Here is a 57671-nt window from a genome sequence, read left to right on the forward strand (position 1 = left end):
CCCGCCAGCAGGTCTGTCGATGCAGTATTTGCCCCGGCGCTCGCCGCCTTCAGATCGGCCACGCGCCGGATAGTGGTCAGCCCTACGCCTCGCGCGATCTCTTCGGCAATGACGAGCGCATCGCCAGTCAGCATTTTCACGGAAACGCCGAGCTCGCGCAGCTTGGCAATGAGCTGCCTAGCATCCGGTCGTGGCGGATCGTATAGAGTCAGCAGGCCAATTAACTGCGGCGTTCCGGATTCGGTACCTTGCGCTACCGCCAGCATGCGATAGCCTTTCAGCGAAGCGGCATGCGCCTTCGCCTCGAGCGCTTCCAGCGCCGCCGGCTGCAACGCACACAACTCGGCAACGGTGCGCGCTGCGCCTTTTATCACCCTCAAGCGCCGCCCCTGCCATTCGACAACGGCTTCCGTACGCCGGGTTTGTGCATCGAACGGCACAAAGGCGACAGGCGCAGCTGCCGTCATGCCGTCGAATACTTTGCGCTCTGCTGCGGCAGCGAGTACGGCCAGATCGATCGGATCCTGATTGGCGGCCTGCGATGCGAGCGCCGCCGCAATCAGCACATCGGATTCAGTAGCCTGCTCCAGCGGGATCACGCCGGTAACCGCCAGCCGATTCAGCGTGATCGTCCCGGTCTTGTCGACACAGAGCACATCCATGATCGCGGCATCCTCTGCCGCGCTCAGCCGCGTCACCAATACTCCGCGTTTTGCCAGCTCGCGCGCGCCGACCGCCATGCTGACGGTAAACATCACCGGCAAGGCCACCGGCACCGCACTCATCAGCAAGACCAGCATGAGCGGCACCATCTCCAGCAGCGACACCCCGCGCAACAGCGACATGATGACAACGACGGCCAATAACGCGCTCACGATGACAAACAGCCAGCGCACTACCTTGGACACCACTTTTTCGATATGCAGCTGCGGACGCGCGGTCTGCACCAGCTCGGTAGTGCGCCCGAAATAGGTTTTGACACCGGTCAGAATGACAACCCCAGTACCTTCGCCGTGGCGCACCAGCGATCCGGACGAAAGCACCTCCGCCACCGACTTGCTCACATCGCCGGATTCGCCGGTAAGCACCGATTGATCGAGACTCAACACCCCGTCCAGCAATTTGACATCGGCCGGGATGATATCGCCAGGGCGCATGCGGATAATGTCACCGGGAACCAGCTCGCGCGCAGGCAAGGCCTGCCAGCTCGCATCGCGCAACACGCGCGCCTGGACCTGCAAACGCTGCCGCAGACTGGCGACCACCCCGGCTGCGCGACGCTCCTGCATGAAACTCAGCACGGCATTGATCACCAGCAACGCGCCCACCACGATCAGATCCTCGTATTTTCCGAGTATGGCCGACAGCAGCATGATCAGCTCCAGCATCCATGCCGACACGCCCCAGAATTTGCCGAGGAATTTGAGCACGGGATGCGGCTTGCGCTCGCTCACTTCGTTATAGCCGTGCGCCTTGCGCCGCGCATCCACATCGGCATGCGCAAGCCCGACTTCGGCATCGACAGCCAGCGCAGCGAGCGTATCCGGCACGGAAGCGGAAGCGATATCCTTCACGCTGGCGTCAGCCGTCGCCATCCTGGAATGGGTCTCTGCGGATTGTGCTGTATTCATGACCACCCTCTCCTGACTCGCAAGGAATCAAAGCGTAATCAATCAAAATGAATTACTGCGATGCGCCGCGGTTATCCTTGTTGCGGTTTTTGACGCGCATGATACGCACGACTTCGGGCAGTCGCCGCAAGGCGCGCATGATGCGGGCCAGATGCATGCGCTGCTCGACTTGCAGGGTGAAATAGATCGTGGTGTACTGGCTGCCGTCTTCCTCTTCCATCGCCACATTGTCGATATTGGAACCTTCATCGGCGATCGCCGCCGCCAGTTTGGCGAGCACACCGCGCTGATTGAGGACGATGAGCTTGATGTTGACGTCGAACATCTTGGTCAGGCCGGGTTCCCATTCCACATCCAGCCACTTGTCCGGATCATCGCGATAATGCTTGATCGCGCTGCAATCATGGGTATGAATTACCAGGCCCTGATCCGATTTGATGAATGCGATAATCGGGTCGCCGGGGATGGGACTGCAGCATTTCGCCAGCTGCACGGCCACGCCCTCGGAGCCGCGGATCGCGATCACGCCATGCTGGCGCGGTGCCGGCAGACCCTGTTCCTGCATCATGAGCTGGCGGGCGACGACGATATTGAGGCGCTTGCCCAGACCGATATCGGTCAACACTTCTTCGCGGGTTTTGCCGGTCTCTTTATGCACGCGATCCCAGCAGCTCGGCTTGATCAGGGCGGGATCGGCACCCAGCGCACGAAAGGCCTGATTCAGCAGGCGCTCTCCCAGCACCACCGATTCTTCGGCATGCATGGTACGCAAATAATGACGGATGTGCGCACGTGCCTTGCCGGACACGACAAAATTAACCCACGCCGGGTTAGGCCTGGCATTAGGCGAGGTCACCACCTCCACCTGGTCACCGTTGCGCAGCAAGGTGCGCATCGGCATCAGCTCGCCGTTTACCTTGACTGCAGTGCAATGGTTACCCACGTCAGTGTGCACCGCGTAGGCGAAATCGACTGCTGTCGCGCCGCGTGGCAAAGACAGTATCTTGCCCTTCGGGGTAAATACGTACACTTCGTCCGGAAACAAATCGACCTTGATGTGTTCGAGGAATTCGGCAGAATCGCCGCCGCCTTCCTGTATCTCCAGCAACGACTGCAGCCATTGATGGGTTTTTTGCTGCACTTCGTTGATATTGGCGTCGCTGGATTTATACAGCCAGTGCGAAGCTACGCCTGCCTCGGCGATCTTGTGCATTTCGTGCGTGCGAATCTGGATCTCTATCGGCGTACCGAACGGGCCGAACAGCGTGGTGTGCAGGGACTGATAACCGTTGGCCTTGGGGATGGCGATATAGTCCTTGAATTTGCCGGGAATCGGTTTATACAGGCTATGCAGGCAGCCTAACGCGAGATAGCAGGAAGAGATGTCGTTGACCAGAACACGGAAACCGTAGATATCGAACACTTCCGAGAAAGCCAGCGACTTTTCCTGCATCTTCTTGTAAATGCTGTACAAATGCTTTTCGCGCCCGGTCACCATAGCCGAGACGCCTGCATCCCCCAGCTTATTGCTGATGGCCTCGCGCACCTTCTCCACCACTTCCTTGCGGTTGCCGCGCGCGGCCTTGACGGCTTGCGCCAATACCCGATAACGATTGGGGTAGAGATGATGAAAACTGAGATCGTCCAGTTCCTGATACAGGCTGTTCAGCCCCAGCCGATTGGCAATGGGGGCATAGATGTCGGCTGTTTCCTGGGCAATGCGCCGGCGCTTCTCCGGCGTCATCGAATCCAGCGTGCGCATGTTGTGCAAGCGATCCGCCAGCTTGATCAGAATGACCCGCACATCGCGGGCCATGGCCAGCAGCATTTTGCGAAAATTCTCGGCTTGCGCGTGCACCTCGGTCTGGAACTCGATCTTGTCGAGCTTGGAGACGCCATCGACCAATTCGGCGACCGGCTTGCCAAAGCGCTCCGCGATTTCTTCCTTGGTAGTGGGTGTATCCTCGACGACATCATGCAATAGCGCCGCCATCAGCGCTTGCGCATCCAGATGCCACTGCGCGAGTATCCCGGCCACTGCGACCGGATGAGATATGTATGCCTCGCCGCTTTTGCGGAATTGTCCGCTATGTGCGATGCGGCTGAACTCGAATGCAGCCTGTACCTGTGCGGCGTCTTCCGCCTTCAGATATTCCAGCTGCGGGCTAATTTCCTCGAGTTCAGGCATAACGTGACATCACAGATCAGGTACGACCGCGATTCAGAATTTCTCGTCCGACTTCGCCTGCAGCGATTTCCTTTAATGCCACCACGGTAGGTTTGTCGCGCCCGGCTTCGACCTTGGGCGTATGACCGTTGGCAAGCTGACGCGCACGGTAGGTTGCTGCCAGTGTGAGTTCAAAGCGATTGGGAATCTTGCCAATACAATCATCAACAGTAATACGAGCCATTTTAATTCCTAACTATTCAATGAGGTAAACAAAGCAGCGTGTCGCGCTTGCTGGATCGCAATACGCAAACGGTATGCACGAAACACGGCCAGCATATCTGCCAGTGCGGTATCGAAATCATCGTTAATGATAACATAGTCGAACTCGCCTACATGGCTTATATCCTCGCGCGCCGCTGCCAGCCGACATGCGACGACTTCCGCGCTGTCCTGACCGCGGCCGATCAACCGTTGCTGCAACACTTCCAGCGAAGGCGGCAGGATAAACACGCCAACCGCATCGGGAAACAGGCGGCGTACCTGAGCGGCGCCTTGCCAGTCGATTTCCAACAGCACATCGTCGCCAGCGGCTAGGGCATTGCGTATCCATTGCTCGGAGGTGCCGTAACGATTCCCGTATACTTCGGCGCTTTCCAGAAACTCGCCTGCCGCCAGCATCTGCATGAATTTCGGCATATCGACAAAGTGGTAATCGCGTCCGTTTTCCTCCCCCGGCCGTGGCGCACGTGTCGTGTATGAGATAGACAAACGCACGAGCGTATCACGCGCCAGCAAGGCACGCACCAAACTGGTTTTGCCGGCGCCCGACGGTGCAGTTAAAATAAACAGATTCCCGGTCACATTATTTTCCTTTACTATGTCCAATTCGACCAGCACCCCTGATTCGCCATGCATAGGCTATTGCTCATGCAGCTTGGGAGATGCCGTCTGCAAAGGTTGCGGACGCACCCAGACCGAGGTAGATCAATGGCTGTTTTACACCAATGAACAAAAGCTGGCGGTATGGAATCGCATCAATGGCCTGAATACCATCAGAACCCGGGCAAAATCCGGCTAAAACGCACCTATCCCCGCGCGCCGAAACGAATACATGCCGTCCAATTTAGCGTGGGATGATACCGCAATTTCAACAGAATCATAAAATCCGATGGCTGCGCCGGTACAATCCCAAATACATATTGAAATAATGGAACCTAGCTGTATCTTCCCGAGTCAGTCATCCTGACTCTCCAACGAAAGGATGTATATGAAATTCGCAAAAACAATCTTGGCATTCTCATTGGCGGCAGCGATGGCCGCGGCTTTACCTGCGCGCGCCGGCGACGATGACGGGTTCGCACCGGGCGGCACGGCGATCGACCATCATACCCAGCAATTCTCCAATCTTAAAATCGTGATGGACCTGAAGGCGGAAAATCCAGCCAGCGTCGGCTTTGGCGCGACAGTCGCATCACGCATCCTCCAACACCCCGGCGCGAAGCTGGTAGTCATCATTGAAGGGCCCGGCATTGCCGTATTCGCGAAAAAGAACTATCTCGATCATCAAGGCATAGTCGATAACTGGGTAGATCTGGCGAAAAAAGGTGTGCGCATTGAATATTGCGGCAATTCGGTACGCGGTGCCGGTCTGAAACCGGCGGATATGGCAGGCCTCAGTACCAAGAACCCGGCTATCGTCAATGCAGGCGCATATCCTACCCTCGCTCATTACGAGTCACAAGGTTATAACCCGGTCGTTACCACGCTACTGGAAAAATAATCCTGCCCGATCCGGCCGCCATCATAGGCGACCGGATTACGATTGATTTGGCGCCAGCGCGCTATTCGATATTCTGCACCTGCTCGCGCATCTGCTCGATCAGCACTTTCAGCTCCATCGCCACTTGCGTGGTTTCCACGCTCACCGATTTCGAGCCCAGCGTATTGGCTTCGCGGTTCAGCTCTTGCATCATGAAATCCAGGCGCTTGCCGACGGCGCCGCCTTTTTTCAGAATCCCGCGCACAGCCTGGATATGCACTTGCAGCCGTAACAACTCCTCATCGACGTCTATCTTCTGTGCGAACAGGCCGACTTCTTGCGGAATGCGCTCATCCTCGGCGTTACCGATCAATTCCGCAAAACGCTGAGTGAGCTTTTGCTGATACGCCGCGATCAGGGTCGGCAGATGCGGCTTGAGCTGATCGATTTGCAGCTGCATCCGGTCCAGGCGTTCAATAATATGCTCGGTCAGTTTTTCACCTTCACGCTGGCGGCTTGCCTGAAATTCCAGCAACGCCTGCTCCAGCAATTCCAGACAAGGGCCTTGCCAGTCCTGCTGGCCATATTCGGACAGCAGCATCCCCGGCCAACGCAACACATCTGCCACATTTAATGGCGCCACATGCTCCAGCCGCTGACCGATTTGCTGTGCCAGCTGCGCCAGCTGATCCAGCAACGCCATATTTAATTGCGCGCCGGTTTCCAGCGCATTGGCGGCGCTCAACGCAATCCGGCATTCCACTTTGCCGCGCACCACTTGCTGGCTGATGCGCTCGCGCAATGCCGGCTCGACGCCGCGAAACTCATCGCCGGCACGAAAATGCTGTTCCAGATACCTGGAATTAACTGCGCGCAGATCAAGACTCAATACCTGCCCAAAATACTTGCCGGTCACGGCCGCATATCCTGTCATGCTAGAAATCACAAATCGTCCTTTACTTTATGTCGGTTTATCCCGAAAATTACAGCTTGGTTATTACACAAGCTTGGTTCATGTCCGTCCAATCCAATTATGCACTGCCAAACGGCTATCAGCTCATGGATTACCGCATTGTCCGAAAAATCGGCGGGGCGGCTTTAGCCTGGTTTATCTGGCCTACGATGCCAATGACCAGGCCGTTGCAATCAAGGAATACCTGCCCGGCAGCCTGGTCAAACGCGGTGACAACGATCTGGTTGTCCCCATTACCGAAAGCAATCTTAATTCTTTCCGCTACGGCATGCGCTTCTTTTTTGAAGAAGGCCGCTCGCTGGCGCGCATTTTGCACCCGAATGTTGTGCGCGTCGAAAACTTCTTTCGGGCCAACGATACCGTTTATATGGTGATGCGCTACGAACGCGGCAAAACCCTGCAGGAATTCATTCGTTCCCATCGCGGCGATATCCGCGAAAGTTTCCTGCGCCGTGTGTTTGCCGAGCTGCTCAATGGCTTGCGAGAAGTGCATACGCAGAAACTACTGCATCTGGATATCAAACCTTCCAATATCTACATCCGCATGGACGGCTCCCCGGTACTGATCGATTTCGGCGCAGCCCGGCAAACGCTCACTACCGAGCAGCCCAAGCTGATGACCATGTACACCCCCGGATTTGCTGCGCCGGAACAGTATACCGACCCCACCCTGCTCGGCCCCTGGACCGACATTTACAGCATCGGCGCCACCATGTATGCGTGCCTCGCGGGGGGCGCTCCGGTAGCTGCGGATGCGCGGCTGACCAATGACAAGCTGATACCCGCCTCCAAGGCATGGCAAGGCAAATATTCTGCCGAAATGCTAGCGATCATTGATGCCTGTCTGAAACTGGATCACCTGGAACGTCCGCAAAGCGTGTTCGCGTTGCAAAAGGCGATTATGGAAACCACCGATCTGGCCATCAAGCCGCCAAGCCTGCTCGAAAACATCCGTAACACGCTGTATAAAGATATTTTCTAAATCTTAACCACGAGCAAACCACATGCGCTTTTCTATCTATCAATCCAGCCGCCAGGGCGGGCGTCGCTACAATCAGGATCGTATCGCCTACTCGTATAGCCGGGATGCGTTATTGATGGTTATCGCAGATGGCATGGGCGGACACCTGCATGGAGAAATCGCTGCACAGATTACCGTGAAGACGCTGGCAGAAACATTCCAGCGTCATACCCGTCCCAAACTCCGTGATCCCGCAAGCTTCCTGCATGGTGCAATTCAGCGTGCGCACGATGCCATCAATGAATATACCCGCAAGGAAAAGCTGCCGGATGCCCCTCACACCACTTGCGTGGCCTGCGTGATACAGGATGATACGGTGTGGTGGGCGCATGCCGGCGATTCGCGTCTCTATCTGTTTAGCGATCATGGCCTGGTCACTCGCACTCACGACCACTCCACTGTGCAACAGCTATGCGATGACGGGCTGATTACCGAAGAAGACATGAAAACGCATCCCGACCGCAACAAAGTCTACAATTGTCTGGGCGGCTATCTGGTACCGGAGATCGAAATGTCACGGCCCATGCCTTTGTCGGAACAGGATACGATACTGATGTGTACCGACGGCCTGTGGGGCATGCTGACCACGGAACAGATGGCAACGACGCTGCGCACTTTTCCGCTGGCGCGCGCCATCGAGTTCCTCATGGATCATGCCGAATTGCGTGCGGGACGCCATGGCGACAACCTTTCCGTCATCGCGATGACCTGGGAATCGCACGATGCCAACGACAGTCAAACTGTATCCACTGTCGCCATGCCCCTCAATACCTTTACCACCAAGATGGATGAATTCACTCCCAGCCCGGCAGACCTGGCCGAAGACGAAGTAGAGCGCGCCATTGCCGAAATTCAAAACACCATCAAGAAATTCTCTGAAAACAATCGTTAAGGATCAACATGCGCCCCAGCCAACGCCCAGCCAGCCAATTACGTGATATCGAGATTATCCGGCATTACACCAAACACGCAGAAGGCTCGGTCTTGATCCGTTGCGGCGACACGCAAGTCATCTGCACCGCCAGCATAGAAGAAAAAGTACCCGGCTTTCTCAAGGGCAAGAATCAGGGCTGGCTGACCGCCGAATATGGCATGCTTCCCCGCTCCACCGGCACACGCATGGACAGGGAGGCGGCGCGCGGCAAACAATCCGGCCGCACCCAGGAGATTCAGCGTCTGATTGGACGTTCCCTGCGCGCAGCAGTCGACCTTGGCACACTGGGCGAACGCACGCTGCACATCGACTGCGACGTCATCCAGGCTGATGGCGGCACGCGTACCGCTTCCATCACAGGTGCCTTTGTAGCGACTCACGATGCAATCAATACGCTATTGCACAATGGTTTGCTCGCCGCTTCACCGATACGCGACTTTGTTGCGGCGATTTCGGTCGGCATCTATCAAGGCACGCCGGTACTGGATCTGGACTATGCCGAAGATTCGGCTTGCGATACCGACATGAACGTGGTCATGACCGGTAGCGGCGGCCTGATCGAAGTCCAGGGTACCGCGGAAGGCGCCACTTTTAGCCGCGAAGAATTCAACGCCATGCTTGACCTCGCCGATCAGGGCATCCGCCAGCTTATCGGCATTCAACATTCGGCACTGAACGCCTGATGCCGCATACCGTCGTCATTGCCAGCAATAATGCCGGAAAATTGCGCGAGATTAACCGGCTACTATCCCCGCTCGGATTTAATGTGACGCCACAGTCACAATACAACATTCCCGAAGCGGAGGAACCGCATCCGACTTTTATTGAAAACTGCATTGCCAAGGCGCGTCATGCGGCCAGACTTACCGGCCTGGCTGCGATTGCGGACGACTCCGGCATCTGCGTTACGGCACTGGGCGGTGCGCCAGGCGTACACTCGGCCCGTTATGCCGGCGATCCGAAATCAGACCAGCGCAACAATGCCAAGCTGGTGGCCGCCCTGGCCGGCATTGCTCAACGCGATGCCTATTACTACTGTGTCATGGTGTATTTGCGCGATGCCGATGATCCGCAGCCACTGATCGCCGAAGGTCGCTGGCACGGTGAAATTATTGACGATGCGCGCGGTAGCGATGGCTTTGGCTACGACCCGCACTTTTTCATCCCGGAACTTGGCAAGACCGCTGCTGAACTGAACGCCAAAGAAAAGGATGCCTTGAGTCATCGTGGACAGGCGCTGGCCCATCTCATCGAACAACTCAGCCAGGCCAGCTAACCATGCCATTGCAATATAATCTCTCGGCATTACCCCCGCTATCGTTGTATATCCATATTCCCTGGTGCGTCAAAAAATGTCCCTATTGCGACTTTAACTCGCATACCGCACGCGAAGCCATTCCTGAGCAGCGCTATATCGAAGCACTCAGCCGCGATCTGGAAAGCGCGCTACCCCTGATCTGGGGACGAAACATACACAGCATTTTCTTTGGCGGCGGCACGCCCAGCCTATTCTCTTCCGAAGGAATCGATAACATTCTGGCCACGGTACGCAGTCTGATCAAACTGGACTTCTTCGCCGAAGTCACGCTGGAAGCCAATCCCGGCACAGTCGAAGCAGAAAAATTCCGCGAATTCAAATCAGCCGGTATCAATCGCCTGTCGCTGGGCATACAGAGTTTTAATCCTGAACATTTGCAGAGGCTGGGACGAATTCATAACGACAAGGAAGCCCATCGTGCCGTAGAAATCGCCGCATCGACCTTTGACAATTACAATCTGGATTTGATGTATGCGCTACCCGATCAGTCTTTGCTGCAAGCGCGGGAGGATATAAATACCGCCCTGCACTATGCACCGCCGCATTTGTCCTGCTACCACCTGACACTGGAACCCAATACGCCCTTCCATAACCAGCCACCCAACTTGCCTGACGATGATTTATCTGCCGACATGCAAGTCATGATTGAGAGCACACTGGCAGACGCAGGTTACCAGCACTACGAGACCTCCGCCTTCGCGCAGCCATTGCGCATGGCGCGCCATAACCTCAATTACTGGCAATTCGGGGACTATCTGGGTATAGGCGCAGGCGCTCATAGCAAACTGTCGTTTCATGACCGCCTTATTCGCCAGATGCGGCATAAGCATCCTCGCGAATACATGGAACATACTCTTTCAGGCAACCCGATACAGACCGAAAATCAGGTTACCCGACACGAGCGGGCTTTCGAATTCATGATGAATGCCCTGCGCCTGACCCAAGGCTTTGACATCAGCCTGTTCAGCGAGAGGACTGGCTTGCCCATCACTGCAATACAAGACAATCTGAACCGAGCAGAACAGCAAGGTTTAATCACGCGCGACCATCTGCACATTACACCTACTGCGATGGGACAGCGCTTCCTCAATGACTTGCTTGGATTATTCCTGCCCGCCAAATGACGACGCCACCACAATTCGAACGTACTGAAATCCTGATCGGAACCGCAGGCATCGAACTTCTCGCAAGCAAGCATGTATTTGTTGCCGGACTGGGCGGCGTAGGCTCATATTGTGCAGAGGCACTGGCCCGCGCCGGTATCGGCAAACTCACGCTGGTCGATCATGATCGCGTCGCGCCCAGCAACATCAATCGCCAGCTTCCTGCGTTATTGTCCACGATTGGCGCATCCAAAATTGACTTGATGCGGGAACGCATCCTCAATATCAACCCGAATTGCCGACTCGCTACTCATCAGATTTTTTTAACCACAGAAAATATGACCGAGTATGTGCCACAAGACGCTGATTACGTGATTGACTGTATCGATTCACTCAACTGCAAAGTCGCACTGGTTGCCACCAGCGTGCAACGGGGATTGAATGTGGCTTCCAGCATGGGTGCCGGCAACCGGCTGGATCCGTCCAGAATCAAACTGGCCGACATCAGCAACACCGAAATGTGCCCATTAGCCCGCATCATGCGTAAACGTTTGCACAAACTGGATATCCGCAAAGGCATACTGACGGTCTATTCCGACGAGCCCCCCTCACGGCCGCTGCCGCCGGTTGCGGTAGACGGGCCCGGCCGGGCGCGCGCCGTCAACGGCACGATCAGCTACATGCCACCGCTGTTCGGCCTGATGCTGGCAGGCGAAGTAATCCGCAGACTGTTGCAGCCGTTCGCCGTACGTTAAATCCGGGATTGGGCAGGTGGTGATGCCAATTTCTGGCAATAAAAAACCCCCATGGCGTAAGCCCTGGGGGTTTCTGGAATGGGTGTCTGACGATGACCTACTTTCACATGGGTAATCCACACTATCATCGGCGCGGTCCCGTTTCACGGCCCTGTTCGGGATGGGAAGGGGTGGTTCCAGGACGCTATGGTCGTCAGACGTAAACGGTTGGGCATGTCACAGATTTTATGTCTTATGACATGCGCCTTATTCGGAAGAAGTAAAGTTCTGGTTTGCGTGTTATACACGCATGTTTCAATTGTATCGCGCTTTATTAACCCAACCTGCTACTTAAGGTTATAGGGTCAAGCCTCACGGGCAATTAGTACTGGTAAGCTTAATGCATTACTGCACTTCCACACCCAGCCTATCAACGTCCTGGTCTCGAACGACCCTTCAGGGGGGTCTAGCCCCGGGAAATCTCATCTTAAGGCGAGTTTCACGCTTAGATGCTTTCAGCGTTTATCTCTTCCGGATTTAGCTACCCGGCGATACCACTGGCGTGATAACCGGTACACCAGAGATCCGTCCACTCCGGTCCTCTCGTACTAGGAGCAGGTCCCTTCAAATTTCCAGCGCCCACGGCAGATAGGGACCAAACTGTCTCACGACGTTTTAAACCCAGCTCACGTACCACTTTAAATGGCGAACAGCCATACCCTTGGGACCGGCTACAGCCCCAGGATGTGATGAGCCGACATCGAGGTGCCAAACTCCCCCGTCGATGTGAACTCTTGGGAGGAATCAGCCTGTTATCCCCAGAGTACCTTTTATCCGTTGAGCGATGGCCCTTCCATACAGAACCACCGGATCACTATGACCTGCTTTCGCACCTGCTCGACTTGTCAGTCTCGCAGTCAAGCATCCTTTTGCCATTGCACTATCGCTACGATTTCCGACCGTAGCTAGGATACCTTCGTGCTCCTCCGTTACGCTTTGGGAGGAGACCGCCCCAGTCAAACTGCCTACCATGCACGGTCCCCGATCCAGATAATGGACCTAGGTTAGAATCTCAAACACACCAGGGTGGTATTTCAAGGTCGGCTCCACGAGAACTGGCGTCCCCGCTTCAATGCCTCCCACCTATCCTACACAAGTCTGTTCAAAATCCAATGCAAAGCTACAGTAAAGGTTCATGGGGTCTTTCCGTCTAGCCGCGGGTAGATTGCATCTTCACAAACACTTCAACTTCGCTGAGTCTCAGGAGGAGACAGTGTGGCCATCGTTACGCCATTCGTGCGGGTCGGAACTTACCCGACAAGGAATTTCGCTACCTTAGGACCGTTATAGTTACGGCCGCCGTTTACTGGGGCTTCGATCAAGAGCTTGCACCCCATCAATTAACCTTCCAGCACCGGGCAGGCGTCACACTCTATACGTCCACTTTCGTGTTTGCAGAGTGCTGTGTTTTTATTAAACAGTCGCAGCCACCTTTTCACTGCAACCCTGTTCTGCTCCGCGAGCAAGTCGCTTCACATACTAGGGGCACACCTTCTCCCGAAGTTACGGTGTTAATTTGCCGAGTTCCTTCTCCTGAGTTCTCTCAAGCGCCTTAGGATTCTCACCCTGCCCACCTGTGTCGGTTTGCGGTACGGTCGTCCTTGAACTGAAGCTTAGTGGCTTTTCTTGGAAGCAGGGTATCGCTCACTTCAGTGCCGTAGCACCTCGTCATCATGTCTCAGCATTAAACCCCCGGATTTGCCTAAGGATTCTGCCTACACACTTAAACCAACTATTCCAACAGTTGGCTGAGTTAACCTTCTCCGTCCCCACATCGCATTCAAGGCCGGTACAGGAATATTAACCTGTTTCCCATCGACTACGCTTCTCAGCCTCGCCTTAGGAGCCGACTCACCCTGCGCCGATGAACGTTGCGCAGGAAACCTGGGGCTTTCGGCGAACGGGCTTTTCACCCGTTTTATCGCTACTCATGTGTAGTAGTCGCGATCTGATCTGACAGTTCCCCGGTTTGACAGATGCAGCTGTCAGTTCAGATTCAGTTGTTCAATGTGGTGATTTTATCGTGCCATGCCTCCTTTCCGTCAATAAGTGTTTGCGTCGGAGTGCGGCCGCAGCACATCTTGCCCTGATGGGTGCGGTCATTGTTGTAATAAACCAGCCATTCATCCAGATCCGTTTGCAGCTCCGCGATTGACCGGTAAATCTTGCGCCGGAACGCGACCTGATAGAACTCCTGCAGGATGGTCTTGTGGAAGCGTTCACAGATGCCGTTGGTCTGCGGATGATTGGCTTTGGTCCTGGTATGCTCGATGTCATTCAAGGCCAGATAGAGCTGATAGTCATGGGATTCCGGTTTGCCGCAATATTCGGTGCCGCGATCCGTCAGGATGCGTATCATCCCCATGTTCTGCTCGGCGAAGAATGGCAGCACCCGGTCATTAAGCAGATCGGCTGCGGTGATCGGCATTTTGGTCGTGTAGAGTTTGGCCGCTGCCCACTTCGAATAGGTGTCAACGAAGGTCTGCTGGTAAATCCGGCCGACGCCTTTGAGGGTGCCCACATAGAACGTATCCTGGCTGCCGAGATAGCCTGGGTGAGCCGTTTCAATCTCGCCATGCGCCACATCGTCGTCCTGTTTCTTTTCCAGGGCGCCTACTTGCGCTTCGGTCAGCACCTCGCCCGTTTCAGCAACATGCCGTTCCAGTGCAGTCAGGCGCTTCTTGAACGATTCGAGATCACGCCGCAGCCAAACAGAGCGTACACCAGAGGGAGAAACAAAGATGCCGCGTTTGCGCAGCTCATTGGATACGCGCACCTGACCAAATGCCGGTTGTTCCAGGGCGAAGGCGGCAACCGCTAATTCTGTGGCCTCTTCAACCCGGTTCTTGTGGTTCGGCTTTCTGCGATTAGCATCGATCAGGGCGTCGACACCACCGTTTTCCATAGCCGACTGATAACGGTAGAAGGTATCGCGGGAAAAGCCCATCACCTTGCAGGCGCGGGACACATTACCGAGTTCAGCAGCCAGATTCAGCAGGCCAACCTTGTGTTTGATAACGTTTTGGTGAAAACTGTTCATGGGGTTACTCCTTGGCGCTTGCGCGCTTTGTTTGATAAAGATTCGCACCTATATCAAACCGGGTAACCTCACCTTTGGCAAGGCCATACTGTCAGATCAAGTCGGAACTACTACAACTCATGTCAGCATTCGCACTTCTGATACCTCCAGCAAGGTTCACACCTCACCTTCGCAGGCCTACAGAACGCTCTCCTACCATATGTACAAGTACATATCCGTAGCTTCGGTGCACAGTTTGAGCCCCGTTACATCTTCCGCGCAGGACGACTCGACCAGTGAGCTATTACGCTTTCTTTAAATGATGGCTGCTTCTAAGCCAACATCCTGGCTGTCTATGCCTTCCCACATCGTTTACCACTTAACTGTGTCTTTGGGACCTTAGCTGACGGTCTGGGTTGTTTCCCTTTTGACACCGGACGTTAGCACCCGATGTCTGTCTCCCACGCTCGCACTCTTCGGTATTCGGAGTTTGCAATGGGTTGGTAAGTCGTGATGACCCCCTAGCCATAACAGTGCTCTACCCCGAAGGTGATACGTGAGGCACTACCTAAATAGTTTTCGGAGAGAACCAGCTATTTCCAGATTTGTTTAGCCTTTCACCCCTATCCACAGCTCATCCCCTAATTTTTCAACATTAGTGGGTTCGGACCTCCAGTGCGTGTTACCGCACCTTCATCCTGGCCATGGATAGATCATCTGGTTTCGGGTCTACGCCCAGCAACTATCGCCCTTATCAGACTCGGTTTCCCTTCGCCTCCCCTATTCGGTTAAGCTCGCTACTGAACGTAAGTCGCTGACCCATTATACAAAAGGTACGCAGTCACGGATCAAGTCCGCTCCCACTGTTTGTATGCATGCGGTTTCAGGATCTATTTCACTCCCCTCCCGGGGTTCTTTTCGCCTTTCCCTCACGGTACTGGTTCACTATCGGTCGATTACGAGTATTTAGCCTTGGAGGATGGTCCCCCCATGTTCAGACAGGATTTCTCGTGTCCCGCCCTACTTGTCGCAAACTTAGTTCTACACACAGGTTTTCACATACGGGACTATCACCCACTATGGTCCATCTTTCCAGAAGGTTCTGTTAACGTGTGTGCTATATCTTGCAGGCTCCTCCGCGTTCGCTCGCCACTACTTGCGGAATCTCGGTTGATTTCTTTTCCTCGAGCTACTTAGATGTTTCAGTTCGCCCGGTTCGCCCCACTGAGCCTATGTATTCAGCCCAGGGTACCCCTAAGGGTGGGTTTCCCCATTCGGATATCTGCGGATCAAAGCTTGCTTGCCAGCTCCCCGCAGCTTTTCGCAGGCTGCAACGTCCTTCTTCGCCTGTAATCGCCAAGGCATCCACCACATGCACTTAGTCGCTTGACCCTATAACCTTAAGCGCCTTTTTCAAGGCTATCCGGTTACAGGTTAATAAAGCGCTTATGACCCGGCATCGCTCGACTAAAAGCCATGCCGGTTGATACAATCAAAACCCATTTGTTAACGCCCTTCCTCATCACGCTTGCGCGCGACGCGTCCAGTCGTCAACCTTTACTTCTTCCTGTTTGTTAAAGAGCTTTCACACTAAAGCGTGAGGTCTGACGCGTCTTCAACGCGGCACACCTGACACTTCAAGTCAGGCTACAATTGTTTCTTCGCTACGCACATTGCGTTCTACTGCGGCCTTGCTCAATTTGATTATTCATCAATCAAGCAGGGTGTTTGGTGGAGGATGACGGGATCGAACCGACGACCCTCTGCTTGCAAAGCAGATGCTCTCCCAGCTGAGCTAATCCCCCGTAATCTTGGTGGGTCTGGTTGGGCTCGAACCAACGACCCCCGCGTTATCAACACGGTGCTCTAACCAACTGAGCTACAGACCCTGTAGCAGGATCTAGTCGTGTCGGGCTACTCCGCTCTGCTGTCTACGGTTCGCCTTCTTCGCGCCATTCCCTGTGCGTCGCTGACAACCGATAAGTGTGAGTATTTACAGCAGCTTCTCTAGAAAGGAGGTGATCCAGCCGCAGGTTCCCCTACGGCTACCTTGTTACGACTTCACCCCAGTCATGAATCCTACCGTGGTAAGCGCTCTCCTCGCGGTTAAGCTACCTACTTCTGGTAATACCCACTCCCATGGTGTGACGGGCGGTGTGTACAAGGCCCGGGAACGTATTCACCGCGACATGCTGATCCGCGATTACTAGCGATTCCGACTTCATGCAGTCGAGTTGCAGACTACAATCCGGACTACGATCGGCTTTCTGGGATTAGCTCCCCCTCGCGGGTTGGCAACCCTCTGTACCGACCATTGTATTACGTGTGAAGCCCTACCCATAAGGGCCATGAGGACTTGACGTCATCCCTACCTTCCTCCGGTTTGTCACCGGCAGTCTCATTAAAGTGCCCAACTCAATGATGGCAATTAATGACAAGGGTTGCGCTCGTTGCGGGACTTAACCCAACATCTCACGACACGAGCTGACGACAGCCATGCAGCACCTGTGTCTAAGTTCTCTTTCAAGCACCAAGCCATCTCTGGCAAGTTCTTAGCATGTCAAGGGTAGGTAAGGTTTTTCGCGTTGCATCGAATTAATCCACATAATCCACCGCTTGTGCGGGCCCCCGTCAATTCCTTTGAGTTTTAATCTTGCGACCGTACTCCCCAGGCGGTCAACTTCACGCGTTAGCTGCGTTACTAAGGAGGTCTCCCTCCCCAACAACTAGTTGACATCGTTTAGGGCGTGGACTACCAGGGTATCTAATCCTGTTTGCTACCCACGCTTTCGTGCATGAGCGTCAGTGTCGACCCAGGGGGCTGCCTTCGCCATCGGTATTCCTCCACATATCTACGCATTTCACTGCTACACGTGGAATTCTACCCCCCTCTGCCGCACTCTAGTCTTTCAGTTTCCAACGCAGTTCCCAGGTTAAGCCCGGGGATTTCACATCAGACTTGAAAAACCGCCTGCGCACGCTTTACGCCCAGTAATTCCGATTAACGCTCGCACCCTACGTATTACCGCGGCTGCTGGCACGTAGTTAGCCGGTGCTTCTTCTGCAGGTACCGTCATTAATCATGGGTATTAGCCACAATCGTTTCTTCCCTGCTGAAAGAGCTTTACAACCCGAAGGCCTTCTTCACTCACGCGGAATGGCTGGATCAGGCTTGCGCCCATTGTCCAAAATTCCCCACTGCTGCCTCCCGTAGGAGTCTGGACCGTGTCTCAGTTCCAGTGTGGCTGATCATCCTCTCAGACCAGCTACTGATCGTCGCCTTGGTAGGCCTTTACCCCACCAACTAGCTAATCAGACGTCGGCCGCTCCAATAACGCAAGGTCTTGCGATCCCCTGCTTTCCCCCTCGGGGCGTATGCGGTATTAGCACAGCTTTCGCTGCGTTATCCCCCATTACTGGATACGTTCCGACGCATTACTCACCCGTTCGCCACTCGCCACCAGACCGAAGCCCGTGCTGCCGTTCGACTTGCATGTGTAAAGCATTCCGCCAGCGTTCAATCTGAGCCAGGATCAAACTCTTCAGTTTAATTCCTGTTCGCTACTCGCCATCTTCCGAAAAAAACAACTTTCGCCGTCGCTTGCTCACAATATCTCTATTTCAAGCATGCGTATTTACTACAATAGTTTTTAGCTTCGCTATCCCGCCACGGTCTCCCGGAACAAAACAACAAAACCGCTACCGTAAATACCCACACTTATCGGTTGTCCAATTGTTAAAGAGCTGTGTCGTCAGCCAGCCTTTTCTTGCTCTGCGCTAACAACGAGGTGCGAATTATACTCACCTGAAATCATTTGTAAAGCTTTATTTACAAAGCCAGATAATTTACTTTAAATATCAATTTCAATTATTTGATTTCGTTAATTTTTACCACGAATTTCTTGGCGGTCACAATCAACGAGGTGCGAATTATACAGCTAATGAGTTCCTCGTCAAGGGCTTTCTTTGCGAAAGAAACCGATTTGCTAAATAATCATGATGCGAGCATATTTACGCTTGCCAACCTGCAATACAACATCGCACCCAGCCCGCAGCACCAGCGCCTTGTCACTTACCTTATCGCCATCCAGCTTGACACCGCCCTGCTCTATCATGCGCATCGCATCGGAGGTACTGGGCGTCAATCCCGCCTGCTTGAGCACCTGAGCTATCGGCAAACCTCCATTCAGCCCATCCAGCATAACAGTTGCTATTTCATCCGGTATCCCCCCCTGACGGAATCTCGACTCAAAATCGTTCAATGCCTGCTCCGCCGCCACAGCGTTGTGAAACCGCGTTATTATTTCCTGGGCAAACCGCACCTTGATATCGCGCGGATTGACACCCGCAGCCGCTTGCGCCTTCCATTCAGCGATGACGGACAGCGATGCGGAAGACAGCAATTCAATATAGCGCCACATCAATTCATCAGACACAGACATTATTTTGCCGAAAATCTCATTGGACGATTCCGTAATGCCTATGTAATTGCCTAGCGATTTGGACATTTTGTTAATGCCATCCGTACCTTCCAGCAATGGCATGGTCAGTATGCATTGCGGAGACTGCCCATAGTGCTTCTGCAGCTCTCGCCCCATCAGCAAATTGAATTTCTGATCGGTACCGCCCAGCTCCAAATCCGCATTTAATGCGACGGAGTCATATCCCTGCACCAAGGGATACAAGAATTCATGGATAGCAATCGGCTGATTGTTCTTGTAGCGCTTATTAAAGTCGTCACGCTCGAGCATGCGCGCCACAGTATGCGTCGCCGCCAGCTTCACCACACCGGCAGAACCCAACTGATCCATCCAGGTTGAGTTAAACACAACCTCCGTTCGCTCCGGATCCAAAATCTTGAAAACCTGCTCAGTATAGGATTTCGCGTTTTCCACGACCTGTTCGCGCGTCAATGGCGGACGGGTCGCATTTTTGCCCGTGGGGTCGCCGATCATGCCGGTAAAATCGCCAATCAGGAACAAGGCATGATGCCCCAGATCCTGCAGCTGACGCATCTTGTTCAACAACACGGTATGACCGAGATGCAAATCCGGCGCGGTTGGATCGAAACCGGCCTTTACCCGCAATGTTTTACCGGTTTTCAATTTATCAACCAGCTCTTTTTCGACAATCAATTCATCGCAGCCGCGTTTGATAATTTGCAAGGCCTCATCTACCGCAAAATCCGTCATCACAACCCCATCGTACTTCACATAAAAATTCACAAAAACCGCCGCTCGTTCATTACAGGCTTTTCCTAATCGAAACATTCTGTTAAGCTCGCCCATTGGAAACGGGCAAGTAAGGATGAAGCAGCATGATCAAAAGCAAACAGAAAACCGGCATTTTAACGCATAGCGAACGCTTGCATGCGCGAAAAATTCGCTTGCGATGGTTAATCGCGCTATCCAGCCTGCCTTTGTTCGGCATGGTAACTGCTTTTGGTATTGCCCCGCAAACCGACACCACACAAATCCCGATTAAAACCATAGTCGAAGACCTCCCCATCCCCACATCCTTAGCCCAATCCCGGCCGCAGGAGACGGCGACCAACTACTGGCGCGATGAACGCATCGAACGCGGCGATACAGCCGCCAGTATTTTGCAGCGGCTCGGGGTCAATGACGATCAAATCGCATTGTTTTTAAAATCGCCTGATGCAACACGCAATCTGATTCAAATCAGACCCGGCAGGCGCATTCAGGCTCAGGTGACCGATACCGGCAATTTGATCTGGCTACGACACATCAGCAGCGACGGCACGATGCTGCAAATTGATGCTGCAGCCGGCACATTCAAAGCCACCCAGCAAACGGCTCAGCTCGAAACCCAAACAGTCATGAAGTCAGGCGAGATTCGCAATTCGCTGTTCGGCGCTACCGATGCCGCAGGCATTCCCGACAGCATCGCGACACAAATAGCCGAAATCTTTTCTACCGATATCGATTTCCATCAGGATTTACGTCAAGACGATCGTTTTAATGTCGTTTATGAGGTTTTGTACCACAACGGCGAACCCGTAATGACAGGACGGGTCATCGCTGCAGAATTCATTAATGCTGGCCACACGTATCGCGCAATATTTTCCAAAGTCGCCAACAGCAATGGCGAATATTACACACCCGATGGCAAGCCGCTGAAAAAAGCCTTCCTGCGGTCACCACTTGCATTCTCGCGCATCAGCTCCGGCTTTGAAATGCGCTACCACCCGATTTTGAAGCAATGGCGCCAACATAAAGGCATCGACTACGCCGCTGCCACCGGCACCAAAGTAATGGCCATTGCAGATGCGACAGTTGAATTCGTCGGTCAGCAAACCGGCTACGGCAACTTCATCGTGCTCAAGCATAACGGTAATTACAGCACTGCGTATGGGCACCTGTCGGCTTTCGCCAAAGGACTGCACAAAGGCGAGAAAGTTAGCCAGGGCGAAGTCATCGGATATGTTGGCATGACTGGCTGGGCCACGGGACCCCATCTGCACTATGAATTCCGTGTCGCAGGCGTCGCCACCAATCCGCTGACTGCAAAAATTCCAACCGCATTCCCGATTGCGGCGCAGCTGCTGCCCAAGTTTGAACAATCCGCGCAACCTTTGATCGCACAACTCAATTTGCTGGACGGCACCAATCTGGTAGCAATGGAATAAACAGCGAGCCTTGTCCACCATAATTCACATTGTCGGACTCATGTCCGGCACCAGCCTGGACGGCATCGACGCAGCGATGGTTGCGTTTGATGCCGAACACCCAACCGGCATATTGATCGATCAGCAATACCACGAATACCCTGCGGCACTGCGCCTGCAAATACTTGATCTGCATGACACCGGCAACAATGAGCTGCACCGTGCGGCACTAATCGCCAATGAACTAGCGGATCGTTATGCAGAAACCGTCAATACGCTAATGGCACGAACCAATATTCACCCAATCGCCATTGCCTGTCATGGTCAGACTATCCGTCATCGCCCGGAGGCAGGCTATACCATACAGCTGGTCAATGCCGCGCGATTGGCGGAACATACTCGCACGACGGTGATCGCCGATTTTCGCAATCGCGATATTGCAGCAGGGGGGCAGGGAGCACCACTGGTGCCAGCCTTTCACGCCGCCGCATTCCGGCATATGCAGCAACACCGCGTAATCGTCAATATCGGTGGCATTGCCAACCTTACCGACCTGCCAATTTCCGGTGACATTCTGGGCTTTGACTGCGGCCCTGGCAATACATTGCTGGACGCCTGGTGTCTGTTACATACCGGGCAGGCATTCGATCGCGACGGCGCTTGGAGCGCACAAGGCAAGGTCATCCCTGCGTTATTGGCAAAATATCTGAACCACCCCTACTTCATGCTACCCGCCCCCAAAAGCGCCGGGCGAGAACAATTCAACCTTGCCTGGGTAATGAGCCAACTGCAAGGCAACGAGCTGCCCCAAGATGTGCAGGCGACATTATTGCAGCTCACCGCATTGAGCATCGCAAACGCCATCACACGTTATTGCACCGAAGCTTCCGAAATATTCATTTGCGGCGGCGGCGCGCACAACGGCGCGCTGCTCAATGCATTATGCAGCCATTTACCGCGGCAGCGCATCGCGCTCACCGACGCCCTGGGCATCCATGCCGACTGGCTGGAGGCACACGCCTTTGCGTGGCTGGGATGGCAAACACTGCAGGGCTTGCCGGGGAATTTAATTGAGGCGACCGGCGCAACCCATCCATGCATACTAGGCGCAATCTACCCCGCATAAAAAAAGGAGGCCTCGGCCTCCTTTTTTACTCAAGCCAGAAACTCAAGCCGAGAAGGACGAACCACAACCACAGGTTGAAGTGGCATTCGGGTTCTTGATCACGAATTGCGCACCTTCCAAGCCCTCCTGATAATCGATCTCAGCACCTACCAGATACTGATAGCTCATAGGATCGATCAACAAGGTGACGCCATTCTTAACCATGCTGGTGTCATCTTCGTTCACAACTTCGTCGAAAGTGAAACCATACTGGAAACCTGAACATCCGCCGCCGCTAACAAATACGCGCAGTTTCAAATCAGGATTGCCTTCTTCTTCAATCAGTTGCGCTACCTTATTTGCGGCATTGTCGGTAAAAACCAGTACCGACGGCATTTCAGTCATTGCATTCATCGCACACTCCTTGTAAATCTAAAATTTAGTCGTTCATTATGTACACGCAGTTGCTTTGCGTCAAGGTAACAATCCAATTAGTTCCAACCCCATCGCCTCGGGCAAACCAAACATGATATTCATATTTTGCACAGCCTGACCCGATGCACCCTTCACCAAATTATCAATCACCGACAGAATCACCACCATATCACCGCCTTGCGGACGATGCCATGCAATCCGGCATGTATTGGCGCCGCGCACCGAACGGGTTTCGGGATGCGAACCGGCTGGCAGCACATCCACAAACGCCTCATCCGCATATCGCGATTCAAATACCGATTGCAAATCAATATCTTTGACAATGCGCGCATATAAAGTTGCATGAATGCCTCGAATTAATGGCGTCAAATGCGGCACAAATGTCAAACCGACTTCCTCCCCGGCAAAACGCGCCAGACCCTGGCTAATTTCAGGCAAATGGCGGTGGCCCGATGCGCCGTACGCCTTGAAATTGTCGGACGCCTCGGGAAATAACGTATGCACTTCAGCCTTACGCCCCGCACCGCTTACGCCTGATTTGGCATCGGCAATCAAATACTTGGGGTCTACCAGCCCGGCTTCCAATAACGGCAAGAAGCCTAATTGCACTGCCGTGGGATAGCATCCGGGATTGGCTACAAGACGTGCCGTTCTGATTTTTTCGCGATTCACTTCCGGCAAACCGTATACCGCTTCTGCAACCAATTCGGGGCAGGCATGTTCCATGCCATACCATTTTTGCCACACAGCAATATCCTGAATACGAAAATCCGCCGCCAAATCGATAACGCGCACGCCTGCGGCCAATAGCTCGCGGGCCTGTTGCATCGCGATACCGTTAGGCGTGGCAAAAAACACCACATCGCAGTCTTCCAGGCCGGCATGTTTCGGATCGCTAAAGGCCAGCTCCACATGCCCGCGCAGATTGGGAAACATGTCTGCAACCGGCATGCCAGCCTCTTTGCGTGAAGTAATCGCAGCCAGGGTCACTTGCGGATGACGCGCCAGCAGACGCAATAACTCCACCCCGGTATAGCCTGTGCCACCTACAATTCCGACTTTAATCATAATCAATTCTCTGCAATCAGGATAACGCTATCATAACCCACGGACAACAAAAAAGCCGCCCAGTTCTGGGCGGCTTTTTTAGCGAAACAAATATTAACGCTTGGAGAACTGTTTGGCGCGGCGAGCTTTACGCAGACCGACTTTCTTGCGTTCAACCACACGCGCATCACGTGTTACCAGACCGGCTTTCTTGAGCGGTGATTTCAATTCCAGATCATACTCAATCAGCGCACGGGTAATGCCGTGGCGGATCGCACCCGCCTGACCGGACTCACCACCACCATGCACATTCACCATGATGTCAAATGCGGATAAATTGCTGGTTAATTCCAATGGCTGACGCACCACCATACGACCGGTTTCACGAGAAAAGTACTCGTCGACAGGCTTTTCATTCACAACAATATTACCGCTACCCGCTTTAATGAAAACACGAGCAACAGCGTTTTTGCGACGGCCAGTGCCGTAGTAATAATTTCCGATCATGGCTTATCCTCTGATTTCCAGGGCTTTAGGCTGTTGTGCCGCGTGCGGGTGAGTAGCACCTGCGTAGCACTTCAACTTTTTAATCATTGCATAGCCCAATGGGCCTTTAGGCAACATGCCTTTAACTGCTTTCTCTAATACGCGGCCCGGGAAACGCGCCTGCATTTTGGCAAAGCTGGTTTCATAGATACCGCCAGGGTAACCGGTATGGCGGTAGTATTTTTTATCTTCCGCCTTATTTCCGGTAACTTTGAGTTTCTCAACGTTTACCACAACGATAAAATCGCCGGTATCAACGTGAGGCGTAAATTCTGGCTTGTGTTTGCCGCGTAAAATGCGTGCAACCTCAGCTGCTACGTGACCAAGCACTTTGTCTGTCGCATCAACGACAAACCACTCGCGTGTAACTTCATGCGCTTTGGCGGAGAAGGTGCTCATTGCGGAAAAGGTGTTCATTCGAAACCCCTACAAATTCTTAAACAAGGAAAGCCGAGCATATTAATTCAAATAATAATCCATGTCAAACATCGGCTACAATATTTGTTTTTTCAAAGAAACTGCCAATGTCTTGGTTTATCACTGTTTTTATCAGTGCATTATTACTGCCTCCGCTCAGCCTGATCCTGCTGGGCGGTATCGGATTATACCTGCTTCCGCGCCGTCCGCGCGCGGGAAAACAAGCGATTACACTCGCGCTTGTTCTGCTCTGCATATTATCCATGCCCATTATTTCCGATCGCCTGCTAGCGCAATTCGAACACTATCCGGCGATTAATCTTGCGCACCCGCCGGCCGCAGACGCCATCATCATTCTGGGTGCCGGCAGTTATTTTGACGCCCCCGAATATGGCGGCGACACCGTCAGCCGATATACGCTGGAACGAGTACGCTATGGTGCCCGGCTGTATCGCGCCACCCATTTGCCCGTCGCCGTGAGTGGCGGCAATCCTGCGGGCGGGTCACCTGAGGCCTATTTAATGCGGAATGCGCTGGCTGAGGATTTTGCCGTACCCACACGCTGGACTGAAACCCATTCGGACACCACCTGGGATAACGCCCGCAATAGCCGCGCACTGCTGCCACCCAATATCAGAACCGTCTATCTGGTTACCCATGCCTGGCATTTACCCCGCGCCATCTATGCTTTTAAGCATGCCGGATTCAAGGTGATCCCTGTCGGCACTGCCTACAGCCTGGCCCGCCATGTCAGCCCGCTGGATTTCATCCCCCAGCCGCGCGGACTGACCAACAGCTATTTTGCGGTTCACGAAGCGATTGGACTTATCTGGTACCACTTAAAAGGTTAAAATCGCTCATATCACTTAACCAACGGAGCAAGCAATGAAAGCACGCATCAAATGGATAGAGGGCGTCGCCTTTTTAGGCGAAACAGGTAGTGGTCACGGCGTAGTCATGGATGGCGCTGTGGAAGGCGGCGGGCGCAATCTTGGACCGCGTCCGATGGAAATGATGCTGCTGGGTGCAGGCGGCTGCACTTCTTACGATGTGGTGCATATCCTGAAAAAAGCCCGTGCCGACATCACCGATTGCGTTGCCGAGATCGAAGCCGAGCGTGCTGACACCGATCCAAAAGTATTTACCAAAATACACCTGCACTTCATTGTCAGCGGACGCAATCTCAAACCCGAACAAGTGGAGCGTGCAATTAATTTATCTGCCGAGAAATATTGCTCGGCGTCAATCATGCTAGGGAAAACCGCTGACATTACCCACGATTTCGAGATCGTCGCGGTTTAAAGACCATTGCACGATGCGGCGGGCTGCATCATCGTGCATGCAGCTGATTCAAACAGGGTAGCAACGCACCGAATAGACGACATTGGTATCGATGATTTCGAACAGGCGATCGATATTCGGATGCTTGCCGGGATTCTGGCGTGCGTCGTCGACATGTTCGGCAAACAGCTCCAGCGCTTCTTGCGCCGCCTTTTGGCCGATGCCACCCCACTTCAAGGCTGCATGGTAATACACACGGAATGAACCGCTGCTGCCCGGCTTGTTCTCAATCATACCGCTTACATTACCCATTTCGTCAAACAATTTCATCGAGCCAAACTCGTCCACATTTTCGAGCGTCGCAAGATTTTCTGCAAAAGTAGCCATGATGCTTATACCTTCATCCGAATTTTAAGGCGTTCATTATACCCAATAAGCGGTTTTCGTCATTACTTTGGACATGAGCTGCATTGCCCCTTTAACCGGCATGGGTAAAGCCTCGCCGCCGTGTGCCAATGCCGTTTCGGCGTGCCGGGCTTCATCGATCTGCATTTGCTCGACCACCGCCCGACTCTTGGCGTCCGCCGCCGGCAACTCGGTCAGATGCGACGCCAGATGCGAGCCGACCTGACGCTCGGTTTCCGCCAGAAATCCCAAATTCCATTTGTCGCCCAACGCGCCAGCCACCATCCCTATCGCCAGCGAGCTCGCATACCACACCGGGTTCAGCAAGCTTTTACGGCCGCCAAGCGCAGATATGCGCGCTTCACACCATGCCAGATGCTCGGTTTCTTCCTGCGCCGCTTCCGCCAGTGCCGCTTTGGCCACAGGATTGCGCGCGGTTAGCGCCTGCCCCTGATACAGAGCTTGCGCGCAAACCTCACCGACATGATTAATGCGCATCAAACTCGCCGCATGCTTCTTCTCGGTCTCATTCAAATCCGCATCGGGCAAATCCTTGCCCGGCACCGGCCGCACGCTATGCGCCGGCGTAAACACAGTACGCAGCCCATTATCCAATGCAATAATCAAAGCATCCAAGTTCATATCACCCTTTCAAACCTTAACCGGCCAAGCTGCCCGGCAGCAATTTTACGCCTCATGCCTCATATTTTACAGAGCCTCGGACATCCGCCCCCATCCCCCGTCCTGCCGGATAACCGCCGGCCAGCGCTGCCTCGAATGCGCAATGGCGTCCGCGTTGCTGCATATTTAATTTTTTCCATCACACCCATTTATGCAAGAATAACGCGATTCAGACGAATATGAAACGTGTCACGCCATGCTAAAACTTTGCTTCTACCTGATTCTGCTGTCATGGAATTTCGCGCAAGCCGCCACTCTGCCGCCAACTGTCGCCGCCGCACTGAAACAGGTGCAGATTCCACTGCAGCACGTCGGTATCGTCGTCTGGGACAGCAATCAGGCCAAACCACGCATCCGCGTCAACGCCCAGCGTTCGTTCAATCCCGCCTCCACCATGAAGCTGGTGACCAGCTATGCCGCATTAAGCCTGCTTGGACCCGCCTACACCTGGCCGACTGAAATCAGCATCGACGGCAACCTGCATGACGGCATCCTCGACGGCAACCTCTATCTCAAGGGATACGGCGACCCCAGCCTGAATCTGGAACGCTTCTGGCTGCTCGTCCATCAATTACGCCAGCGCGGCATACAGCAGATCAAGGGTGACCTGGTCATCGACCAGAGCCATTTCCAGCTTGACCAGGCCGGCGCTTTTGACGACCAGCCCCACCGCGCCTATAACGCCCAGCCTGCGGCGCTCATGGTCAATTTCAACAGCACCGCAGTCAGCGTCGCAGTGCACGACAACAGCATCCAGCTCATGGCCGAACCCTTGCCGCCGAACGCCCGCGTCATCAATCACCTCACGCTCAGCAGCGCGCCTTGCGACGAATGGCGCGACCTGATCCATACCGACTGGCAAGCCGATAGCCGGCAATTGATCGTAAATGGACCATATCCGGCTGCTTGCGGCGAGAAATCGTTTGCCGTTACTCTGGGTGACGCCAGCGAACTGGCTGCAGGGTTATTTGCCAGGCTGTGGCAAAACGAAGGCGGCAAGTTCAATGGCACATGGCGCACCGGCCTCACACCTGACAACGCCCGGCATTTCATGACCTACACTTCGCTGCCGCTCGCGCTCGCGATCTATGACATGAACAAATTCAGCAACAACGTCATGGCACGCAACCTGTTCCTGAGCCTCAACCAGACCGGCGATGTCAGCAGCACCGCCCTGTCAGCCAAAACTGTTACTGACTGGCTCCGGCAGAAAAACCTGCATTTTCCCGAGCTGGTACTGGAAAACGGCGCCGGACTCTCACGCATAGAACGCATCGCCCCCGACAGCATGGCGCAGCTGCTGCGCTCGGCATATCACAGCCCGGTATTTGCAGAACTTGACTCTGCCTTGCCCATCGTCGCAGTGGACGGCACCATGAAGAAGCGCGGCAAAGACGATCTCGTCGCTACGCACGCACATATCAAGACCGGCACGCTTGACGGTGTAAAAACGCTGGCAGGCTACGTCACCACCCAGGCCGGCCATCAAGTTATCGTGGTATTTTTCATCAACGATCCGCATGCGGCTGCAGGCAATGCGGCCCAAGATGCGCTGCTGGAATGGATTTATCGGAAAAAATGACTCATGCTACGGCAAGCTGCCTATACAACATTCGGCTATGCGCGAACCAATATAAAGAATTCCGCTCTTAGCAAGAGCAGCGTACACTTGACGCAGCCTCACCGGTGGTCATAGCGCAAACAGCAAAACAAATGCACCGCAATAAAGGCGAGTCTGGCAGGCAAATTCCCGGCAGCGGGTTGTGATTATTTCTTTGGAGGATAAAATTATGCAACGAATAAAATTCGATACTCTCCTGGTCCTGGCATTCACCACACTGGTTGCAGGTACGCCAGCATTTGCCGACAAGCCCTCATGGGCTGGCGGCGGTCAGGACGAACAACACGGGCAATCGGGGAAAAAACAGAACCGCGATCACGGCCAGGGCAGGGATGGAGGCTCATATTATCAGGACAGCCGCCACGACGATCACCGCGGCCGCTACTTCGATGACCGCAGCAGAATCTACATCCACGATTATTATGCCGAACAGTACCGTTCCGGACGCTGCCCTCCCGGCCTTGCCAAAAAGCACAACGGCTGCATGCCGCCCGGACAGGCGCGTAAATGGCAAATCGGCCGCCCTCTGCCACGCGATGTGGTTTACTACGATTTGCCGCCTTCGGTGATCGTCAATCTCGGGCCGCCGCCCAGTGGTCATCGCTATATACGGGTAGCAGGCGATATCCTGCTGATTGCGATCGGCACCGGCATGGTTGTCGACGCCATCGACGACCTGAACCGCTGATAACGCAATCCATGCCGACGGGAAAACGGTTCGTTTTTCTGCCGGCAGCTTCATGAAGTTAAAACCATGCCACCTGTTTTTTTCTTTGGTCACGGCAATCCGATGCATGCTATCGCCAATGATCGCTTTACCCAAGCCTGGGCAGCGATTGGCGCGTGCCTGCCAAAACCCGCGGCCATTCTCGCGATATCCGCCCATTGGCACACTCGCGGCACACATGTCACCGCCATGGAGATGCCGCGCACGATCCATGATTTTGGCGGATTTCCGCCTGCATTATCGCAAGTCCAATATCCCGCCCCAGGCAATCCGGCGCTGGCAGGCCACATTGCCGATTTGCTGACCCCGGTCAAGGTCGGTCTGGATCAGAAATGGGGCATCGATCATGGCACATGGTCGGTACTGCGCCATGTATTCCCAAATGCCGATATCCCGCTCCTACAGCTCAGCATCGACGCAACCCAGCCACCATCATTCCATTATGCGCTGGGCAAACGGCTCTCCGCGCTGCGTGACGAAGGCGTGCTCATCATCGGCAGCGGCAATATCGTCCACAATCTGCATGCTTACAATTGGGAATCCGAATCGGCCAAACCGCGTGCAGCCACTACAAGCTTTGAAAACAGCGTACGCCAGCTGCTGCTCGCGGGCGATCATCAGGCACTGATCGATTATGCGGCACTCGGTGCCGATGCCCGCTTTGCCGTCCCCACACCGGAACATTACTTGCCGTTGCTTTATATCATCGCGTTACAAAGAGACGGCGAACAGGCGAGCTTTCCGATCGAAGGAAGCGAAGGCGGCTCCATCTCCATGCTAACGGTAGAGATAAGCCAGCCTTGAACTTGAAAACACAGTGAATTCCGACTAACTATTGCCTGGCAAAACCGAATAAACTCCTATATCCTAGCTGCTCGGAATTTGTTTTCACCACAAACGGACATAACATGAACGCTACGACCAAGGCCTCCGTTTCCAGCAAAATAATGGCCGGTTTTGAAGACATCAAGGCGCGCGTCGGGGACATGCTGCAAGTGCAAATCAGCACCGACAGCCAGGAAATCCGTCATTCGGTAAAACTGCTGGGCTATCTCGCCGGCAAAACCATCATGATCACCGCCCCCGCCGTCAATAACACCGTCCTGCTATTGCGAGAAGGCCAGAATCTGACTGTGCGTGCTTTTTCCGGCACGGCTGCTTATGCTTTCTCCAGCGAGATTATCAAGGTATGCAATTCGCCGCTGCCTTACCTGCATCTGAGCTATCCGAAATCCACCCAGAAAGTGCCGATCCGGGCCTCAGCGCGAATCAATTTCGACCTTGTCGGTGCCGCAACCAATATCACTCATGGCGACAACGCCACGGCGACCGCCATTGCCATTACCGACATCAGCACGACGGGGGCGGCTGTCACTGCAGCCAGCCCGCTTGGCAAAAAGGGAGACATGCTGCGCATCGCTTTCCGCGCCAGGATCCACGACATCATCGTCCACCCGTCGCTCAAATGCGTCATTCGCTCCCTCTCCAGCACTGACGACGACACCCATCTTATCAAATACGGATTGCAATTCCTGGATCTGCAGACCCAGGAATTATTGATACTGCAAAGCCTGGTTTACCAAAAGATCCTGGAAGACAAGTAGCTCAAATTTTCGAACCGGCACCGTACAGGTAATGCGAGAACTGCGCATAATCGCTACTGACCGAGCGGAACAGCTTGTCCAGACTCAACACCGCCTGCTCGACGATATTGATCGCGATATACGGATGCTCCACTTTCATGCGCTTGTACATCGCGCGCGATAATTTCAACACATGGGTATCGGTCGCCTTGGCAACCAGACGTGCCGAACGCGCGCGCTTGTCGAAAAACGACATCATCCCCAGCATTTCGCCCGGGCCGGAGCGCACCACTTCGTATTCATTCTGTCCGTCAGGAATGATCAGGGCGATTTCGCCCTTCACCACAAAATACAGCTCATCCCCCACATCGCCGATGTCCGAGACGATGTCGTCGTTATCGAAATGCAATACAGTCAGATAATTCAGCAGCGTATTCACTTCTGCCACCGTCAATGACTCGCATAAATATTGATGGCTCATGAATTGAGCCAGTTCAGCGTGTTCTGCCAATTGTTTTGCAACCATACTTGTTCTCCCTATCGTTAAACCTGAGCCATTATAAATCATCCGAGGCGGCGGCTTGCGCGGCTTTTTCCAGCAAGCGCATGCCACCTATCATTCCTTCCACCCGCTCGCGTACGCGCGCAGCCAGTTCGCTCCAGGCCGCTTTATCGTTTGCTGGCGGGATCGGTTCAAACGGGTAATGCCGATGTTGCAAGCCACTGCGTAATGGCGGACGCGCGGCCAAAGCCGCGGCATCGAGCGTCACCAGCAGATCCGCCCAGACCAGCAGCTCTTCATCGATCACCTCGACTTCGCCCGGCACCCCTGGCAAAACTGCAGCGCGCACCTCCATCCATTCGCCCCCAGTTTTCGCGCATAATGCGCTGCCAGATTGGCAGGTGCCGGATGCAATCCGCCCAGGAACACGATACGTGCCTGTCTTTTATATCCCATCATTCGCCTTGTCGCCTAATATCTGCGGTTATTTTACGTATTTTGAACGGTCTTAAGGTAAGATTTCGCTTATTTACCCAAATATCCCAAGTGCATACTCTCTTACTGCCTCTATTGCGCGCGCTGTCTGACGGCAAATTCCACTCAGGAGAAGCCCTGGCACAACAATTTGACGTCTCGCGCGCCAGCGTCTGCAATGCGCTCAATACGGCCGGCACCCTGGGTATCACCTTGCACAAGATCCGCGGACGCGGCTATCGCCTGCCTGTCGCGCCCGACTGGCTGGATGCTTCCCGGATAAAATCGGTGCTCAGTGCGGATGCCGACAACTTCGTTCTGGAAATCGTCAACAGTATCGATTCCACCAACGCCGCATTGCTGCGCGCTTCACCCGATGCACCTCATCGCCATTGTCTGGCGGCAGAAACCCAGCACGCCGGACGCGGTCGCCGCGGACGCGTATGGCAGAGCGTACTGGGCGGCAGTCTGACCTGTTCGATACGCTGGCGCTTTAATCAGGGCATGGCAGCGTTAGCCGGACTGAGCCTGGCGGTCGGCGTCGCCCTGTTGCGTACCTTGCGCCAATTCGGCGTGGAAGAAGTGCAATTGAAATGGCCCAACGACGTGCTCTGGCAATACCGCAAACTCGCCGGAATTCTGATCGAAGTACAGGGTGACGTGACCGGGCCGTCGGTAGCGATTATCGGCATCGGCATCAACCTGCAACTCCCGGCAGCCGCACGCGACAGCATCGATCAGGCCGTAGCCGATTTGGCCGAAATCCGCGGCGGCGCACCGATCGGCAGAAACGAATTGCTGGCAGCGCTGCTCGGCAATTTAAACACGGTCATGAGGGAATTCGAGCAGTACGGGCTCGCCAACCTGCGCCATGAATGGCAGGCCGCCCATGCTTTTGCCGACAGGCCGGTACGCGTACTGATGGCGAATGGCAGCGAATTAAGCGGCCATGCCGTAGGCTTGGCCGACAATGGGGCGCTGCTGCTGCATACCGCCGACGACAAACAGATCGCCGTTAACAGCGGCGAAGTGCATCTGACCCGCGCATTATGAAGCTATTGGCTATCGACGCTGGCAATACCCGCATCAAATGGGGTCTGCATGATGGCCGGCAATGGCTGCAGCGCGGTCATCTCGCGCACAATGAAATCGCCCGCCTATCCACGCTCGCCGTGCCCGACCGCATCATCGTCAGCAATGTCGCCGGTGCGGCAGTGGCCGCCGCCATTGCACAGGCGTTCCCTGCCGGCCTCATGCACACCATCCGCTCAACCACCCGGCAATGCGGCGTGAGCAACCACTACAAGCATCCCGCCCAACTCGGCAGTGACCGCTGGGCCGCGCTGATCGGCGCGCACCAGCTCGGCGCCCGCACCGCGCTGGTGGTCACGGCGGGTACGGCACTCACGGTCGATGCGCTGCATGCAGGCGAGTTTCTGGGAGGTCTCATCGCCCCGGCTATCAGCTCATGCGCACTGCGCTCGCGCAACACACGGCACAACTGGATGCAGATAACGGCAAATTCCACGCTTTCCCGGCCAACACTGCCGATGCGATCAGCAGCGGCTGCCAGTTGGCGCTGACCGGCGCCATCCAGCAAATGGCAGCAACGCTGCAACAACGCGTCCAACAGCCGGTACAAATCTGGCTCAATGGCGGCGATGCGGAAATGTTACTGCCGCATCTTTCGCTACCCACCCGTTTGGAGGACAATCTGGTTCTCACCGGGTTACACTTCATCGCGCAAGAGGTATTCGCTTGAGACTACTGGTTTTATTGCTACTATTGCTCAATTTGCTGACTTTTGCGTGGATCCAGTGGGGGCAACCCGAACCGCCGCCAGCGCCAGCCGAACTGCATCCGGAAAAAATCCGCATCGTCGATGAAACAGCCAGCCCTGCCAAAGCAGCTGCAACCGTACCCCCTGTACAGGTAACCGCCGCAAATGCTGCCGCCGATAACAAAGCCACCGACATCCGTCCCGCCAGCCCTGTGGCGACACCCGCCGCGGGAACGACCGCTCCCGCCACCCAACCGGCTACACACGGCGTATGCATGGAATGGGGACCTATCTCCATCAACCGCGTCGAAGATGCGCAAATCAGATTAAACAGACTCAAGCTCGGCGACCGTCTCAGTGCCGAAGATGCAGCTACCCACGGCGGCCCCTACTGGGTTTACTACCCGCCGCTCAAAACCAAGGAAGATGCTGATAACAAAGTTGCCGAATTGCAGGGCAAAGGCGTGAAGGACATTACCGTGGTGCGGGACGGCAAATGGCAGAACGCCATTTCCATGGGCCTGTATTCCAAGGAAGCCATCGCCAATACCCGTGTCGACAACCTGAAGAAGCTGGGTGTCGTTGCGCAAATCGAAGCACGGGGCAAGGCAGCGCGCCTGTTTACTCTGCGGGATTTGAGCCCTGAGGAACAAACCAAAATCAAACTGCTGCAGGCGGAGTTCGGCGGCCCGGTGTTGAGAAAAACAGCATGCAAAGTCCCTTAAATACCTCAGCGCGGCAACAGCGCAGTCATGATCTGGGCTTTCAAGGTCTTGATTAAGGCCGCCTCATCAGGCGGTACGCCCTCTGCCGCGACGCAAGCCCGATCAGCATAGATCAATCCGAATGCCTGTTTCTGCACTACCAGCGGCAGCACGATGAAACTTCCTGCATCCGGCAGCAATCTGGTATGCCAGGCCGGCAGCAGCGCCCGTACATTGGCGGCAGCGGCATCCGATATCAATACGTCCACATCGTTTTGCATGGCCAAATGGAATAAATCATGGCTGGGCGAGAGCGGAAATACGAAGCCGTCCTGCCGGGGCTGATGCTCCTCTCCCAGCGAGATGCGCGCCCGGAATTGCTGCGCCTTGACGTCCTTGATACACGCAGCGGCAAAGCGGAATCCCATGCCGTGATACAGCGTTTCCAGCACCAGCATGATCAGGTCATTGGCCTTGCAACGTCCGGAAGCCACCATTTCGGTCGCGTCCTGCAACCCTGCCAGCAGCAGATCGCGCGCATTGACCGGCTTGCCGCTCGGATGACGCTGATCGTTTTGCAGAGCCCGGGAATCCGCCGTCACCAGCAGGAACGCATCCAGTGCGCCATTTTCCACGGCAGGCGGCACTTCTTTCGTCTCCGGTGCAGTTACCGATGTCATCAATGGGCAGATGGTATTGGTAAGCGCCTGCGTTTCTTCCGCAACTCTGGCCAGCAACTCATTCAGCGCGGCACTGTCGAGATCGAATGCCGTGCCATAACGCGCCAGCAAATTCCGTGTCATCAACGCGGCATCCGTTTTCCCCGTGTAAGATAACAGCATCACCGCCTCGGCACTAAAAGCAGCCGCCTGCTGCAGCCAGTCGTGACGCGCCGTGGCGACCTTCACCACACCCGCCGGTAACGGTGCGAGCGCCTTGATGATCGTCAACGGGATCTGCCATTTGCGCAACACCGATTCTGCCAGGCTATCCAGACTGCATCCCAATACCTGCATCGCAGCCTGCGCAGGCGAAATATCCCCCGTCGCGCTCAAGGCCATGATCTCATCGTAGGAAGGCTGATCGTGCATCACTACCAGCAAGCGCCCCAGATTCTTGAACAGGCCGACGACGGCGGCTTCTTCTGCTTCCTTGAACGTGCTGCGGCGGGCCAGCTCGCGCCCTGCCAGGCTGGCCCCCAGCGATTGCACCAGCTCCCGGCGTATGCTTTGCGCAGACTTGCCGGTCATCCCTTCCACCAGCAACATGGTCAGTGCGATGGTTTTCACCGCATCGAAACCGAGCAGGAAAATCGCCTTGGATATAGTAGTGACCGGTGCGCCCGATGCCGTGCGATAACCCACGGTATTCGCCATGCTCAATACTTTTTGCGTCAGCGCCATATCGGACAGAATGAAATTCGCCAGACTGTGCACCGCTTCGTGACTGGAGGAGGCGATCTGCACCACTTGCGATACCGCGCTGCCAAGCGCCGGCAAATCAGGATCCTCCTGGATTTTTTGCAGCAACTGCTTGCGCCTGACGGCGACTTCATCCCCATCAGCCAAACCGAACTTCACCACTACCGCTCCTCCTTGTTTTTTTATTTGCTATCGTTATGCAATCCCGGAAACAGCGCAACTACGAATAACGAGCCGTTCCTATTTTTTCAGACTGTCCCGGATCTGACGCAGCAGCACGATTTCTTCCGGAGTTTCAGCAGGCGCTGCCGGAGGCGCCTCTTTTTTCAATTTATTGATCGCCTTTACTGCAACGAAGATCGCCATAGCCACAATGGTAAAGTCAACAACCGTGTTAATGAACATGCCATATTTTACCAAAGGCGCGCCAGCTTTCTCCGCCTGCTCCAGCGTGGCATATGTATGGCTGCCCAGATTCAGGTAAAGCTGCTTGAAATCCACCCCGCCAACCAGCTGCCCCACCATGGGCATGACGATATCCTTCACCAGGGATTCGACGATCTTGCCGAATGCGCCGCCGATGATCACACCCACCGCCAGATCGATGACATTGCCCTTAACGGCAAATTCCTTGAATTCACTGATAAAGCTCATGCCGCCTCTCCTTTCTTTTCATAAAAACGTAGCATACCTTATAACAGCCAGTCACCGCCAACAACAGCAGCAATCGATAAAATTCCATTTATCAGCATAGCAAATACCCAAATCAGACACGAAAAAAAACAGGCGACCGGAGTCGCCTGTTCAAGCTTCCTAAACGCTAACTGGCAAACGCCAGCGCGAAATTAGAAGGAGTGCTTCAGACCCAAAGACAGGCCGCTTACAGAGTCACCAGTGCCTACACCAGAAGCACCGTTATAGTTAAAGTTGTAAGCTGCGTTAGTATCGTTGCTGATCTTGGTGTACAAAGCATACACAGTGGTACGCTTGCTGAAGCCGTAATCAGCACCTACAGTGTAGGCCTTGGCTCCGTTGTCACCAGTAGCGAATTGATTATCGCTACCTGCGTTAGCATAGGATGCCTTAAGTGCAACTGCGCCCATCTGGTATTTGCCGGACAGGAACCAGGTGCGGTGACCGTACAAGTTGGCACCGGAAGCGCCTTGGTTGTCATCGGTCTTCTCATACATGGCTGCCAAGGTGAAATCCATGATGCTGTAGGAAGCACCCAGTTTCCATGCTTTAGCATCTGTATTACCAACACCACTCATAGAGCCAGTACCAGTAGAACCGAAGTTATGCTTTTCGTAAGCAGCGGTCAGGTACAAAGGACCTGCGGCATACATCGCAGCCAGAGAGTACAGGTTACCGGTAGAAGCAGAACCGCTGGTTGCTGTTTCAGCACCAAACACGTATGAACCCGCTGCACTGAAGCCGGAGAAGTTAGGAGTCAGGTAAACAACGGTGTTGCTTATACGCTGGTCAAAGTAGGAAGAAGCGTTATTAGCGGCTGCGCCAACGCTGGTAGCGCTGTAAGCGCCAACGATGTTGTTGTAGTCGCCCAGGGTATCAGCAAACGGATCTAAAGAACCGGTAGCCATTTTGTATGGAGTGTCATGACGACCTACACGCACTTCACCCAGATCGTTGCTCTTCAGGCCAACGAAAGTGTTACGCAGACCACCGCCACCGAAGGTAGAACCGGTGCCGCCGTCAGCAGCTACAGCTTGTTCAATTTGCCAAGTCGCAGCCAAACCGTTACCCAGATCTTCAGTACCTTTGAAACCGATACGTGAAGCGTAGTCGGAAACGCGGCCAACACGCTTGCTGGAATCGCCAGCAGCAGCATTGTTGTTGGTCACAGAATCAACACCAACGGACATCAAGCCGTATACGTCAACGTTGCTGGTAGCAGCCATTGCAGGTGCAGATACAGCGGTAGCGATAGCCAGCGCGATCAGTTTTTTGTTCATTTGAATCTCCAGTTGGAAAATTAAAAGTACTCCCCTGTCAGGAAGCTGAGGCGATTATGCGTGAGGGTAAAAGGCTGCGGCAAGTGATTTTTGGCATTGCGGCCAATTGTGTTGTTTTTTTGCAACCGTAAAATTATTGTGATTTTCGTCATAAAAGCTTAATAAATCGCAACGACTCCTGGCTGAACTGGATGGCAATGCCCGCGCACTCACGAATTGCAGACATTAAAATCGCCAATCAGCAGCCCGTCCCAAACAATAATGGAAATCGGATGACGGGCCGTCGGCGAGATGAATTATATTTTTACTGATACCGCAATGCATCTATCGGATTCATCAGTGCCGCCCGGCGCGCGGGATAAAAGCCGAAAAAAATACCGACTGCGGCGGCAACGCCGAAGGCGAGCAGCATGATGTCGAACGTGACCATCACCGGAAAGCCGGCGAATTTTTGCACGGCCCATGCGCCGCCGACACCCAGACCGGCGCCGATCAGGCAGCCGATGAGCGAAATGGTGACCGCCTCGAGCAGAAACTGCAGAAGGATATCGCGATTGCGGGCGCCAATGGCGATGCGTATGCCGATCTCGCGGGTGCGTTCGGTAACCGATACCAGCATGATATTCATGATGCCGATACCGCCGACGATCAGGGAAATCGACGCGATCGCGCCCAGCACATAGGACATGATGCGCGTCGTGGAGGCGGCAGCCTCGGCCATCGCCGACAGATTGCGCACTGAAAAATCGGGGTCGGCTTCCTCCGCAATGCGATGACGGGCCCGCAACAGCACATTCATTTCCTTTTCTACCGCAGGCATGGCCTCGGCGGAACCGGCCTGCACCATGATAAAACGCACGCTGCCCGGAAACTGGTTGCCGAATAACTTGCGCTGCGCGGTCGTCACCGGGACGATCACCACATCGTCCTGATCGCGCCCGTCCAGACTCTGGCCTTTGGCCTCGAGCACACCGACCACCGCAAACGGGCTCTGTTTTATGCGCATGGTCTTGCCTACCGGATTTTCATCCCCGAACAGATTGTCGGCAACGGTTTTGCCGATCAGCGCGACCCGCGCCGCGCTGCGCACGTCGGCATCCGTGAATGCAAAGCCCGAAGCCACATTCCAGTTGCGTACCTGCAAATAATCGGGCGTAGCGCCAGTAATCGACGTGCTCCAGTTGTTGCCGGCATATACCGTCGCAGCCGTGCCTGGCTGAACCGGCGCCGAGGCGGCGACATTGGACAATTCGCCTATCGCCTGCGCATCCGCCATGGTCAAGGTGGGCGCCGTGCCCAGCCCCATGCGTTGCCCGCCCGAAGTGGTGGTGCCGGACAATACGATAAACAGGTTGCTGCCCATCGAACTGATGGTATCGTCGATCGCGCTTTGCGCGCCCTGCCCTACCGCCAGCATCAGCACTACCGCGGCAACACCGATCACCATGCCCAGCATGGTCAGAAAGGAACGCAGCCGGTTGGCGACTATCGCGCGCCAGGATTCGGCCAGCATCGCCAGGCTCATCATGATGCATGCTCCACTGCGCCATCGTGCACGATCTCGCCGTCCTTGAAATGCACCATGCGCTGGGCAAACTGCGCGACATCCTGTTCATGCGTGACCAGCACTATCGTGATCCCGCCGGCATTGAGTTCGGTAAACAGCGTCATGATTTCCTCGCTGGTATGGCTATCCAGATTGCCGGTAGGCTCATCGGCGAGGATCAGGCGCGGCTCATTCGCCAGCGCCCGCGCAATGGCCACACGCTGCTGCTGGCCGCCGGACAATTCATTGGGACGCCGCTCGCCGAACCGGGCCAGCCCCACCTTTTCCAGCAGCGCTTCGGCACGCTGTTTACGCTCATACCCATTCGTGCCCTTATACAGCAACGGCAAGGCCACGTTATCCCTGGCATTCAGCCGCGGCAACAGATTGAAGCCCTGAAACACGAAGCCGATCACCCGGTTGCGCAAATGCGCCAGCGCATCACCCGACAATGTGGCCACATTTTGCCCATCCAGCCAATATTCGCCCCGGGTCGGATGATCCAGGCAGCCCAGCACGTTCATGAAGGTGGATTTGCCGGAACCGGATGGCCCCATGATTGCGACGAATTCGCCTTGCGCGATGCTCAGATTCACCGATTTCAATGCAGTAAACGTCCCTGCCGCGGTTGCATAATCCTTGCCCAGCTGTTTGACTTCAATGATATTGGCCATGTCAGAATAAACGCGCCGCCTGTTTGGCCTTGGCTTTATCAGCCTGCTTATCCTCGACGATCACTTTATCGCCCGCCATCAATTCGTCCCCCAGCACCTCGGTTTGCTTGGTATCGGTCAGGCCGGCCTTGATCCTGACCAGCACGGGTTGATCCGCACGCAGCAGGTAAACGACGCTGCCGCGAAGACGGCGCGCGGATTTGTCGGCAGTTTTGCCATCACCGTCTGCCGCAGGTTTGAAGCGCAATGCCGCATTGGGCACCAGCAAGGCGTCATTGCGGCGATCAATTTCGATATTGACGTACGCAGTCATGCCCGGCAGCAGCACAAAATCAGGGTTGGCGACGGAAACGACGACATCATAGGTCACCACGTTCTGCTGATTGGTAGGGTTGAGGCGAATCTGCCTGACGCTGCCGACGAAATTGCGATCGGGATAGGCGTCTACCGTGAAATGCGCAGGCTGGCCCACTTTAATCCCGCCCACATCGGCCTCGGCGACCGTGGTATCGATCTGCATTTTGCTCAAGTCCTGCCCGATCTTGAACAGGGTCGGCGTTTGAAAACTGGCGGCTACGGTTTGACCGACGTCGACCGAACGATCGATGACCGTGCCGGATACGGGGGAGCGGATCACGCTGTACGCCAGATTGGTCTTGTCGCGCTGCAGTTGCGCTCGCGCCACCTCGAGCTGGGCGCGAGCACCCGCTACCGCATCTTCGGCCTGATCGACATCCTGACGCGCAACGTAATCCTGCTTAAGCAGGCTCTGCTGCCGCGCCGCACTGGTTTGCGCCAGTTTCAGTGCGGCCTGGGCGCGGATGACATTGGCGGAGCTCTGCGCGATTTGCGCTTTCAATAATGCCGGGTCGAGTTCCAGCAGGATCTGCCCTGCCTTGACCTGCTGGTTGTAATCCGCATGCAACGCCTTGACCACACCCGACACTTGCGTACCCACATTGACCAGCACCACCGGGTTCAGCGTGCCGTTGGCAGACACGTAACGCACCAGATCACCCCTGACCACTTCGACCATGCGGTAGCGCTCTGCAGCAGGCCGGGCCTGTTTGCCATGGAAATAAACGTAACCGCCCCCGGCGACCAGCAAAACGGCCAATAGCCATAACAGTTTGCCAGGTTTCATATGTTATTTTTCCTCATCCTCATGATCCCGATAAAAATTGCGCTCGGCTTCGGTCAAGTGCCTAATCAATAGATGCGACACGATATTAATGCCTATCCCTGCCGTAACCAGCGGCAGCAGATACAGCGCCATCGACAGCTCGGACGTTAACAGCCTGTCGTCCCAGATAGCGCGGGTATGCGCAGCCTCGTTCGCCAGGTGATGCAACAACACCGCATCTATGCCTGCCACGGCGATCAACGTCAGCCCCAGTAGCAATACCGTCATCCGGGAAATGGAATGCTTGACCAGCATGACGGCATATATCCCGCCCGGGATGAGCAAAGAGAACAGTATCACCAGCAAAAACTCAATCCAGAATTGCCAATCGATGATATTCACGATTACTCCAAATGTCCGATTGCCTGTGCCAATGCCACTTTGGCGATACGCCAGTTATATTGGGCCTGCACACGCTGGCTGCGCGCACTCGCCAGACTGGATTGCGCGGTCAGCACATCGAGTATGTTACCGACGCCTGCGCGATAGCGCCCGAGCGCCATTTCAGCCGATGCAGTCGCGCTCCGGATGAGGTCGGCAGTCGCATCGAGCGCTGCGGTTTCCGTGGCAAGGTTTTGCCACGCCCGCCATACGTCGAGCGCGACCTGATTGCTCAATTGGGCTTGCTGCGCTTCCTGCGCATTCGCCTGCGCTTGTGCGGCGCGAATTTGATAGGTGCTGTTGAAGCCAGTGAAAATCGGCACGTTGACGGCAACGCCCAAACTGCTGCCGTTGCCGTTAAAACTGCCGTTATCCTGATAACTGGTATTGCCGGTGAGCGACAATGCCGGCTTGCCTGCCGCTTCCTTCGCCCTCACCTGGGCCTGAGCGGCGCGCAACTGCGCGGCGGCGGCTTGCAAATCCGGGCGCTGCTGTTGCGCCTGCAGGATCAGGTCACGCACATTGCCGACCAGATCCCTGGGCATCACGTCATCCGCAGAACCACTCAGATTCAACGCATGATCGGCATCCCAGCCCATCGCGTTAGCCAGCACGCCTTGTGCGACCCGCAGATCACCCTCGCCGCGCAATGTTGCCAGGCGCGCCTGGGAATAGGCAGTTTGCGCCTGCAACACATCGGCGCGCGTATTGGTACCCGCCTGATAACGCGCATTGGCAGCATCGAAACTCGATTTGGCCGAACTCTCCGCCTCATGCAACGCATCGACCTGGGCTTGCGCGGCAAAATACTGGTAATACGCCTGCACTACGGCAAGGTAAACCGTATTCACGGCCTGATCCTGATTGCGATTGGCCGCTTCCAGCGTCGCTTGTGCAGCATCACGCTGGGCGCTGCGCGCCCCGAAATCAAATAGCAGGTAATTAATGGATAAACCCAGATTGCGATTGGTTGCGGTCAATCCGGTAAGCACACTGCGGTCGTGACTGATGCCGGCCGTGCCATTGACCGTGGGCAAATACGCGCTTTGGGCGCTCCCCACCTGCGCCGCAGCCACGCGTGCATTTGCCCACGCGGTACGCGTCTGCGGATTATTGCACAGCGCGACATCGATTACGTCGGTCAGGCTCATTACCGTGCGCGGTATCGCGCAATTGCGATCAAGATAACCCGTGACGCCCGGCGCGACCTTCGCATTCACGCTGAAAGGATCGCTGCCCGACATCTGACCAGCCAAGTCGTTGTCAGCCGCCTGCGCAGTCAATGCCAGACAGCAGCACCCGTACAAAAAATTTCGGTTAAACTTCATCATTCGTCTTTATAGTTTATCGATAGATCACATGCCCGAGTTACCTGAAGTCGAAACCACATTGCGCGGCTTGTTGCCCCACACTCTTCATCGCACGATTATGAGTGTCAGTATACGCAATCCGAAGCTGCGCTGGCCCATCCCCTCCAACCTCGCCGAGCTGACCCGACATCAAGCCATCCATGCGCTGAGCCGTCGCGGCAAATATCTGCTCATGCATCTGGATAACGGCACTGTCATCATACACCTGGGCATGTCCGGCAGTTTGCGCATACTAGACAGCGAAACCCCCACCGGGGTTCATGATCATCTTGATATCGTGCTTGATAATCAGCAGTGTATCCGCTTGCGTGACCCCCGTCGATTTGGCGCGGTGCTGTGGGCCGAACACGATGCACTCGCCCACCCGCTGCTGGCCAGCCTCGGCATGGAACCGTTATCCGACGACTTTAACGGCGATCTGCTTTACCGCAAGTCGCGTGGCCGCAGCAGCCCGGTCAAGGCCTTTATCATGGACAGTCATATTGTGGTTGGGGTAGGCAACATCTACGCCAACGAAGCGCTTTTTCATGCCGGCATCCACCCCACGCTTGCTGCGGGCAAAATCAGCCGCCCGCGCTATGCACGTCTCGCACAGGCCATCCGCGACACATTAAGCAAGGCCATCATCGCCGGCGGCAGCAGCCTGCGCGATTTTGTCGGCAGCGACGGCGCCGCCGGCTACTTCCAGCAACAGTATGTTGTATATGGCCGCACCGGCTTGGATTGCCGCATTTGCGGCCAGCCGATACAACAACTGCGACAGAATCAGCGCACCACGTTTTATTGTCCGCACTGCCAAAAAAAATAACTCCATTTTTTACTGAAAACGTTATACTTATCAGAAACTAAGCTTACAATTGGATAATAAATAATCACTGCGCTGCAGCGTTTGGAGGCCACATCGTGTCAAATTTAACTTTAGCCCAACAATTCGAACAATATGGCGCTTGGCGCGAGGGGCTGGCTACACAAATCGGCCATTACCGTGACTGGCTTAATCACGAAGAAATCAACGACTGGCAAATCGATCTGCGCCTGCAGCATCTGATCGACCGCCTGGCGGAAGACAAGCTCAATGTCGCCTTCGTAGCCGAATTCTCCCGCGGCAAATCCGAACTCATCAACGCGATATTTTTTGCCGACTACAAAAAACGCCTGCTGCCATCGACTGCCGGCCGCACCACCATGTGCCCGACCGAGCTGCTGTACGATGCCAGCCGCCCGCCTTCGATACAGCTGTTGCCCATCGCCACCCGTGCCGGCAATGTTACCACCACCGAATACAAACGCTACCCGGACGAATGGACCACTATCCCGCTCGACGTTGATTCGGCCGACGCAATGCTGGAAACACTGCAGCGCGTCAGCGAAACCCAGCAAGTCAGCAAGGAAGAAGCGGAAAAATACGGCCTGTATCGCGCGCAGGATGCGGATTCGCTGCTTACCGTCTCCGCCGACGGCACGGTAGAGATTCCGCGCTGGCGTCACGCCATCATCAATTTCCCGCACCCGCTTTTACAAAAAGGGCTGGTTATTCTGGATACCCCGGGACTCAATGCGATCGGCACCGAACCGGAACTCACACTCAACCTGTTACCGAGTGCCCATGCGATCATTTTCATTCTGGCCGCAGACACCGGCGTCACCAAATCCGATATCGAGGTCTGGCGCAACCATATCGCGCCGATACAGGGCGGCCATCGCGGGCGTTTGATCGTACTCAACAAAATTGACGGCTTGTGGGACGATCTCAAATCACAGGAAGCCATCGACGCCGAAATCCAGAGTCAGGTAGAGAGCTGCGCCAATTTGCTTGGCCTGCAAAACAAACAGATATACCCGGTTTCCGCGCAAAAAGGCCTGCTCGCCAAGATCAGCAATGACGCCGCCCTGCTGGCCAAAAGCCGGCTGGAGGAACTCGAGCATGCCCTGAGCGATGAACTCATCCCTTCCAAACAGGACATCGTGCGCGACAACACCGCCAGTGAAATGGGCGACCTCGTCACCAGTACCCGCGAACTGCTGGGCGCACGCCTCAAAAACGTGGACGAACAGCTGGAAGAACTCACCGGCCTGCGCGGCAAGAATGAGGAAGTCGTGCAGCACATGATGACCAAGGTCGAAGAAGAAAAGGCGCATTTTGAAAAAGGCCTGCAGCAATTCCAGGCGCTGCGCAGCGTATTCTCGCACCACTCCAACGAATTATTCAGCCATCTGGGCATGGATCGCATCAAGACCGAAGTGCGCGACACCCGTATCGCGATGGAAAACAGCCGTTTTAGCTCGGGCTTGCGCAGCGCAATGAGCTCATTCTTTGCCAAAGTCGACCAGAACATCACTCATTCGGCGACCCAGATTGATGAAATCAAGGAAATGATGGCGGCGATGTACAAGAAATTCAGCACAGAGCACGGCTTGACCGAAGTTACGCCGCCGACGTATTCAACCTTCAAATACAAGAAGGAAATGGACCGGCTGGAAAAGAGCTACAACGAGCACTTCAACACGTTGCTCAACATGCTGACCAACGAACAACACACCCTCACTGCCAAATTCTTCGAAACGCTGGCGAGCCGTGTGGTCAACATCTACGAAGTTGCCAACCGCGAAGCAGACAGCTGGCTAAAAGCAGTGATGGCGCCGATGGAAACCCAGGTGCGGGAACACCAAATGCAATTGCGCCGCCGGCTGGAAAGCATCAAGCGCATCCATAAAGCCACCGATACGCTGGAAGATCGCATTGCCGAATTGCAGGAGATGCGCATCAACATCAATAATCAGCTGAATGCACTGGACAAGCTTGACCGCGATATCAAATATGCATTGGTCGCCGCGCTAAATCAGGAAAACGCCATCGCGGCATAAACACTCATCAACCGGATTTCAGCGGCCGCGAGCGGCTGGAATCCGGGCTATTACTTGCCGTTTTCCCGCTCGAACACCACCTGACCTTCCACCAGTGTGTGCGTCACGACACCCTGCATTTCATAACCCAGGAACGGCGTATTCTTGCCCTGGCTGCGCAACACAGCCGGCATGACTGTCCAGCGTATTTCAGGGTTAAAAATACACACATCGGCTGAGTGACCTACGGCCAGATGGCCCGCATCCAGCCCCAGAATAGCCGCCGGCCGTTGCGTAATACGCGCGAGCGCATCGCTCAGACTGACACGCTGTTCCGCCGCCCACTTCAATGTCAATGGCAACAACAGCTCCAGCCCGGTAGCGCCTGCTTCCGACTCGCCGAACGGCATCTGCTTGGCGTCGTCATCCACTGGCGCATGGTTGGAACACAATGCATCAATGACCCCCGCAGCCAATCCGGCACGGATAGCATCGCGATCGCGTATCGCACGCAACGGAGGAATCAGGTGATAGTTGGGGTCGAAATAGCCGATATCCATATCGGACAAATGCAGGTGATTGATGCTGACATCGCAACTTACCTTGAGCCCTTCGGCTTTCGCTATCCGCACCATCTCGACACCCTGCGCTGAAGACAGGCGACACAAGTGCACGCTGGCACCGGTTTCGCGGGCCAGCAGCAGGATCGTCGCTATGGCTATGGTTTCGGCACTGTACGGAATCCCGGGTAGCCCCAGACGCGTGGCGACAAAACCGTCATGTGCGACGCCGCCTCTGGCAAGATAGGCATCCTGCGGGCGCAACCATACGGTAAACCCGAAGGTGGCGGCATATTCCATTGCGCGCACCAGCACTTGCGTATCGGAAATCGCCGCATCGGCCTGCGAAAAGCCGACGCAGCCTGCATCACGCAATTCGGCCATTTCCGTCAACCGCTCGCCTTCCAGCTTTTGCGTCAGCGCGCCGATAGGGTAGACGCGCGCCTGGTTCAGGTTCTGCGCACGGAATTTCAACATTTCCACCAGACCCGGTTCATCCAGCGGCGGATCGGTATCCGGCGGGCAAGCCAGACTGGTGACGCCACCGGCACACGCAGCATTCATTTCCGACTCCAGCGTAGCGCGATATTCGAAGCCCGGCTCACGCAAGCGCGCAGCGAGGTCGACCAGACCGGGACACACGATGCAATCGCTGGCATCGATGACCCGATGAGCGTGAAAGCCTTCCGGCCCGGTGCCGATGGCGGCAATCTTGCCTGCCGCAATAAATACGTCGGCACGCTGGTCGACGCCATGTTTTGAATCGATCACGCGCCCGTGTTGAATTTGAATATTCATGTTAATTACCCGCCAAAATGCTCATGACTGCCATCCGCACTGCAATGCCGTAGGTTACCTGCGGCAAAATCACCGATTGCTTGCCGTCCGCCACGGCGGAATCGATCTCCACCCCGCGGTTCATCGGGCCAGGGTGCATGACAATGGCATCCGGGCGTGCCAGCGCCAGTTTTTCCTGGGTCAGGCCGTAGTATTTGAAATATTCCTGCGCGCTCGGCAAACGCGCACCGCGCATCCGTTCGTTTTGCAGCCGCAGCATGATGACCACATCGACGTCTTTCAGCCCTTGCGTCATATCGTGATAGACATGCACGCCCATCTGCTCCACGCCCGTTGGCAACAGGGTCTTGGGTGCGATAACACGCACTTCCGGAACGCCCAGCGTGGTGAGCGCATGAATCTGCGAACGTGCCACACGTGAATGCAGGACGTCGCCAACGATGGCTACGCGCAGGTTATGAAACTCGCCTTTGAATTTACGAATCGTAAACATATCCAGCAATCCCTGGGTGGGATGGGCATGGCGGCCATCGCCGGCATTTACCACATGGATATGCGGTGCCACATGGCGGGCGATCATATGCGCAGCACCCGATTGCGCATGGCGCACCACGAACATGTCGGCCTGCATCGCAGCCAGATTGTCCACCGTATCCAGCAAGGTTTCGCCTTTGCTCTGGCTCGACGCGCTGATATTGAGATTGATCACATCGGCGGACAAGCGCTTGGCGGCGATCTCGAAAGTAGTGCGTGTGCGCGTTGACGGCTCGAAGAACAGATTGAAAATCGCCTTGCCGCGCAGCAACGGCACCTTTTTCACTTCCTGCTCGCTTACCGCAATAAATCCTTCCGCCGTATCGAGTATCTGCGTCAGGATTGCGCGCGGCAAACCGTCTATCGTCAATAAATGACGCAAGCCGCCGTCTGCATTGAGTTGGGGATTTAAAGTCATTTGAGATCCACTAATTTCAAACCAAGATTCGCGTCATCATCCCGCACCAGATGGATATGCTGATGTGCAGGCACCCGCAACGCCGCGCCGACAAAATCAGCCGCAATCGGCAATTGCCGGTCGCCGATACGGTCTATCAGCACAGCCAGATGGATGCACGCCGGACGCCCGTAATCAAACAATGCGTTCATCGCTGCGCGCACGGAACGTCCGGTATACAGCACATCGTCAACCAGCAGGATATCGCGCCCTTCTACCTCAAACGGCAAATGTGTCGGCTTGACCTGTGCATGCAGACCGATACTTTCAAAATCGTCGCGATAGAACGAGATGTCGAGACTGCCATGCGGCATGGCCGGATTGAGCAAGGGGTGCAAATGTTCAGCCGCCCAGACGCCGCCGGTATACATCCCCACCAAAACCGTATTGGCTGTCAGCGTTGGCTTGATCGCTGCCGCCAATTCGGCAATCAGCGCGTCCGCATTGGGCAATATGAGTGAATTCCCATCAGGCAAGTTCATGAGCGGATTCCGATTCATCAAAATACTGTTGCAAAATTTGTTGTGCGGCGACCTGATCGAGCATGGCTTTCTGCTTGCGGCCATACACACCTGACCCGGTTAACGCCATGCTTGCTGCGGTTGAGCTGTAACGCTCATCGACCCATGCCACAGGCAATCCAAAACGGCCTTTAAGCCTATTGGCAAAGCGCAAACAAGTAGGGGCAAATTCATGCGGCGTGCCATCGTTGTGATGCGGCATGCCGACTACCAGCAATACTGGACTCCATTCGCCGATCAGCGTTGCGATGCGCTCAAAACGCACTGCGTTCACCTCGCTGCTTATGGTTTCCAGCGGATGCGCCAAAGCCAGTTCCAGCGTCCCCACCGCCACACCCACGCGTCTTAGGCCAAAATCGAACCCCAGCACGGTGCCTGCGCGGCACTTAAGCGTGTCCGGCATCTTCGGACAAGTTGGCGTAATCCACACCCAGCAAGCGCATCGCCGCTTCCAGCCGCTCTTCGGCAGGCAAATCAAATATCACCTGGGTATCTGCGGCAACTGAAAGCCATGCATTCTGCGCCAGCTCGTCTTCCAGCTGACCCGCTCCCCAGCCGGCATAACCCAGCGAAACCATCATCTTGTCGGGACCGCCGCCTTCGCCGATCGCATCCAGAATATCCTTGGAGGTAGTGAGCCCCAGCGTGTCATTGACAGGCAAGGTAGATTGCCAATGACCCACCGGCTGATGCAGCACAAACCCGCGCCCGGTATCTACCGGGCCACCAAAATATAAAGTCTGCTGTGCCAGTTCTGTGCGGATCAGCGGTGTGCCGATCTGCGTAAACAGCTCGGCCATATTCATGTCGATAGGACGATTGACAATCACCCCGAGCGCACCTTCTTCATTGTGTTCGCAAATATAGGTAAGCGTGCGTGCAAAACGCTCGTCTGCCATGCTGGGCATGGCAATCAGGAAATGGCCGGTGAGGTCGACAGTCTGCATAATAAGTGAATTGTAACGGCCTCGGACAGGAAGTACAATTTGTTAACGACCGGATGCAGACAAACGAATAAATAGGCTTGAATCGATACGATAAATTATTACAGCAATCCGGCCATGGCATAGGCCGCAACCCGCTCATGCATGCAGATCGAGCCACCGTTCGGGCAGCTTCAATAAATGGCAGACATTCTCACGCTCCGCCTGCGACATTAAATTCACCAGACCGACATATCCGTCACGCAAGTTGTATACCTGACGGTAACCATGCGCCTTGGCGATTTCACATGCCTCGCACGAACGGTTGCCCGTGCGGCACACAAAAATTACCGGCGTATCGGGTGCCGCGATTCTTGCCACCTCCACCGCAAATCCCGGGTTGGGATCCCACTCCGGGGTATACAGGGGAATATGGTAGGAACCGTTTACATAGCCAATGTCCTCGCGTTCATGCAAAAACCTGACATCGATAATGACTGCATCGGGTTGGCGCGCCAGCAAGCCCGACAATTCATGGGGGCTAATCTGCAACATGTTAAACCTCCGCTGATTAGTGTTTAAAATGGGCGCAACCAGTCAATTACATTTGAGTTCCGCCTGTCTGAACAAAATGTAAGCAATGTATATGCCAATGAAATCAGCGTCTTTTGCAGCAAAAAATGCGGTTTTTTGTTAATTTCTCGACAACAGTGATGAAATTTGTCATGACCTCGCCAGCCGCTGCAGACTGGCTTAAGCCCCTGATTCAACGTATCATAAACCCTTTCCGTTGTTTCCTGAATCGCCATGACCGACCGCACCGCATTACTCCACGCCGCACTTAAAAACCGCATCCTGATCCTGGATGGTGCAATGGGCACCATGATCCAGAGCTACAAGCTGGAAGAAGCGGACTATCGCGGGGAGCGCTTTGCCGATTTCGGTCATGATCTCAAAGGCAACAACGACCTGCTGGTGCTGACGCAACCCCACATTATCCGCGCCATCCACGCCGCCTATCTGGAAGCCGGTGCCGATATTCTGGAAACCAACAGTTTCAATGCCACGGCCATCTCCATGGCGGATTACCACATGGAGCATCTGGTCTATGAGCTCAATGTGGAAGCCGCCAGACTGGCGCGCAGCGCTGCGGACGAATACAGTGCGAAGACGCCGGACCGACCGCGCTTTGTCGCCGGCATTCTCGGCCCTACCAGCCGCACCGCCAGCATGTCGCCGGACGTCAATGACCCCGGTTTCCGCAACGTCACCTACGATGAGTTGATAACCACTTACACCGAGGCCATCCGCGGCCTGCTCGATGGCGGCGCGGATATCCTGATGGTGGAAACCATCTTCGACACGCTCAACGCCAAGGCCGCACTATTCGCTATCCAGAAATTCTTCGACGAAAACGATTGCCATGTGCCAGTGATGATTTCCGGCACGATTACCGATGCATCGGGACGCACCTTGTCCGGGCAGACCACCGAAGCCTTCCTCAATTCGGTGCGCCATGTACGTCCGCTGTCAATCGGCCTGAATTGCGCCTTGGGCGCGCATGAATTGCGCCAGTATGTCGAGGAGCTGGCCACCAAGGCCGACTGCTACGTTTCAGCCCATCCCAATGCCGGACTGCCCAATGCATTCGGCGAATACGACGAATCCCCTGAAGCCATGGCGGCGCAAATCGGCCCGTGGGCAGCTGCCGGCATGCTCAACATTATCGGTGGCTGCTGCGGCACCACTCCTGCGCACATCCAGGCGATCCGCGAGGCAGTGGAAAACCACCCACCGCGGCAAATTCCGGACATCGAGCGCAAATTGCGCATTTCGGGCCTGGAACCATTTAACCTCGGTGCCGGCGACCTGTTTGTCAACGTCGGCGAACGCACCAACGTCACCGGCTCCAAGATGTTCGCGCGCCTCATCATCAACGGCCAATACGACGAAGCCCTGGCAGTGGCACGCAATCAGGTCGAAGCCGGCGCACAGATCATCGACATCAACATGGACGAAGGCATGCTCGACGCGGAAGCGGCGATGGTGCGCTTCCTCAACCTCATCGCCTCGGAGCCCGACATCGCCCGCGTACCGATCATGATCGATTCGTCCAAATGGTCGGTGATCGAGGCCGGGCTAAAATGCGTGCAGGGCAAATGCATCGTCAACTCCATCTCCATGAAGGAAGGTGAAGCCGAATTCATTGAACGCGCCAGACTGTGCATGCGCTATGGTGCTGCCGCCGTGGTGATGGCCTTCGACGAGGTCGGTCAGGCCGACACCCAGGCGCGCAAGGTGGAAATCTGCACACGAGCCTACAGGATCCTCACCGAACAGCTCGATTTCCCGCCCGAAGACATCATTTTCGATCCCAATATCTTCGCGGTGGCAACCGGCATCGAAGAGCATAACAACTATGCTGTCGATTTCATCGAGGCCACCCGCGAGATCAAGCGCACCTTGCCATTTGCCAAGATTTCCGGCGGCGTGTCCAACGTGTCGTTCTCGTTCCGCGGCAATGAACCGGTGCGCGAGGCGATCCATACCGTATTCCTCTATCATGCCATCAAGGCCGGCATGGACATGGGCATCGTCAACGCCGGGCAGCTGGGCGTGTACGACAACATCCCGGCCGACCTGCTGGAGCGGGTCGAGGATGTCATCCTCAATCGTCGCCCTGACGCCACCGAACGTCTGGTGGAGTTTGCCGAAAGCGTCAAAGGTTCGGCCAAGGAACAGGTCGAAGACCTGAGCTGGCGTGAGGCGCCGGTCGGACAGCGCCTGACCCATGCGCTGGTCAAAGGCATCACCGCCTATATCATCGAAGACACCGAGGCCGCCCGGCTAGAAGCGGAGCGCCCGATCCACGTTATCGAAGGCGCGCTGATGGACGGCATGAACGTAGTCGGCGACCTGTTCGGCGAAGGCAAAATGTTCCTGCCACAGGTGGTCAAATCAGCCCGCGTGATGAAACAGGCGGTCGCCCACCTCATCCCGTTTATCGAAGCGGAAAAAGCCCTGAGCGGCGAATGTGCCGAGGCCAAAGGCAAGATCGTCATGGCCACGGTAAAAGGCGACGTGCATGACATCGGCAAAAACATCGTCGGCGTGGTACTGGCATGCAACAACTACGACGTGGTCGATCTGGGCGTGATGGTACCTGCCGCCAGGATACTGCAAACCGCGATTGACGAGAAAGCCGACATCATCGGCCTGTCCGGCCTGATTACGCCGTCGCTGGAAGAAATGGCGCACGTCGCCAAGGAAATGGAGCGACTGGGCATGAAACTGCCGCTGCTCATCGGCGGGGCCACGACATCGCTGGCGCACACTGCAGTCAAGATCGAACCGAATTACAGCGGCGCCACCGTGTATGTGAAAGACGCTTCGCGCGCAGTCGGGGTCTGTACCCAGCTGCTGTCGCCCGATTTGCGCGATGCCTATATGGCGGAAATCAAGGCCGATTACATCCGCATCCGCGAAAGCCACAAGGGCAAACGCGCCCAGTCCAAACGCGCCACGCTGGCACAGGCCCGCGCTAACGCACTGGTCACCGACTGGCAGACTTACACCCCGCCCGTGCCCAAACAACTCGGCATCCGGGTGTTCAAGGACTACCCACTCGCCGAAATCGCGCGCTACATCGACTGGACGCCATTCTTCCAGACCTGGGAACTGCATGGGCGTTATCCGAAGATACTGCAGGATGAAGTGGTGGGCGAAGAAGCGCGCAAGCTGTTTGCTGATGCCCAGGCCATGCTCAGGCGCATCATCGACGAAGAATGGCTGCATGCCAGCGGCGTGATCGGCCTGTTCCCTGCCAACCGCGTGGATGACGATATCGAAATCTATACCGATGAAACCCGCAGCTCGGTCGCCATGACCTACCATGCGCTGCGCCAGCAAATGGAAAAACCGCCGGGCCGACCGAACATGTGCCTGGCCGATTTCATTGCGCCCAAAGACAGCGGCGTCAAGGATTATATCGGCGCCTTTGCAGTGACGGCGGGGCTGGATATGGACGAGCGCGTGGCAGCCTATGAAAAAGCCTTCGACGACTACAACGCGATCCTGCTCAAGGCGCTGGCCGACCGTTTTGCCGAGGCCTTCGCCGAGTGCATGCATGCCCGTGTACGTCGCGAATTCTGGGGTTATGCCGCCGACGAAAAACTCAGTGACGACGAGCTGATCGACGAAAAATATCGCGGCATCCGTCCTGCACCCGGCTATCCCGCATGCCCGGAACACAGCGAAAAAGCCGGGCTGTTCGCGCTGCTGCACGCCACCGAGAATACCGGCATGCAGCTCACCGAGAGCTATGCCATGCTGCCCGCTTCCAGCGTATCCGGATTCTATTTCTCGCATCCCGAATCCAGCTATTTCGCTGTCGCCAAGATCGACCGTGACCAGCTCGAAGATTACGCATGCCGCAAGAACTGGGATATCGCGACGGCCGAACGCTGGCTGGCACCTAATCTGGGTTATGAATAAGCGGGTATTGCCGGCTTATTTCGGCGTTATCCTGATCTGGTCAACCACGCCGCTGGCAATTCAGTGGAGCGGCGCGGGTGACGATTTCGTATTCCCGTTATTGGCACGCATGGCAATCGGCTTGCTCGCCTGCGTCATTCTGCTCATCGTATTGGGTCTAAAACTGCCTCTGCACCGCGCTGCGCTGCATGCCTATACAGCCGCGACGGCAGGCGTATTCGGCGCCATGCAGCTGGTTTATTGGGGCGCACGCTTTGTGCCGTCAGGGCTGATTGCCGTGCTATTCGGTCTGGTTCCGTTATTCACCGGCATCATCAGCCTGCTGCTCGGCAATGAGGATCGCCTCAACCTTGCCAGATTGACTGGAATTATCCTGGGGCTGGCCGGGCTAGGCGTCATTTTCGGGGCAGGTACGCATATCGGCACACAGAGCATGCCCGGATTTTTAGCCGTACTTGCCGCGGTAATGGTGCAAGCGGGCAGCCTGGTATGGGTCAAGCGAGTCGGGGCTGACGTGCCTGTGTTAGCGCTTACTACCGGTGCATTGACTATCTCAGTGGCATTATTATTGCCCTTATGGTGGCTGCTATTCGGACATGTGCCGACCATGAACATGCAGGCCAGCCTATCCACGCTGTATTTGGGCGTGTTCGGCTCGGTGATAGGGTTCACCTTGTATTTTTACGTCACCAAACACCTGCAGGCCGGACAGGTGGCGCTCATTACGCTGGTCACGCCGGTGAGCGCATTATTGCTCGGACAATGGCTCAACCATGAACAGGTCAACATCGATATCTGGCTGGGTACGGCATTGATACTGCTGGGACTGGGCGTGCATCAATGGCAACAGCTCGCTCCGGTTTCTAGGGTAAAATAAACTTTATTTCGCGTATCTGTTTACCGCCATGGCCAAATTCCCTACCAGTACCGACCCTGAACTCGCTGCGATCAAATTACCGCCACACTCAGTGGAGGCGGAGCAGTCCGTATTAGGCGGCCTGTTGCTGGAAAACCATGCATGGGATCGCATCGCTGACGTCATTAGCCATAACGACTTTTACCGCCACGACCACCGGCTGATATACCAGACCATTACCAAACTGCTCGAACAGGGCAAACCGGCAGACGTGGTCACTGCAGGCGAGGCGCTGGAAAATCTGGGCGAGCTCAACAATGTCGGCGGCCTGCCTTATCTGGTTGCCCTCGCCCAGAACACCCCATCCGCTGCCAATATTCGCCGCTATGCCGAAATCGTGCGAGACCGCGGCATCATGCGCAAACTGGTCGAAGTCGGCACCGATATTTCCGAATCTGCCTACAGTCCGGCTGGCCGCTCCGCCAGCGATCTGCTCGATCAGGCCGAATCCAAGGTATTCGATATTGCCGAAGCAGGCGCGAAAGGCAAACAGGGATTCCTGGAAATCAAACCTTTGCTCACGCAGGTAGTCGAGCGCATCGATGAGTTATTCAGTCGCGACAACCAAAGCGATGTCACCGGCATCCCCACCGGCTTTGCCGATCTGGATTCCAAGACTGCCGGCCTGCAACCTGGCGATCTGATCATCGTTGCCGGCCGGCCTTCCATGGGCAAGACCGCGTTTTCCATCAACATGGGGGAAAATGTCGCGATCGACAGCGGCTTGCCGGTCGCGATTTTCTCGATGGAGATGGGCGGCGCACAGCTGGTGATGCGGATGCTCGGTTCCATCGGCCGGCTGGACCAGCACAAAATACGTACCGGACGCCTGCAGGACGACGATTGGCAGAAACTCACCTATGCCGTCGGCAAGCTGAACGATGCGCCTATTTTTATCGACGAAACACCTGCGCTCAACTCGCTTGAGCTTCGTGCCCGCGCCCGGCGGCTGCATCGGCAATGCGGCAAGCTCGGCCTGATTATCATCGACTATCTGCAACTGATGTCGAGCGTTTCCAGCGGCGAAAACCGCGCCACCGAGATTTCGGAAATATCCCGCTCGCTGAAAGGCCTGGCCAAGGAGCTGAATTGCCCGGTCATCGCACTCTCGCAGCTCAACCGTTCGCTGGAACAGCGCCCGAACAAGCGCCCGGTGATGTCCGACCTGCGAGAATCCGGCGCTATCGAACAGGATGCAGACGTCATCCTGTTCATTTACCGCGACGAGGTTTATAACCCGGACAGCGATGACAAAGGTAGCGCGGAAATCATCATCGGCAAGCAGCGGAACGGGCCGATAGGCACAGTCCGCCTGACCTTCCTCGGCGAGCATACGCGTTTCGAAAATTATGCCAGCGGACATGCCGAGCGCCGTGAGGACTACTGATTACATGGCTCGTCCGATATTTGCTCACATTGACACCGACGCCCTGAAGCACAATCTGGGCGTAATACGCAACCATGCCGGTACGGCCCGTATCATGGCTGTGATTAAAGCCAATGGCTATGGTCATGGCATGGCAAAAGTGGCACGCGCGCTCTGGACTACTGACGGTTTTGCCGTGGCCTCGATCGATGAAGCGATCCAGCTCCGCGAACTGGGCTGGCTAAAACCGATCCTACTGCTGGAAGGAGTGTTTGGTGCCGACGAAATTGCTGCCTGTGTCAATCACCGAATAGCAATCACCGTGCATCATTTCGACCAGATTCGCATGCTGCAGGCAAGCAAACCGGCACAGTCTCTGGCACTGTTCCTCAAGCTCAACAGCGGCATGAACCGGCTGGGATTCGAACCGCAGGACTTTCTTCGCGCGCTGGCACAACTGCAAGCCATGCAAACATGCACCGACATCACGCTGATGAGCCATTTTGCGACGGCAGACGATGCATATGGAATCGCCGATCAATTGCAGGTAATTCAGACCTGCTTTGATGAATTACCCTATCCGGTCAGCCTCGCCAATTCCGCTGCCTTATTCCGTTATCCTGCGAGCCGCGGCGATTGGGTGCGCCCGGGTATCGCTTTATACGGAGCGTCCCCTTTTGCCGACACGGCAGCGAGCGCACTCGATCTGCGCCCGGCAATGACGCTGCACAGCCGGATTATTGCGGTACAGACGCTTAAACCAGGCGACGCTCTCGGTTATGGGCGCACCTGGATTGCAGATCGACCCAGCCGTATCGGCGTAGTAGCGTGCGGTTATGCGGATGGTTATCCGCGTCATGCACCGACCGGAACGCCAATCCTGGTCAACGGCCAGCTTACCCGGACGCTGGGGCGCGTATCCATGGATATGATGTTTGCAGATTTGACCGGGCTGCCTGATGCCGATGCGGGCAGCGCAGTCATACTATGGGGCAAAGGACTACCGGTCGAAAGCGTGGCAAGCGCAGCAGGCACTATCAGTTATGAGTTAC

At 55.4% G+C, this 57671-nt stretch carries 53 protein-coding genes, 2 tRNA genes, 3 rRNA genes and 1 pseudogene (2 of these 59 cut by a window edge); 26 read left to right on the forward strand and 33 right to left on the reverse strand.

Annotated features, from left to right (window positions below):
- The 4 genes in view from CAP31_RS13515 to gmk are tightly spaced (at most 52 nt apart) and all read right to left on the reverse strand, a layout consistent with a single transcriptional unit that may run on beyond the window.
- On the reverse strand, window positions 1-1631 hold the 5' portion of the coding sequence (locus tag CAP31_RS13515; RefSeq protein ID WP_223247290.1) for a plasma-membrane proton-efflux P-type ATPase. 871 nt of this gene lie to the left of the window's left edge; the window shows 1631 of its 2502 coding nt (coding positions 1-1631); the start codon lies at window positions 1629-1631; the stop codon falls past the left edge of the window.
- Window positions 1632-1683: 52 nt separating this feature from the next.
- Window positions 1684-3819 carry a bifunctional (p)ppGpp synthetase/guanosine-3',5'-bis(diphosphate) 3'-pyrophosphohydrolase gene (locus CAP31_RS13520; protein ID WP_087448021.1) on the reverse strand — a complete coding sequence of 712 codons (2136 nt, stop codon included), beginning with the start codon at window positions 3817-3819 and terminating at the stop codon, window positions 1684-1686.
- Window positions 3820-3835: 16 nt separating this feature from the next.
- The gene (gene rpoZ, locus CAP31_RS13525; protein ID WP_087448022.1) at window positions 3836-4042 is read right to left on the reverse strand and encodes a DNA-directed RNA polymerase subunit omega; all 207 of its coding nucleotides are present in this window, start codon (window positions 4040-4042) and stop codon (window positions 3836-3838) included.
- Window positions 4043-4050: 8 nt separating this feature from the next.
- On the reverse strand, window positions 4051-4716 hold the full coding sequence (gmk, locus tag CAP31_RS13530) for a guanylate kinase (protein WP_223247291.1): 666 nt from the start codon (window positions 4714-4716) through the stop codon (window positions 4051-4053).
- Here gmk and CAP31_RS15335 point away from each other — a divergent pair.
- Complete coding sequence (locus CAP31_RS15335; RefSeq protein ID WP_087448024.1) at window positions 4679-4879, forward strand: DUF1289 domain-containing protein; 201 nt, start codon at window positions 4679-4681, stop codon at window positions 4877-4879. The two genes, gmk and CAP31_RS15335, sit on opposite strands and share 38 nt — an antisense overlap.
- 189 nt (window positions 4880-5068) lie before the next feature.
- Window positions 5069-5581, forward strand: coding sequence for a DsrE family protein (locus tag CAP31_RS13540; RefSeq protein WP_157662760.1), 513 nt, complete (start codon window positions 5069-5071; stop codon window positions 5579-5581).
- A gap of 61 nt (window positions 5582-5642) precedes the next feature.
- Here CAP31_RS13540 and CAP31_RS13545 read toward each other — a convergent pair whose 3' ends face one another.
- Window positions 5643-6494, reverse strand: a complete 852-nt coding sequence (locus CAP31_RS13545; RefSeq protein WP_255377115.1) for a YicC/YloC family endoribonuclease — start codon at window positions 6492-6494, stop codon at window positions 5643-5645.
- An 80-nt stretch (window positions 6495-6574) separates the two neighbouring features.
- On the opposite strand from CAP31_RS13545, the pseudogene CAP31_RS13550 reads away from it, so the two are divergent.
- The 6 genes and pseudogenes from CAP31_RS13550 (at window position 6575) to CAP31_RS13575 (ending at window position 11664) form a co-directional block, all read left to right on the forward strand.
- Window positions 6575-7515, forward strand: a pseudogene (locus CAP31_RS13550) (serine/threonine protein kinase).
- Window positions 7516-7537: 22 nt separating this feature from the next.
- A complete protein-coding gene (locus CAP31_RS13555; RefSeq protein ID WP_087448027.1) occupies window positions 7538-8446 on the forward strand; it encodes a PP2C family serine/threonine-protein phosphatase in 909 nt (302 codons plus the stop codon).
- An 8-nt stretch (window positions 8447-8454) separates the two neighbouring features.
- Window positions 8455-9171, forward strand: a complete 717-nt coding sequence (gene rph / locus CAP31_RS13560) for a ribonuclease PH (protein ID WP_087448028.1) — start codon at window positions 8455-8457, stop codon at window positions 9169-9171.
- Window positions 9171-9764 (forward strand): RdgB/HAM1 family non-canonical purine NTP pyrophosphatase, encoded by a 594-nt coding sequence (gene rdgB, locus CAP31_RS13565; RefSeq protein ID WP_087448029.1) that lies wholly within the window; start codon window positions 9171-9173, stop codon window positions 9762-9764. The genes rph and rdgB overlap by 1 nt, the downstream gene beginning before the upstream one ends.
- Before the next feature lie 2 nt (window positions 9765-9766).
- Entirely contained in the window at window positions 9767-10930 is a 1164-nt protein-coding gene (gene hemW / locus CAP31_RS13570) for a radical SAM family heme chaperone HemW (protein WP_087448030.1), read from the forward strand.
- The gene (locus tag CAP31_RS13575) at window positions 10927-11664 is read left to right on the forward strand and encodes a ThiF family adenylyltransferase (protein ID WP_087448031.1); all 738 of its coding nucleotides are present in this window, start codon (window positions 10927-10929) and stop codon (window positions 11662-11664) included. The genes hemW and CAP31_RS13575 overlap by 4 nt, the downstream gene beginning before the upstream one ends.
- An 84-nt stretch (window positions 11665-11748) precedes the next feature.
- Here CAP31_RS13575 and rrf read toward each other — a convergent pair.
- The 6 genes from rrf to tyrS all read right to left on the reverse strand — a co-directional run bounded on the left by rrf (window position 11749) and on the right by tyrS (window position 19914).
- Window positions 11749-11862, reverse strand: a 5S ribosomal RNA gene (gene rrf, locus CAP31_RS13580).
- Window positions 11863-12004: 142 nt separating this feature from the next.
- Window positions 12005-16114 (reverse strand): 23S ribosomal RNA (locus tag CAP31_RS14915).
- Window positions 16115-16451: 337 nt separating this feature from the next.
- Window positions 16452-16527 (reverse strand) — tRNA-Ala (locus CAP31_RS13590).
- Between the two features lie 7 nt (window positions 16528-16534).
- Window positions 16535-16611: transfer RNA gene (locus CAP31_RS13595), tRNA-Ile, on the reverse strand.
- Between the two features lie 122 nt (window positions 16612-16733).
- Window positions 16734-18271: ribosomal RNA gene (locus CAP31_RS13600) — 16S ribosomal RNA — on the reverse strand.
- Together the 16S, 23S and 5S rRNA genes with 2 tRNA genes alongside form the textbook arrangement of a ribosomal RNA operon.
- A gap of 437 nt (window positions 18272-18708) precedes the next feature.
- Window positions 18709-19914 (reverse strand): tyrosine--tRNA ligase, encoded by a 1206-nt coding sequence (gene tyrS / locus CAP31_RS13605; RefSeq protein WP_087448401.1) that lies wholly within the window; start codon window positions 19912-19914, stop codon window positions 18709-18711.
- A 125-nt stretch (window positions 19915-20039) separates the two neighbouring features.
- On the opposite strand from tyrS, the gene CAP31_RS13610 reads away from it, so the two are divergent.
- Both CAP31_RS13610 and CAP31_RS13615 read left to right on the forward strand, forming a co-directional pair.
- Entirely contained in the window at window positions 20040-21371 is a 1332-nt protein-coding gene (locus CAP31_RS13610) for a peptidoglycan DD-metalloendopeptidase family protein (RefSeq protein WP_087448032.1), read from the forward strand.
- A gap of 10 nt (window positions 21372-21381) precedes the next feature.
- The gene (locus CAP31_RS13615; RefSeq protein ID WP_223247292.1) at window positions 21382-22476 is read left to right on the forward strand and encodes an anhydro-N-acetylmuramic acid kinase; all 1095 of its coding nucleotides are present in this window, start codon (window positions 21382-21384) and stop codon (window positions 22474-22476) included.
- Window positions 22477-22518: 42 nt separating this feature from the next.
- On the opposite strand, the gene erpA is transcribed toward CAP31_RS13615, so the two are convergent.
- From erpA to rplM, 4 genes are all read right to left on the reverse strand, one after another.
- The gene (gene erpA / locus CAP31_RS13620) at window positions 22519-22869 is read right to left on the reverse strand and encodes an iron-sulfur cluster insertion protein ErpA (RefSeq protein WP_087448033.1); all 351 of its coding nucleotides are present in this window, start codon (window positions 22867-22869) and stop codon (window positions 22519-22521) included.
- A 60-nt stretch (window positions 22870-22929) separates the two neighbouring features.
- Entirely contained in the window at window positions 22930-23958 is a 1029-nt protein-coding gene (argC, locus tag CAP31_RS13625; protein WP_087448034.1) for an N-acetyl-gamma-glutamyl-phosphate reductase, read from the reverse strand.
- Between the two features lie 93 nt (window positions 23959-24051).
- The gene (rpsI, locus tag CAP31_RS13630; protein WP_087448035.1) at window positions 24052-24444 is read right to left on the reverse strand and encodes a 30S ribosomal protein S9; all 393 of its coding nucleotides are present in this window, start codon (window positions 24442-24444) and stop codon (window positions 24052-24054) included.
- Between the two features lie 3 nt (window positions 24445-24447).
- Window positions 24448-24882, reverse strand: a complete 435-nt coding sequence (gene rplM / locus CAP31_RS13635; protein ID WP_087448403.1) for a 50S ribosomal protein L13 — start codon at window positions 24880-24882, stop codon at window positions 24448-24450.
- Window positions 24883-25007: 125 nt separating this feature from the next.
- On the opposite strand from rplM, the gene CAP31_RS13640 reads away from it, so the two are divergent.
- Together CAP31_RS13640 and CAP31_RS13645 are read left to right on the forward strand one after the other, a co-directional pair.
- Entirely contained in the window at window positions 25008-25751 is a 744-nt protein-coding gene (locus CAP31_RS13640) for a YdcF family protein (protein WP_087448036.1), read from the forward strand.
- Between the two features lie 34 nt (window positions 25752-25785).
- Window positions 25786-26202, forward strand: a complete 417-nt coding sequence (locus CAP31_RS13645) for an OsmC family protein (protein WP_087448037.1) — start codon at window positions 25786-25788, stop codon at window positions 26200-26202.
- A gap of 48 nt (window positions 26203-26250) precedes the next feature.
- Here the strand turns inward: CAP31_RS13645 and CAP31_RS13650 are convergent, their stop codons facing one another.
- Together CAP31_RS13650 and coq7 are read right to left on the reverse strand one after the other, a co-directional pair.
- Window positions 26251-26568 (reverse strand): DUF2322 family protein, encoded by a 318-nt coding sequence (locus CAP31_RS13650; RefSeq protein WP_087448038.1) that lies wholly within the window; start codon window positions 26566-26568, stop codon window positions 26251-26253.
- A gap of 36 nt (window positions 26569-26604) precedes the next feature.
- Window positions 26605-27228, reverse strand: a complete 624-nt coding sequence (coq7, locus tag CAP31_RS13655) for a 2-polyprenyl-3-methyl-6-methoxy-1,4-benzoquinone monooxygenase (protein ID WP_087448039.1) — start codon at window positions 27226-27228, stop codon at window positions 26605-26607.
- 235 nt (window positions 27229-27463) lie between these two features.
- Here coq7 and dacB point away from each other — a divergent pair, with 235 nt between their 5' ends.
- From dacB to CAP31_RS13675, 4 genes are all read left to right on the forward strand, one after another.
- Window positions 27464-28849 (forward strand): D-alanyl-D-alanine carboxypeptidase/D-alanyl-D-alanine-endopeptidase, encoded by a 1386-nt coding sequence (gene dacB, locus CAP31_RS13660; protein WP_087448040.1) that lies wholly within the window; start codon window positions 27464-27466, stop codon window positions 28847-28849.
- 208 nt (window positions 28850-29057) lie between these two features.
- Window positions 29058-29576, forward strand: a complete 519-nt coding sequence (locus CAP31_RS13665; RefSeq protein WP_087448041.1) for an RcnB family protein — start codon at window positions 29058-29060, stop codon at window positions 29574-29576.
- A 66-nt stretch (window positions 29577-29642) separates the two neighbouring features.
- Complete coding sequence (gene ygiD / locus CAP31_RS13670; protein WP_087448042.1) at window positions 29643-30419, forward strand: 4,5-DOPA dioxygenase extradiol; 777 nt, start codon at window positions 29643-29645, stop codon at window positions 30417-30419.
- 104 nt (window positions 30420-30523) lie between these two features.
- Window positions 30524-31219 carry a flagellar brake protein gene (locus tag CAP31_RS13675; protein ID WP_087448043.1) on the forward strand — a complete coding sequence of 232 codons (696 nt, stop codon included), beginning with the start codon at window positions 30524-30526 and terminating at the stop codon, window positions 31217-31219.
- 1 nt (window position 31220) lies between these two features.
- On the opposite strand, the gene CAP31_RS13680 is transcribed toward CAP31_RS13675, so the two are convergent.
- Window positions 31221-31724 (reverse strand): Crp/Fnr family transcriptional regulator, encoded by a 504-nt coding sequence (locus CAP31_RS13680; RefSeq protein WP_087448044.1) that lies wholly within the window; start codon window positions 31722-31724, stop codon window positions 31221-31223.
- Window positions 31725-31755: 31 nt separating this feature from the next.
- On the reverse strand, window positions 31756-32049 hold the full coding sequence (locus CAP31_RS13685) for a hypothetical protein (RefSeq protein WP_157662761.1): 294 nt from the start codon (window positions 32047-32049) through the stop codon (window positions 31756-31758).
- Window positions 32050-32246: 197 nt separating this feature from the next.
- On the opposite strand from CAP31_RS13685, the gene CAP31_RS13690 reads away from it, so the two are divergent.
- From CAP31_RS13690 to CAP31_RS13700, 4 genes are read left to right on the forward strand one after another with little or no spacing between them, the layout of a single operon-like run.
- Complete coding sequence (locus CAP31_RS13690; RefSeq protein ID WP_087448046.1) at window positions 32247-33227, forward strand: biotin--[acetyl-CoA-carboxylase] ligase; 981 nt, start codon at window positions 32247-32249, stop codon at window positions 33225-33227.
- Complete coding sequence (locus tag CAP31_RS13695; protein WP_255377116.1) at window positions 33224-33757, forward strand: type III pantothenate kinase; 534 nt, start codon at window positions 33224-33226, stop codon at window positions 33755-33757. The genes CAP31_RS13690 and CAP31_RS13695 overlap by 4 nt, the downstream gene beginning before the upstream one ends.
- Window positions 33748-33936 carry a hypothetical protein gene (locus CAP31_RS15205; RefSeq protein ID WP_255377117.1) on the forward strand — a complete coding sequence of 63 codons (189 nt, stop codon included), beginning with the start codon at window positions 33748-33750 and terminating at the stop codon, window positions 33934-33936. The genes CAP31_RS13695 and CAP31_RS15205 overlap by 10 nt, the downstream gene beginning before the upstream one ends.
- Window positions 33933-34679 carry an SPOR domain-containing protein gene (locus CAP31_RS13700; protein ID WP_157662762.1) on the forward strand — a complete coding sequence of 249 codons (747 nt, stop codon included), beginning with the start codon at window positions 33933-33935 and terminating at the stop codon, window positions 34677-34679. Before CAP31_RS15205 ends, CAP31_RS13700 begins: the two co-directional genes overlap by 4 nt.
- 5 nt (window positions 34680-34684) lie before the next feature.
- On the opposite strand, the gene CAP31_RS13705 is transcribed toward CAP31_RS13700, so the two are convergent.
- The 8 genes from CAP31_RS13705 to CAP31_RS13740 all read right to left on the reverse strand — a co-directional run bounded on the left by CAP31_RS13705 (window position 34685) and on the right by CAP31_RS13740 (window position 43167).
- Window positions 34685-36241 (reverse strand): HDOD domain-containing protein, encoded by a 1557-nt coding sequence (locus CAP31_RS13705; RefSeq protein WP_223247293.1) that lies wholly within the window; start codon window positions 36239-36241, stop codon window positions 34685-34687.
- Window positions 36242-36319: 78 nt separating this feature from the next.
- Entirely contained in the window at window positions 36320-36733 is a 414-nt protein-coding gene (gene mscL, locus CAP31_RS13710) for a large conductance mechanosensitive channel protein MscL (protein WP_087448048.1), read from the reverse strand.
- A 191-nt stretch (window positions 36734-36924) separates the two neighbouring features.
- A complete protein-coding gene (locus CAP31_RS13715; RefSeq protein ID WP_087448049.1) occupies window positions 36925-38052 on the reverse strand; it encodes a porin in 1128 nt (375 codons plus the stop codon).
- A 304-nt stretch (window positions 38053-38356) separates the two neighbouring features.
- Window positions 38357-39577 carry an ABC transporter permease gene (locus CAP31_RS13720; RefSeq protein ID WP_087448405.1) on the reverse strand — a complete coding sequence of 407 codons (1221 nt, stop codon included), beginning with the start codon at window positions 39575-39577 and terminating at the stop codon, window positions 38357-38359.
- The gene (locus CAP31_RS13725; RefSeq protein WP_087448050.1) at window positions 39577-40272 is read right to left on the reverse strand and encodes an ABC transporter ATP-binding protein; all 696 of its coding nucleotides are present in this window, start codon (window positions 40270-40272) and stop codon (window positions 39577-39579) included. Before CAP31_RS13725 ends, CAP31_RS13720 begins: the two co-directional genes overlap by 1 nt.
- 1 nt (window position 40273) lies before the next feature.
- A complete protein-coding gene (locus CAP31_RS13730; RefSeq protein WP_087448051.1) occupies window positions 40274-41416 on the reverse strand; it encodes an efflux RND transporter periplasmic adaptor subunit in 1143 nt (380 codons plus the stop codon).
- 3 nt (window positions 41417-41419) lie between these two features.
- On the reverse strand, window positions 41420-41797 hold the full coding sequence (locus CAP31_RS13735; RefSeq protein WP_223247294.1) for a hypothetical protein: 378 nt from the start codon (window positions 41795-41797) through the stop codon (window positions 41420-41422).
- 2 nt (window positions 41798-41799) lie between these two features.
- Window positions 41800-43167 carry a TolC family protein gene (locus CAP31_RS13740; protein WP_087448053.1) on the reverse strand — a complete coding sequence of 456 codons (1368 nt, stop codon included), beginning with the start codon at window positions 43165-43167 and terminating at the stop codon, window positions 41800-41802.
- Window positions 43168-43195: 28 nt separating this feature from the next.
- On the opposite strand from CAP31_RS13740, the gene mutM reads away from it, so the two are divergent.
- Together mutM and CAP31_RS13750 are read left to right on the forward strand one after the other, a co-directional pair.
- Window positions 43196-44014, forward strand: coding sequence for a bifunctional DNA-formamidopyrimidine glycosylase/DNA-(apurinic or apyrimidinic site) lyase (mutM, locus tag CAP31_RS13745; RefSeq protein ID WP_087448054.1), 819 nt, complete (start codon window positions 43196-43198; stop codon window positions 44012-44014).
- Between the two features lie 95 nt (window positions 44015-44109).
- Entirely contained in the window at window positions 44110-46071 is a 1962-nt protein-coding gene (locus CAP31_RS13750) for a dynamin family protein (protein WP_087448055.1), read from the forward strand.
- Window positions 46072-46121: 50 nt separating this feature from the next.
- On the opposite strand, the gene CAP31_RS13755 is transcribed toward CAP31_RS13750, so the two are convergent.
- From CAP31_RS13755 to CAP31_RS13780, 6 genes are all read right to left on the reverse strand, one after another.
- A complete protein-coding gene (locus CAP31_RS13755) occupies window positions 46122-47408 on the reverse strand; it encodes a dihydroorotase (protein ID WP_087448056.1) in 1287 nt (428 codons plus the stop codon).
- A gap of 1 nt (window position 47409) precedes the next feature.
- Window positions 47410-48360, reverse strand: coding sequence for an aspartate carbamoyltransferase catalytic subunit (locus CAP31_RS13760; RefSeq protein ID WP_087448057.1), 951 nt, complete (start codon window positions 48358-48360; stop codon window positions 47410-47412).
- The gene (gene pyrR, locus CAP31_RS13765; RefSeq protein ID WP_087448058.1) at window positions 48357-48881 is read right to left on the reverse strand and encodes a bifunctional pyr operon transcriptional regulator/uracil phosphoribosyltransferase PyrR; all 525 of its coding nucleotides are present in this window, start codon (window positions 48879-48881) and stop codon (window positions 48357-48359) included. Before pyrR ends, CAP31_RS13760 begins: the two co-directional genes overlap by 4 nt.
- Window positions 48868-49323, reverse strand: a complete 456-nt coding sequence (gene ruvX, locus CAP31_RS13770; protein ID WP_087448059.1) for a Holliday junction resolvase RuvX — start codon at window positions 49321-49323, stop codon at window positions 48868-48870. The genes pyrR and ruvX overlap by 14 nt, the downstream gene beginning before the upstream one ends.
- Window positions 49307-49867 (reverse strand): YqgE/AlgH family protein, encoded by a 561-nt coding sequence (locus tag CAP31_RS13775; RefSeq protein WP_087448060.1) that lies wholly within the window; start codon window positions 49865-49867, stop codon window positions 49307-49309. The genes ruvX and CAP31_RS13775 overlap by 17 nt, the downstream gene beginning before the upstream one ends.
- 135 nt (window positions 49868-50002) lie before the next feature.
- On the reverse strand, window positions 50003-50398 hold the full coding sequence (locus CAP31_RS13780; protein ID WP_087448061.1) for a rhodanese-like domain-containing protein: 396 nt from the start codon (window positions 50396-50398) through the stop codon (window positions 50003-50005).
- 252 nt (window positions 50399-50650) lie between these two features.
- Here CAP31_RS13780 and metH point away from each other — a divergent pair, with 252 nt between their 5' ends.
- The 4 genes in view from metH to alr are tightly spaced (at most 28 nt apart) and all read left to right on the forward strand, a layout consistent with a single transcriptional unit that may run on beyond the window.
- Complete coding sequence (gene metH, locus CAP31_RS13785; protein ID WP_087448062.1) at window positions 50651-54337, forward strand: methionine synthase; 3687 nt, start codon at window positions 50651-50653, stop codon at window positions 54335-54337.
- Window positions 54330-55214 carry a DMT family transporter gene (locus CAP31_RS13790; RefSeq protein WP_087448063.1) on the forward strand — a complete coding sequence of 295 codons (885 nt, stop codon included), beginning with the start codon at window positions 54330-54332 and terminating at the stop codon, window positions 55212-55214. Before metH ends, CAP31_RS13790 begins: the two co-directional genes overlap by 8 nt.
- Window positions 55215-55242: 28 nt before the next feature.
- Entirely contained in the window at window positions 55243-56640 is a 1398-nt protein-coding gene (locus CAP31_RS13795; protein WP_087448064.1) for a replicative DNA helicase, read from the forward strand.
- Window positions 56641-56644: 4 nt separating this feature from the next.
- Window positions 56645-57671: the 5' portion of an alanine racemase gene (gene alr, locus CAP31_RS13800; RefSeq protein ID WP_087448065.1), read on the forward strand. 38 nt of this gene lie beyond the right edge of the window; the window shows 1027 of its 1065 coding nt (coding positions 1-1027); it begins with the start codon at window positions 56645-56647; its stop codon lies off the right edge, out of view.

This window comes from Sulfuriferula sp. AH1, from assembly GCF_002162035.1.
In the GTDB taxonomy this organism is placed as follows: Bacteria; Pseudomonadota; Gammaproteobacteria; order Burkholderiales; family Sulfuriferulaceae; genus Sulfuriferula.

Bases quoted from the DNA above. Each gene is read 5' to 3' on its own strand.
- CAP31_RS13715 (WP_087448049.1), bottom strand. From the start codon at position 38,052: ATGAACAAAAAACTGATCGCGCTGGCTATCGCTACCGCTGTATCTGCA.
- CAP31_RS13650 (WP_087448038.1), bottom strand. From the start codon at position 26,568: ATGGCTACTTTTGCAGAAAATCTTGCGACGCTCGAAAATGTGGACGAG.
- CAP31_RS13695 (WP_255377116.1), top strand. From the start codon at position 33,224: ATGAAGCTATTGGCTATCGACGCTGGCAATACCCGCATCAAATGGGGT.
- CAP31_RS13640 (WP_087448036.1), top strand. From the start codon at position 25,008: ATGTCTTGGTTTATCACTGTTTTTATCAGTGCATTATTACTGCCTCCG.
- dacB (WP_087448040.1), top strand. From the start codon at position 27,464: ATGCTAAAACTTTGCTTCTACCTGATTCTGCTGTCATGGAATTTCGCG.
- rdgB (WP_087448029.1), top strand. From the start codon at position 9,171: ATGCCGCATACCGTCGTCATTGCCAGCAATAATGCCGGAAAATTGCGC.
- CAP31_RS13725 (WP_087448050.1), bottom strand. From the start codon at position 40,272: ATGGCCAATATCATTGAAGTCAAACAGCTGGGCAAGGATTATGCAACC.
- CAP31_RS13555 (WP_087448027.1), top strand. From the start codon at position 7,538: ATGCGCTTTTCTATCTATCAATCCAGCCGCCAGGGCGGGCGTCGCTAC.
- CAP31_RS13730 (WP_087448051.1), bottom strand. From the start codon at position 41,416: ATGAAACCTGGCAAACTGTTATGGCTATTGGCCGTTTTGCTGGTCGCC.
- ruvX (WP_087448059.1), bottom strand. From the start codon at position 49,323: ATGCCGGACACGCTTAAGTGCCGCGCAGGCACCGTGCTGGGGTTCGAT.
- hemW (WP_087448030.1), top strand. From the start codon at position 9,767: ATGCCATTGCAATATAATCTCTCGGCATTACCCCCGCTATCGTTGTAT.
- argC (WP_087448034.1), bottom strand. From the start codon at position 23,958: ATGATTAAAGTCGGAATTGTAGGTGGCACAGGCTATACCGGGGTGGAG.
- gmk (WP_223247291.1), bottom strand. From the start codon at position 4,716: ATGCATGGCGAATCAGGGGTGCTGGTCGAATTGGACATAGTAAAGGAA.
- CAP31_RS13665 (WP_087448041.1), top strand. From the start codon at position 29,058: ATGCAACGAATAAAATTCGATACTCTCCTGGTCCTGGCATTCACCACA.
- rph (WP_087448028.1), top strand. From the start codon at position 8,455: ATGCGCCCCAGCCAACGCCCAGCCAGCCAATTACGTGATATCGAGATT.
- CAP31_RS13775 (WP_087448060.1), bottom strand. From the start codon at position 49,867: ATGCAGACTGTCGACCTCACCGGCCATTTCCTGATTGCCATGCCCAGC.
- CAP31_RS13520 (WP_087448021.1), bottom strand. From the start codon at position 3,819: ATGCCTGAACTCGAGGAAATTAGCCCGCAGCTGGAATATCTGAAGGCG.
- rpoZ (WP_087448022.1), bottom strand. From the start codon at position 4,042: ATGGCTCGTATTACTGTTGATGATTGTATTGGCAAGATTCCCAATCGC.
- pyrR (WP_087448058.1), bottom strand. From the start codon at position 48,881: ATGAACTTGCCTGATGGGAATTCACTCATATTGCCCAATGCGGACGCG.
- CAP31_RS13780 (WP_087448061.1), bottom strand. From the start codon at position 50,398: ATGTTGCAGATTAGCCCCCATGAATTGTCGGGCTTGCTGGCGCGCCAA.
- CAP31_RS13680 (WP_087448044.1), bottom strand. From the start codon at position 31,724: ATGGTTGCAAAACAATTGGCAGAACACGCTGAACTGGCTCAATTCATG.
- mutM (WP_087448054.1), top strand. From the start codon at position 43,196: ATGCCCGAGTTACCTGAAGTCGAAACCACATTGCGCGGCTTGTTGCCC.
- rplM (WP_087448403.1), bottom strand. From the start codon at position 24,882: ATGAGCACCTTCTCCGCCAAAGCGCATGAAGTTACACGCGAGTGGTTT.
- CAP31_RS13645 (WP_087448037.1), top strand. From the start codon at position 25,786: ATGAAAGCACGCATCAAATGGATAGAGGGCGTCGCCTTTTTAGGCGAA.
- mscL (WP_087448048.1), bottom strand. From the start codon at position 36,733: ATGAGCTTTATCAGTGAATTCAAGGAATTTGCCGTTAAGGGCAATGTC.
- CAP31_RS13545 (WP_255377115.1), bottom strand. From the start codon at position 6,494: ATGACAGGATATGCGGCCGTGACCGGCAAGTATTTTGGGCAGGTATTG.
- CAP31_RS13610 (WP_087448032.1), top strand. From the start codon at position 20,040: ATGATCAAAAGCAAACAGAAAACCGGCATTTTAACGCATAGCGAACGC.
- CAP31_RS13755 (WP_087448056.1), bottom strand. From the start codon at position 47,408: ATGAATATTCAAATTCAACACGGGCGCGTGATCGATTCAAAACATGGC.
- CAP31_RS13720 (WP_087448405.1), bottom strand. From the start codon at position 39,577: ATGAGCCTGGCGATGCTGGCCGAATCCTGGCGCGCGATAGTCGCCAAC.
- CAP31_RS13575 (WP_087448031.1), top strand. From the start codon at position 10,927: ATGACGACGCCACCACAATTCGAACGTACTGAAATCCTGATCGGAACC.
- CAP31_RS13740 (WP_087448053.1), bottom strand. From the start codon at position 43,167: ATGATGAAGTTTAACCGAAATTTTTTGTACGGGTGCTGCTGTCTGGCA.
- CAP31_RS13795 (WP_087448064.1), top strand. From the start codon at position 55,243: ATGGCCAAATTCCCTACCAGTACCGACCCTGAACTCGCTGCGATCAAA.
- coq7 (WP_087448039.1), bottom strand. From the start codon at position 27,228: ATGAACTTGGATGCTTTGATTATTGCATTGGATAATGGGCTGCGTACT.
- CAP31_RS15335 (WP_087448024.1), top strand. From the start codon at position 4,679: ATGTCCAATTCGACCAGCACCCCTGATTCGCCATGCATAGGCTATTGC.
- erpA (WP_087448033.1), bottom strand. From the start codon at position 22,869: ATGAATGCAATGACTGAAATGCCGTCGGTACTGGTTTTTACCGACAAT.
- rpsI (WP_087448035.1), bottom strand. From the start codon at position 24,444: ATGATCGGAAATTATTACTACGGCACTGGCCGTCGCAAAAACGCTGTT.
- tyrS (WP_087448401.1), bottom strand. From the start codon at position 19,914: ATGACGGATTTTGCGGTAGATGAGGCCTTGCAAATTATCAAACGCGGC.
- ygiD (WP_087448042.1), top strand. From the start codon at position 29,643: ATGCCACCTGTTTTTTTCTTTGGTCACGGCAATCCGATGCATGCTATC.
- CAP31_RS13540 (WP_157662760.1), top strand. From the start codon at position 5,069: ATGAAATTCGCAAAAACAATCTTGGCATTCTCATTGGCGGCAGCGATG.
- CAP31_RS13760 (WP_087448057.1), bottom strand. From the start codon at position 48,360: ATGACTTTAAATCCCCAACTCAATGCAGACGGCGGCTTGCGTCATTTA.
- CAP31_RS13790 (WP_087448063.1), top strand. From the start codon at position 54,330: ATGAATAAGCGGGTATTGCCGGCTTATTTCGGCGTTATCCTGATCTGG.
- metH (WP_087448062.1), top strand. From the start codon at position 50,651: ATGACCGACCGCACCGCATTACTCCACGCCGCACTTAAAAACCGCATC.
- CAP31_RS13675 (WP_087448043.1), top strand. From the start codon at position 30,524: ATGAACGCTACGACCAAGGCCTCCGTTTCCAGCAAAATAATGGCCGGT.